This window comes from Rahnella sp. 1L-D-7-B-C2, assembly GCF_057290995.1.
The window spans coordinates 1-49,825 of the sequence record NZ_JBXAVQ010000025.1 but is presented as its reverse complement, the minus strand read 5'-3'; the positions used below and the strand labels follow the sequence as shown (position 1 = coordinate 49,825).

54 protein-coding genes, 2 tRNA genes and 1 pseudogene are annotated in these 49,825 nt (G+C 55.2%); 41 read left to right on the top strand and 16 right to left on the bottom strand.

The features are described from left to right. Positions 1 to 18 precede the first annotated feature (18 nt). The 18 genes from AC0Z7K_RS22770 to AC0Z7K_RS22685 all read left to right on the top strand — a co-directional run bounded on the left by AC0Z7K_RS22770 (position 19) and on the right by AC0Z7K_RS22685 (position 14,791). Positions 19 to 95 (top strand) — tRNA-Asp (locus tag AC0Z7K_RS22770). Between the two features lie 443 nt (positions 96 to 538). Beyond that, entirely contained in the window at positions 539 to 1,264 is a 726-nt protein-coding gene (locus AC0Z7K_RS22765; RefSeq protein WP_485616070.1) for a beta-ketoacyl synthase chain length factor, read from the top strand. Positions 1,265 to 1,311: 47 nt separating this feature from the next. After that, complete coding sequence (locus AC0Z7K_RS22760; protein ID WP_485616074.1) at positions 1,312 to 2,076, top strand: lysophospholipid acyltransferase family protein; 765 nt, start codon at positions 1,312 to 1,314, stop codon at positions 2,074 to 2,076. 3 nt (positions 2,077 to 2,079) lie between these two features. Then, a complete protein-coding gene (locus tag AC0Z7K_RS22755; RefSeq protein WP_112169109.1) occupies positions 2,080 to 2,337 on the top strand; it encodes a phosphopantetheine-binding protein in 258 nt (85 codons plus the stop codon). 10 nt (positions 2,338 to 2,347) lie between these two features. Further along, positions 2,348 to 2,602, top strand: coding sequence for an acyl carrier protein (locus AC0Z7K_RS22750; protein ID WP_112169111.1), 255 nt, complete (start codon positions 2,348 to 2,350; stop codon positions 2,600 to 2,602). 5 nt (positions 2,603 to 2,607) lie between these two features. Further along, positions 2,608 to 3,186, top strand: coding sequence for a COG4648 family protein (locus AC0Z7K_RS22745; RefSeq protein ID WP_485616069.1), 579 nt, complete (start codon positions 2,608 to 2,610; stop codon positions 3,184 to 3,186). Then, complete coding sequence (locus AC0Z7K_RS22740) at positions 3,183 to 4,520, top strand: AMP-binding protein (protein WP_485616068.1); 1,338 nt, start codon at positions 3,183 to 3,185, stop codon at positions 4,518 to 4,520. The genes AC0Z7K_RS22745 and AC0Z7K_RS22740 overlap by 4 nt, the downstream gene beginning before the upstream one ends. Continuing rightward, positions 4,517 to 4,861: a 3-hydroxyacyl-ACP dehydratase FabZ family protein gene (locus AC0Z7K_RS22735; RefSeq protein ID WP_413529030.1), complete on the top strand. Its 345-nt coding sequence runs from the start codon at positions 4,517 to 4,519 to the stop codon at positions 4,859 to 4,861. Before AC0Z7K_RS22740 ends, AC0Z7K_RS22735 begins: the two co-directional genes overlap by 4 nt. Beyond that, positions 4,858 to 6,579: a glycosyltransferase family 2 protein gene (locus AC0Z7K_RS22730; protein WP_485616073.1), complete on the top strand. Its 1,722-nt coding sequence runs from the start codon at positions 4,858 to 4,860 to the stop codon at positions 6,577 to 6,579. The genes AC0Z7K_RS22735 and AC0Z7K_RS22730 overlap by 4 nt, the downstream gene beginning before the upstream one ends. 1 nt (position 6,580) lies before the next feature. Next, complete coding sequence (locus AC0Z7K_RS22725) at positions 6,581 to 7,024, top strand: acyl-CoA thioesterase (protein ID WP_485616067.1); 444 nt, start codon at positions 6,581 to 6,583, stop codon at positions 7,022 to 7,024. Beyond that, a complete protein-coding gene (locus AC0Z7K_RS22720) occupies positions 7,021 to 7,626 on the top strand; it encodes a LolA family protein (RefSeq protein WP_485616065.1) in 606 nt (201 codons plus the stop codon). The genes AC0Z7K_RS22725 and AC0Z7K_RS22720 overlap by 4 nt, the downstream gene beginning before the upstream one ends. Beyond that, positions 7,616 to 9,922 carry an MMPL family transporter gene (locus AC0Z7K_RS22715; protein ID WP_485616063.1) on the top strand — a complete coding sequence of 769 codons (2,307 nt, stop codon included), beginning with the start codon at positions 7,616 to 7,618 and terminating at the stop codon, positions 9,920 to 9,922. Before AC0Z7K_RS22720 ends, AC0Z7K_RS22715 begins: the two co-directional genes overlap by 11 nt. Beyond that, positions 9,919 to 10,494 (top strand): DUF3261 domain-containing protein, encoded by a 576-nt coding sequence (locus AC0Z7K_RS22710; RefSeq protein ID WP_485616061.1) that lies wholly within the window; start codon positions 9,919 to 9,921, stop codon positions 10,492 to 10,494. Before AC0Z7K_RS22715 ends, AC0Z7K_RS22710 begins: the two co-directional genes overlap by 4 nt. 1 nt (position 10,495) lies before the next feature. Then, positions 10,496 to 11,668 carry a beta-ketoacyl-[acyl-carrier-protein] synthase family protein gene (locus tag AC0Z7K_RS22705; protein WP_485616060.1) on the top strand — a complete coding sequence of 391 codons (1,173 nt, stop codon included), beginning with the start codon at positions 10,496 to 10,498 and terminating at the stop codon, positions 11,666 to 11,668. Then, on the top strand, positions 11,665 to 12,144 hold the full coding sequence (locus AC0Z7K_RS22700) for a hotdog family protein (RefSeq protein ID WP_485616059.1): 480 nt from the start codon (positions 11,665 to 11,667) through the stop codon (positions 12,142 to 12,144). Before AC0Z7K_RS22705 ends, AC0Z7K_RS22700 begins: the two co-directional genes overlap by 4 nt. Then, on the top strand, positions 12,141 to 12,872 hold the full coding sequence (locus tag AC0Z7K_RS22695; protein WP_485616058.1) for a 3-ketoacyl-ACP reductase FabG2: 732 nt from the start codon (positions 12,141 to 12,143) through the stop codon (positions 12,870 to 12,872). Before AC0Z7K_RS22700 ends, AC0Z7K_RS22695 begins: the two co-directional genes overlap by 4 nt. Further along, entirely contained in the window at positions 12,869 to 14,098 is a 1,230-nt protein-coding gene (locus tag AC0Z7K_RS22690; RefSeq protein ID WP_485616057.1) for a beta-ketoacyl-ACP synthase, read from the top strand. Before AC0Z7K_RS22695 ends, AC0Z7K_RS22690 begins: the two co-directional genes overlap by 4 nt. A gap of 3 nt (positions 14,099 to 14,101) precedes the next feature. Beyond that, complete coding sequence (locus AC0Z7K_RS22685; RefSeq protein ID WP_485616056.1) at positions 14,102 to 14,791, top strand: 4'-phosphopantetheinyl transferase superfamily protein; 690 nt, start codon at positions 14,102 to 14,104, stop codon at positions 14,789 to 14,791. A 110-nt stretch (positions 14,792 to 14,901) separates the two neighbouring features. Here the strand turns inward: AC0Z7K_RS22685 and yafC are convergent, their stop codons facing one another. After that, entirely contained in the window at positions 14,902 to 15,798 is an 897-nt protein-coding gene (yafC, locus tag AC0Z7K_RS22680) for a DNA-binding transcriptional regulator YafC (protein ID WP_485616055.1), read from the bottom strand. A gap of 161 nt (positions 15,799 to 15,959) precedes the next feature. Here yafC and AC0Z7K_RS22675 point away from each other — a divergent pair. Beyond that, positions 15,960 to 16,040, top strand: a pseudogene (locus AC0Z7K_RS22675) (MFS transporter); the annotation flags it as partial. A gap of 149 nt (positions 16,041 to 16,189) precedes the next feature. After that, positions 16,190 to 16,981 carry an endonuclease/exonuclease/phosphatase family protein gene (locus tag AC0Z7K_RS22670; protein WP_413529041.1) on the top strand — a complete coding sequence of 264 codons (792 nt, stop codon included), beginning with the start codon at positions 16,190 to 16,192 and terminating at the stop codon, positions 16,979 to 16,981. An 81-nt stretch (positions 16,982 to 17,062) separates the two neighbouring features. On the opposite strand, the gene mltD is transcribed toward AC0Z7K_RS22670, so the two are convergent. Both mltD and gloB read right to left on the bottom strand, forming a co-directional pair. Continuing rightward, positions 17,063 to 18,451, bottom strand: a complete 1,389-nt coding sequence (gene mltD / locus AC0Z7K_RS22665; RefSeq protein ID WP_485616054.1) for a murein transglycosylase D — start codon at positions 18,449 to 18,451, stop codon at positions 17,063 to 17,065. Between the two features lie 69 nt (positions 18,452 to 18,520). Continuing rightward, positions 18,521 to 19,276, bottom strand: coding sequence for a hydroxyacylglutathione hydrolase (gene gloB / locus AC0Z7K_RS22660; protein WP_485616053.1), 756 nt, complete (start codon positions 19,274 to 19,276; stop codon positions 18,521 to 18,523). 43 nt (positions 19,277 to 19,319) lie between these two features. On the opposite strand from gloB, the gene AC0Z7K_RS22655 reads away from it, so the two are divergent. Further along, a complete protein-coding gene (locus tag AC0Z7K_RS22655; RefSeq protein ID WP_485616052.1) occupies positions 19,320 to 20,045 on the top strand; it encodes a class I SAM-dependent methyltransferase in 726 nt (241 codons plus the stop codon). Between the two features lie 56 nt (positions 20,046 to 20,101). Here AC0Z7K_RS22655 and rnhA read toward each other — a convergent pair whose 3' ends face one another. Next, a complete protein-coding gene (rnhA, locus tag AC0Z7K_RS22650; protein WP_101079833.1) occupies positions 20,102 to 20,569 on the bottom strand; it encodes a ribonuclease HI in 468 nt (155 codons plus the stop codon). A 69-nt stretch (positions 20,570 to 20,638) separates the two neighbouring features. Between rnhA and dnaQ the strand changes: the two genes are divergently transcribed. Both dnaQ and AC0Z7K_RS22640 read left to right on the top strand, forming a co-directional pair. After that, positions 20,639 to 21,370 carry a DNA polymerase III subunit epsilon gene (dnaQ, locus tag AC0Z7K_RS22645; RefSeq protein WP_413529046.1) on the top strand — a complete coding sequence of 244 codons (732 nt, stop codon included), beginning with the start codon at positions 20,639 to 20,641 and terminating at the stop codon, positions 21,368 to 21,370. Between the two features lie 139 nt (positions 21,371 to 21,509). After that, positions 21,510 to 21,586: transfer RNA gene (locus AC0Z7K_RS22640), tRNA-Asp, on the top strand. An 83-nt stretch (positions 21,587 to 21,669) separates the two neighbouring features. Here AC0Z7K_RS22640 and AC0Z7K_RS22635 read toward each other — a convergent pair. Beyond that, on the bottom strand, positions 21,670 to 23,172 hold the full coding sequence (locus AC0Z7K_RS22635; protein WP_485616051.1) for an NCS1 family nucleobase:cation symporter-1: 1,503 nt from the start codon (positions 23,170 to 23,172) through the stop codon (positions 21,670 to 21,672). Positions 23,173 to 23,347: 175 nt separating this feature from the next. Between AC0Z7K_RS22635 and AC0Z7K_RS22630 the strand changes: the two genes are divergently transcribed. From AC0Z7K_RS22630 to puuE, 3 genes are read left to right on the top strand one after another with little or no spacing between them, the layout of a single operon-like run. After that, on the top strand, positions 23,348 to 24,082 hold the full coding sequence (locus tag AC0Z7K_RS22630) for a GntR family transcriptional regulator (RefSeq protein WP_485616050.1): 735 nt from the start codon (positions 23,348 to 23,350) through the stop codon (positions 24,080 to 24,082). Further along, a complete protein-coding gene (locus tag AC0Z7K_RS22625) occupies positions 24,082 to 24,840 on the top strand; it encodes an aspartate/glutamate racemase family protein (RefSeq protein WP_485616049.1) in 759 nt (252 codons plus the stop codon). The genes AC0Z7K_RS22630 and AC0Z7K_RS22625 overlap by 1 nt, the downstream gene beginning before the upstream one ends. After that, on the top strand, positions 24,833 to 25,783 hold the full coding sequence (gene puuE / locus AC0Z7K_RS22620) for an allantoinase PuuE (protein WP_485616047.1): 951 nt from the start codon (positions 24,833 to 24,835) through the stop codon (positions 25,781 to 25,783). The genes AC0Z7K_RS22625 and puuE overlap by 8 nt, the downstream gene beginning before the upstream one ends. A gap of 487 nt (positions 25,784 to 26,270) precedes the next feature. Here the strand turns inward: puuE and hpxZ are convergent, their stop codons facing one another. Genes hpxZ through AC0Z7K_RS22600 form a run of 4 tightly spaced genes read right to left on the bottom strand, consistent with a single transcriptional unit; the run spans position 26,271 to position 29,878 of the window. Further along, a complete protein-coding gene (gene hpxZ / locus AC0Z7K_RS22615) occupies positions 26,271 to 26,654 on the bottom strand; it encodes an oxalurate catabolism protein HpxZ (RefSeq protein ID WP_112164719.1) in 384 nt (127 codons plus the stop codon). A 33-nt stretch (positions 26,655 to 26,687) separates the two neighbouring features. Next, the gene (locus AC0Z7K_RS22610; protein ID WP_485616044.1) at positions 26,688 to 28,085 is read right to left on the bottom strand and encodes an AtzE family amidohydrolase; all 1,398 of its coding nucleotides are present in this window, start codon (positions 28,083 to 28,085) and stop codon (positions 26,688 to 26,690) included. Further along, positions 28,082 to 28,276: an oxalurate catabolism protein HpxX gene (hpxX, locus tag AC0Z7K_RS22605; RefSeq protein ID WP_485616043.1), complete on the bottom strand. Its 195-nt coding sequence runs from the start codon at positions 28,274 to 28,276 to the stop codon at positions 28,082 to 28,084. Before hpxX ends, AC0Z7K_RS22610 begins: the two co-directional genes overlap by 4 nt. Positions 28,277 to 28,291: 15 nt before the next feature. Next, on the bottom strand, positions 28,292 to 29,878 hold the full coding sequence (locus AC0Z7K_RS22600; RefSeq protein WP_485616042.1) for a gamma-glutamyltransferase family protein: 1,587 nt from the start codon (positions 29,876 to 29,878) through the stop codon (positions 28,292 to 28,294). A 208-nt stretch (positions 29,879 to 30,086) separates the two neighbouring features. Here AC0Z7K_RS22600 and AC0Z7K_RS22595 point away from each other — a divergent pair, with 208 nt between their 5' ends. The 9 genes from AC0Z7K_RS22595 (at position 30,087) to uraH (ending at position 37,428) form a co-directional block, all read left to right on the top strand. Then, positions 30,087 to 30,926: a MurR/RpiR family transcriptional regulator gene (locus AC0Z7K_RS22595; protein ID WP_485616041.1), complete on the top strand. Its 840-nt coding sequence runs from the start codon at positions 30,087 to 30,089 to the stop codon at positions 30,924 to 30,926. Between the two features lie 263 nt (positions 30,927 to 31,189). Further along, positions 31,190 to 31,975: a transporter substrate-binding domain-containing protein gene (locus AC0Z7K_RS22590; RefSeq protein WP_485616072.1), complete on the top strand. Its 786-nt coding sequence runs from the start codon at positions 31,190 to 31,192 to the stop codon at positions 31,973 to 31,975. Between the two features lie 24 nt (positions 31,976 to 31,999). Continuing rightward, a complete protein-coding gene (locus AC0Z7K_RS22585; RefSeq protein ID WP_413529055.1) occupies positions 32,000 to 32,665 on the top strand; it encodes an amino acid ABC transporter permease in 666 nt (221 codons plus the stop codon). Next, complete coding sequence (locus tag AC0Z7K_RS22580; protein WP_167457517.1) at positions 32,665 to 33,318, top strand: ABC transporter permease subunit; 654 nt, start codon at positions 32,665 to 32,667, stop codon at positions 33,316 to 33,318. Before AC0Z7K_RS22585 ends, AC0Z7K_RS22580 begins: the two co-directional genes overlap by 1 nt. Beyond that, complete coding sequence (locus tag AC0Z7K_RS22575) at positions 33,318 to 34,067, top strand: amino acid ABC transporter ATP-binding protein (RefSeq protein ID WP_112164727.1); 750 nt, start codon at positions 33,318 to 33,320, stop codon at positions 34,065 to 34,067. Before AC0Z7K_RS22580 ends, AC0Z7K_RS22575 begins: the two co-directional genes overlap by 1 nt. Before the next feature lie 23 nt (positions 34,068 to 34,090). Continuing rightward, entirely contained in the window at positions 34,091 to 35,329 is a 1,239-nt protein-coding gene (locus AC0Z7K_RS22570) for a pyridoxal-phosphate-dependent aminotransferase family protein (RefSeq protein ID WP_485616040.1), read from the top strand. After that, positions 35,329 to 36,603 carry an allantoate amidohydrolase gene (hpxK, locus tag AC0Z7K_RS22565; protein ID WP_485616039.1) on the top strand — a complete coding sequence of 425 codons (1,275 nt, stop codon included), beginning with the start codon at positions 35,329 to 35,331 and terminating at the stop codon, positions 36,601 to 36,603. Before AC0Z7K_RS22570 ends, hpxK begins: the two co-directional genes overlap by 1 nt. Next, positions 36,600 to 37,100: a 2-oxo-4-hydroxy-4-carboxy-5-ureidoimidazoline decarboxylase gene (gene uraD / locus AC0Z7K_RS22560; protein ID WP_485616038.1), complete on the top strand. Its 501-nt coding sequence runs from the start codon at positions 36,600 to 36,602 to the stop codon at positions 37,098 to 37,100. The genes hpxK and uraD overlap by 4 nt, the downstream gene beginning before the upstream one ends. Further along, positions 37,093 to 37,428, top strand: a complete 336-nt coding sequence (uraH, locus tag AC0Z7K_RS22555) for a hydroxyisourate hydrolase (RefSeq protein ID WP_413529057.1) — start codon at positions 37,093 to 37,095, stop codon at positions 37,426 to 37,428. Before uraD ends, uraH begins: the two co-directional genes overlap by 8 nt. Before the next feature lie 10 nt (positions 37,429 to 37,438). Here the strand turns inward: uraH and AC0Z7K_RS22550 are convergent, their stop codons facing one another. Further along, complete coding sequence (locus AC0Z7K_RS22550) at positions 37,439 to 38,707, bottom strand: glutamine amidotransferase-related protein (protein WP_485616037.1); 1,269 nt, start codon at positions 38,705 to 38,707, stop codon at positions 37,439 to 37,441. A 214-nt stretch (positions 38,708 to 38,921) separates the two neighbouring features. Here AC0Z7K_RS22550 and AC0Z7K_RS22545 point away from each other — a divergent pair, with 214 nt between their 5' ends. Further along, positions 38,922 to 39,428, top strand: a complete 507-nt coding sequence (locus tag AC0Z7K_RS22545) for a DUF1993 domain-containing protein (RefSeq protein ID WP_413529059.1) — start codon at positions 38,922 to 38,924, stop codon at positions 39,426 to 39,428. A gap of 306 nt (positions 39,429 to 39,734) precedes the next feature. Then, on the top strand, positions 39,735 to 41,003 hold the full coding sequence (locus AC0Z7K_RS22540; RefSeq protein ID WP_485616036.1) for a nucleoside deaminase: 1,269 nt from the start codon (positions 39,735 to 39,737) through the stop codon (positions 41,001 to 41,003). Positions 41,004 to 41,088: 85 nt separating this feature from the next. Here AC0Z7K_RS22540 and AC0Z7K_RS22535 read toward each other — a convergent pair whose 3' ends face one another. Next, entirely contained in the window at positions 41,089 to 42,567 is a 1,479-nt protein-coding gene (locus AC0Z7K_RS22535) for a UbiD family decarboxylase (RefSeq protein ID WP_485616071.1), read from the bottom strand. 144 nt (positions 42,568 to 42,711) lie between these two features. On the opposite strand from AC0Z7K_RS22535, the gene AC0Z7K_RS22530 reads away from it, so the two are divergent. Further along, complete coding sequence (locus AC0Z7K_RS22530; protein ID WP_485616035.1) at positions 42,712 to 43,596, top strand: LysR substrate-binding domain-containing protein; 885 nt, start codon at positions 42,712 to 42,714, stop codon at positions 43,594 to 43,596. A 12-nt stretch (positions 43,597 to 43,608) separates the two neighbouring features. Here the strand turns inward: AC0Z7K_RS22530 and AC0Z7K_RS22525 are convergent, their stop codons facing one another. Both AC0Z7K_RS22525 and AC0Z7K_RS22520 read right to left on the bottom strand, forming a co-directional pair. Then, a complete protein-coding gene (locus AC0Z7K_RS22525) occupies positions 43,609 to 44,382 on the bottom strand; it encodes an amidohydrolase (RefSeq protein ID WP_485616034.1) in 774 nt (257 codons plus the stop codon). After that, positions 44,370 to 45,530 (bottom strand): pyridoxal phosphate-dependent aminotransferase, encoded by a 1,161-nt coding sequence (locus AC0Z7K_RS22520; protein ID WP_485616033.1) that lies wholly within the window; start codon positions 45,528 to 45,530, stop codon positions 44,370 to 44,372. The genes AC0Z7K_RS22525 and AC0Z7K_RS22520 overlap by 13 nt, the downstream gene beginning before the upstream one ends. A 187-nt stretch (positions 45,531 to 45,717) precedes the next feature. Between AC0Z7K_RS22520 and AC0Z7K_RS22515 the strand changes: the two genes are divergently transcribed. The 3 genes from AC0Z7K_RS22515 to AC0Z7K_RS22505 are packed head-to-tail and all read left to right on the top strand — an operon-like array spanning position 45,718 to position 47,572. Further along, the gene (locus AC0Z7K_RS22515) at positions 45,718 to 46,332 is read left to right on the top strand and encodes a methylthioribulose 1-phosphate dehydratase (RefSeq protein ID WP_485616032.1); all 615 of its coding nucleotides are present in this window, start codon (positions 45,718 to 45,720) and stop codon (positions 46,330 to 46,332) included. Continuing rightward, complete coding sequence (gene mtnC, locus AC0Z7K_RS22510) at positions 46,329 to 47,015, top strand: acireductone synthase (protein WP_485616031.1); 687 nt, start codon at positions 46,329 to 46,331, stop codon at positions 47,013 to 47,015. Before AC0Z7K_RS22515 ends, mtnC begins: the two co-directional genes overlap by 4 nt. Positions 47,016 to 47,026: 11 nt before the next feature. Then, on the top strand, positions 47,027 to 47,572 hold the full coding sequence (locus AC0Z7K_RS22505; RefSeq protein WP_485616030.1) for a 1,2-dihydroxy-3-keto-5-methylthiopentene dioxygenase: 546 nt from the start codon (positions 47,027 to 47,029) through the stop codon (positions 47,570 to 47,572). 145 nt (positions 47,573 to 47,717) lie between these two features. Here the strand turns inward: AC0Z7K_RS22505 and AC0Z7K_RS22500 are convergent, their stop codons facing one another. From AC0Z7K_RS22500 to AC0Z7K_RS22490, 3 genes are read right to left on the bottom strand one after another with little or no spacing between them, the layout of a single operon-like run. Then, the gene (locus AC0Z7K_RS22500; protein WP_485616029.1) at positions 47,718 to 48,377 is read right to left on the bottom strand and encodes a DUF799 domain-containing protein; all 660 of its coding nucleotides are present in this window, start codon (positions 48,375 to 48,377) and stop codon (positions 47,718 to 47,720) included. Continuing rightward, positions 48,374 to 48,751 (bottom strand): DUF4810 domain-containing protein, encoded by a 378-nt coding sequence (locus tag AC0Z7K_RS22495; protein WP_413529067.1) that lies wholly within the window; start codon positions 48,749 to 48,751, stop codon positions 48,374 to 48,376. Before AC0Z7K_RS22495 ends, AC0Z7K_RS22500 begins: the two co-directional genes overlap by 4 nt. Before the next feature lie 18 nt (positions 48,752 to 48,769). After that, positions 48,770 to 49,441 (bottom strand): CsgG/HfaB family protein, encoded by a 672-nt coding sequence (locus tag AC0Z7K_RS22490; RefSeq protein WP_112164746.1) that lies wholly within the window; start codon positions 49,439 to 49,441, stop codon positions 48,770 to 48,772. Positions 49,442 to 49,825: the final 384 nt, after the last annotated feature.

Below are 49,825 nucleotides of genomic sequence, written 5' to 3'. Positions count from 1 at the left end.
ATGAGTGAAAGAACCGGTGGAGCGGTAGTTCAGTTGGTTAGAATACCTGCCTGTCACGCAGGGGGTCGCGGGTTCGAGCCCCGTCCGTTCCGCCACTAATTGCACAGACCCTGAATCGAAAGATTCAGGGTTTTTTGCATTTGTTTTTCGTGATTTAAGATGTGCATTACCTCTTTGTTTCAATTCTCACGCATTATTTTGAGTAATATCTGTTCAAAACTGACCTGATTGCAGACTACTACTAATCTGATTGCGAAATAATTAAGCCAAATTGAATGCTTAATGATTATTTTCTATTTCAGAATAATTATTATTCGCTATTATTTATGATTGGTCTGGTTAATTATTAAAGGTAGTTCGCGCTATATATCGTCATGATCCAGTTTTTTAAAATCTAATATTCAGTCATAATATATACAACGTTAAAACACGTTAAAGAAATTTTCGATCCGCTATGACTGGCCGATAGATTGCAGATGCAACGCTCAATCAAATATCATAAAGTCGTAGCTCGGCAAATTCATAAAGATAACTCATCATGAAATTTTCACTGGATATACTTGACTGGCGGGCTCTCGCTCCGGGAATCGACAGTTGCGAAAACTGGATCCAGTGGGCTAATCAGCCTGATATCAATATGTTTTCCGGGGAATTTCCGAAAACGTCCCACATCCCGATGATGTCTGCGCGGCGTATGAGTATCGGTAGCCGACTGGCTGTGAATACAGGGCTCTCATTACTCGCCTCGCATAATATTGATGCTGCCATTTTTACCAGCCGTCACGGTGAGCTCGAACGTACAGGACGAATCCTGCATGTTTTGGCCGATGAACAATCGACTTCTCCAACAGAGTTCTCGATGTCGGTACATAATACAGCTGCCGGCTGGCTGACGATTATTAGTAAGGATCCGCTGCCAGTCACCTCACTGGCGGCAGGTGACGACAGTTTTCAGCAGGGTTTACTCGAAGCACAATCGATGCTTGCTGGCGGTGCTCGCCGGGTAATGCTGATTGACTTTGAAGGTGAAATACCGCCGATGTATGACAAATCGGTGAATTCTGAGTTTTTACCTTATGCTGTAGGAATAATATTAACCGCGGGTGATACATTGCAATGTAGCAACGTACTCTCTCCGGGTGATATTCATGTGGTTACCCTTCCTCAGAGCTTGCAATTCCTGCGGGGTTACCTTACATCGTCTCCTAACTTTAATGTCAATGCGGATAAACGTCGCCGCTGGCAATGGGTGCGTACTTTGTGAGAAACGTCTCTGTATTGCCCTGCGAAGTTTCTTCCCTTGCGAACAGGATGTGGCGATGGGCCGCGACAGGCTTCTTTTTCGCGCTTTTCGGAATTGGCGGGCTGTTGCTTTCAATCATATGGTTTAACCTGTTGCGGCTGATCGTCCGTCAGCCGGAGAGGTTGCACCGTATGACATTGAACAGTATTCGTAACAGTTTCCGTTTTTTCCTTGGCGGATTACGAATGTTTGGGGTGATGGATTATCGGTTTATCGGCGATGATAAGTTTGAGCAGGATGCCGGTTGTCTGGTCGTTGCAAACCACCCAAGCCTTCTCGACTATGTGATCCTTGCGTCGCGTATGCCACGCTGTGACTGCATTGTGAAGCAGGCTTTATTGCAGAACCCTTTTCTGCGCGGCGTTATTAAAGCGGCGGGGTATCTGGTGAATGCAGGTTCGGATGCTTTGTTACTGGCGTGCGAGGCACGTTTGCAGGCGGGGGGAACGTTATTAATATTCCCCGAGGGAACGCGCTCTTTGCCCGGCCAGCCGATGACTCTGCAACGTGGGGCCGCGAACATAGCGTTACGAGCGGGGAGCGATGTGCGGATTGTGCATATCTCCTGCCATCCGCCGATGCTGACTAAGCATGGGAAGTGGTATGAAATACCGCCCGTTAAACCTCAATTTGTCATTACGATTGCCGATAAAGTGAAAGCTATGGATTTTTTGGATGACCATGACCTTTCACCGGCCTTAGCCGCCAGACGCCTGACAGAGCATTTACGCACAGAGCTGATGGGCTGTAATATTCAAGATAACGAGAAATAAGCCATGGATTCATTAAGTCACGAGATAAAAGAACTGATCATTACAACCCTCAATCTGGAGGGAATGACGCCGGATGAGATAGAGACAGAGGCGCCGCTTTTCGGTGATGGTTTGGGACTCGATTCTATTGATGCTCTTGAATTAGGTTTGGCTTTTAAAAAGCAATACGGCGTGACCCTTTCGGCAGAAAGCCAGGAAATGCGGCAGCATTTTTATTCTGTAGAAAGCCTCGCCCGGTTTATATCAGTGCAGCGTGGTTAAAGAGAGTCCTATGCAGAAGCAAGAAATTTATCAGCAAATTAGCGAGTTATTAATCAAGCTGTTTGAAGTGGACGAAAGTGATATCAAACCAGATGCTAAATTATATGAAGATCTGGAATTAGACAGCATTGATGCTGTGGATTTGGTTGTTCATTTGCAAAAAACCACCGGCAGAAAGATTAAGCCAGAAATGTTTAAGTCAGTGCGCACCGTTCAGGACGTCGTGGATGCCATTGATGAATTACTTAACACGCCCGCTGAGTAACTGGCGTGTCTAAGGTCCGGGACTCTGTCGCCTCGATTATCCGATGGGTAACCATCCTGGCGATAGTTGCCTATCCGATAGCCGTTTGGTGCGGATTGAAAACCTGGGGGATGGGGATTCTTGCCCCGCTGCTTGGCAGCGTTTTTATTCTACGTTTGCTGACTTTTCGCGGAAAGCTCAGCCAGCTGACTTTTTTTGGTAAAGCGATCGCAATAGCGGGCATTGCTCTGGTGGCTATCAGCGTTTTGTTACGCGAAACCTCCCTGTTGTTGTATTACCCGGTCGCGGTAAATTTATTGCTGTTCATTTTATTTTCTAGTTCATTACGGGCAAGGCAATCAATTGTGGAACGTCTTGCCCGGCTCAGTGAACCGGATTTACCGCCCGCAGGGGTGAGGTATACCCGACGCGTCACGCAAGTCTGGTGCATCTTCTTTGTGTTCAATGGTTCTCTGGCTTTATATAGCTGCCTTAATGGCGATGTGGATCTTTGGGCGCTTTATAACGGCGGGATCAGTTATCTGCTAATTGGCTTATTAATGGGTATTGAATGGACAGTCAGAAAGCGTCTGCAGCGGTTATGACCCTTCCAATGAGCCAATGGCTAAGTGCGCAAAGAGCTGATGATCATCTGGTCGCATGGAGCGAAAGCCGGGAATGGCGTCAGAACGAATTCCGTCGTGATGTCTTGTCGCTGATCACGAAACTACACGCCTTACCGTCGTTGCGCTGGGCAGTGTGTCTGGAAGATAACTATGCATTTGCCGTTACGCTGTTGGCGCTTCTCTACAGTCGTAAAACGCCGGTGTTGCCCGGCCATTTTCGCCAGGCCGTGCTGGCTGAACAGCGGGATGAATTCGATGCGCTGATCACCGATCTTCCGCTTGAGCTGGATTGCCCTACGCTCACCTATCCCGGTGAGACAGCAACTTTTCTTTCTCCTTTGCCCGAATGGCCATGCAACGCATCGCTGATTTTATTTACGTCGGGATCGACCGGTAAACCGCAAAAAATTATAAAACCGGTGGCCAGTCTGGAACGCGAAAGTCAGTGGCTCGCCGCACTCTGGGGCGAAGATCTCGACGGCGCGTATTTTGCCGCCACCGTTGCCCCGCACCACATGTATGGTCTGACATTCGCTTTTATGTTGCCACTGTCTCTGGGGGTTCCGTTCTGTGCGAGAAGTATTGAGTACCACGAGCAATTGCAGACTCTTGCGCTCGCCCGTTCAATAGTGCTTACCAGCAGCCCGGCATTTCTCACGCGGCTGGATCCCTCACTGGCAACCGCAAAGTTGCGGAAAATTTTTTCGGCAGGTGGACCGCTGACGCGAGACGCCGCGGTATTAGCTAAATCCACCTGCGATTGTGTTCCCGTAGAAATCTATGGCACCACCGAGACGGGGGTCATTGCGCACCGTCTGCCGGATGCTCCCTGGACGCTATTCGACGATATACATTTTAGCCACCGCGCTGACGGCTCTCTGACCCTGGTGTCTCCGCTGATCCCGCAAGCAGGCGGCATAATTCTCAGCGATGAGGTCGAAATCCTGCCAGATCAGAGACAATTCAATCTGCTTGGCCGTAAAGATCGGGTAGTGAAGATCGCTGAACAACGGATTTCGTTAAATGAGATTGAACAGCGGCTGTGTGGACTGGTTTTTGTGTCCGAAGCTTGCACATTGACGCTCGAAAAGCAGGGCCGGGTCTGCGTTGCTGCCGTGCTGGTTCTGAGCGCAGCCGGTGAAGAGCAGCGGCGCGAATTCGGGCACAACCCCTTTATCGGCCAACTGCGCCAGACGCTGCGCACATGGCTTTCACCTGTTTCAATCCCACGTTACTGGCGCATTGTTCCAGCTATCCCTGTTAACCAACAAGGCAAACGCGCTGCGGCTGAATTACAGGAAATGTTTTTATGATGATGCCTGAAGTACTGAGCCAGCAAAAAATCAGCGACACCAGCCTGAGCCTTGAACTGCAGCTCTCCGCCGATTTATTCTGGTTCCGTGGCCATTTTCCGTCTTCGCCGATTTTGCCGGGCGTCACGCAGGTCAACTGGGTGATGGATTACGCCAGCGCGCTTCTCGGGCTGGATAAGGTATTTTACGGTATGGAGGTAGTGAAATTTCAGCGTCCATTACTGCCCGGTGAAATCGTTAATGTGCAAATCGACTGGTTGAAAGAAAAACATCGTCTGGTTTTCCGTTACAGCCTCGGCGATGCGGTCGCCAGCAGCGGGAAAATTATCCTATGTCCATGAATCAGCAAGATGAGTTTTCTCCCTGCCTGATTATTCCCTGTTACAACCACGGTGTCATGATGGCGGATGTGCTGGAACGTCTCCGGCCTTTCGATTTGCCTTGTCTGGTGGTGGATGACGGCAGTGATACGGCGACCGCCGATGAACTGCAACGTCTGTGCGCGATGACACCCGGGATGAGCATGACGCGGTTGCCGTCGAATCAGGGCAAGGGCGGGGCGGTGATGGCAGCACTACAGCTGGCGGCGGAGAAAGGTTTTACGCATGCCATTCAGGTCGATGCGGACGGTCAGCATCAGCTGTCAGACGTGCCCGCGATGTTGGCGGAAGCCCGTCACCATCCTGAATGTCTGATCTCCGGCCTGCCGGTATATGATGACAGCGTGCCGAAATCGCGGCTGTACGGTCGTTACATCACCCATTTCTGGGTGTGGGTGGAAACCCTGTCTTTCTCGCTCAGAGACAGCATGTGCGGGTTTCGTGTTTACCCTCTGAGGCCATGTCTGGCGCTGATGGCGAAACACCGTCTGGGGCTGCGGATGGATTTTGATACGGAAATTATGGTTCGCCTTTACTGGCAGGGAACACGCAGCCGCTTCCTGCCGACACGGGTAACTTATCCCGTCGATGGCGTCTCGCATTTCGATGCGGTGAAAGACAACATTAAGATCTCCTGGATGCACACCCGGTTGTTTTTTGGCATGTTGCCACGCATTCCGTTTTTACTGCGCCAGCGGCAAAGTTCGCAGATCAACGAACATTGGTCTGCGACGCCGGAACGTCAGGGATTGTGGGGCATCCGCCTGATGCTTAAAGTTTATCGCCTGCTTGGCTACCGCGCTTTCCGCGTATTGCTTTACCCGGTGATCGGCTACTTCTGGCTGACCGGCCGCACTCAGCGCACGGCTTCGGCCCGCTATCTCGACCGCATACGTGAAACAGCTGCACAGCGCGATATCCCGCTGCCTTATCCGCTCAGCACTTTCCGGCATTTCATGCGATTCGGTGACTCGATGCTGAGTAAACTGGCGAGCTGGCAGGGCGATAATACCCTGACCGATGCGGTGCTGGTGCATCCTGAAATATGCGAGGCGCATATTGCCTCCGGTCGCGGCACACTGATCCTGGCCTCTCATCTGGGCGATATCGAATCCTGCCGCGCCATAGGCGCACTTAATCATCAGATAATCGTTAATGCGCTGGTTTTCACCGATAATGCCGAACGTTTTAATCAAGTGATGAAAGAAATCAACCCGCAGGCGGTGGTGAATCTGATTCAGGTGAGCAGGATGGGGCCGGATACCGCCATCCTTTTGCAGGAAAAGCTTGATGCCGGAGAATGGGTGGCGATCGTCGGCGACCGTACCTCTGCCAGTTCGCATCAGCGCGGTGAACATGCCCGTGTCATCTGGAGTGATTTTCTTGGTAAGCCCGCCGCCTTTGCGCAAGGGCCGTTTATTCTGGTCGCCGCGCTGCGTGCGCCGGTCATGCTGATGTTTGGCATCATGCAGCAGCAGCGTCTGCACATTTATTGTGAGTCTTTTGCCGATCCGCTGATCCTGCCGCGCGACCAGCGTCTGCCCGCCTTACAGGAGGCCGTCGATCGCTACGCCGCTCGTCTGGAGCATTACAGCCTGCTTGCGCCTCATGACTGGTTCAATTTTTATGATTTCTGGCAGCATCCCGCGGATGACGCCTCAGAGAGGAAACCTGACTGATATGACGTCCAAACTTGATCCCCGTTTTAACCAGCCGCGTTTTTCCACCCGCGTTGAAATCACCGTGCCGTTTCATGACGCCGACGCCATGGGCGTGGTCTGGCACGGTAATTATTTCCGTTATCTGGAAATTGCCCGCGAGCAGCTGCTTAAACAGTTCGATTATGGCTATCGCCAGATGCAGGCGTCAGGCTACGTCTGGCCAATTGTCGACACGCGCCTGAAATACATCGCGCCGGTGTTATTTGAACAACGCATAGAAGTCCGCGCGCAGCTGGAGGAGATCGAAAACCGTTTGCGGATCAGTTATCAGATCTTTGATATCGAAACGGGCAAACGCACGACAACCGGCTACACCCTGCAGGTGGCGGTGGATGCGCAAACTAAAGAGATGTGTTTCGTCTCGCCGCAGGTTTTGTTCGATAAAACGGGAGTCAGCCTGTGAAATCGCTTTTGCTCATTCTGCTAACGATTTTCAGCATCACGGCTCAGGCGGTCACGCTGGAGGATTTACAACAGCGTTTCAGCCAGGTGCCGGTTTTGCGCGCCGAATTTGCCCAGCAGCGGACGATCAGCGGGATGGCGCAACCGCTGAAGTCCAGCGGAAACCTGGTCATCGCCCAGCAGCAAGGGTTGTGGTGGCAGCAGGATAAACCTTTCAGCCTGACCTTATTATTGACCGAGAGTCGCATGGTGCAAATCATGGCCGGTCAGGATCCGCAGGTCATCACGGCGGACACCAATCCGCAGATGTTCCAGTTCAATTCGCTGCTCAGTGCCCTTTTTCATGCAGACCGTCGCGTGCTGGAGCAAAATTTCACGATCGGGTTTACTGACCTTGGAAAGGGCGCATGGACGCTGATTCTCACTCCGAAAGTCTCGCCGCTGAACCGTCTGTTCCGCAGCATCCAGCTACATGGCGAAAATTTCCTGAACGAGATTGATATCAACGATATGCAGGGCGACGCGACGCACATCCGCTTCTTCAATCAGAAAACTACGCCAGCCACGCTGACCGATGAAGAGAAACGCCATTTTGCGTCCTGATCTTCATCGCCGCGCGGCACAAGGCTGGCTGCTGATTATTGCGCTGCTGGTGGCGGCGTTATTCTGGCTATTGCCACGCAGCCAGATCAACAGCAGCGTGCTGGCGCTTTTACCTCAGCAGCAGGGAGAAAATATTCCCCAGGCCATATCTGATGGCTTTACTCAGCGTCTCGATCGCCAGCTGATGTGGCTGGTCAGCCCGCCACCGAACGCGGGCGTCGCCCCCCTCAACGACTGGCTGAAGCAACTGCGGGCACTGCCTGAACTGAGTCAGGTGGAAGGGCCGATGGACGCGCAGCACCAGCAGGAATGGGGCAAATTCTTCTATCAGCACCGCAACGCGTTGCTCGACGATGCCACCCGCCAGCGCTTAATGACGGGCGCGCAAGCGCAAAGCCAGTGGATCCTCGGTCAGGTATATTCCGCGTTTGCCGGTGTCAGCGGGAAAGAGCTGACCAACGATCCGTTATTGCTGGTTCGCGCCTCGCAAATGGCACAGCAGCAAAACAGCGGCGGCATGACGCTCGATCAAGGCTGGCTGATGGCCCGCGACAAACAGGGACGCAGCTGGTATTTGCTGCATGGCGAACTGAAAGCCTCGTCGTATGACATCACTACCGGCAAGAAAACCGTCGCCAGCCTGAATGCGGTGAAGCAAGCTTTTGAAGCCCGCTGGCCGGGTGCGCAAGTGCTGGCGCGCGGCACGATTTTTTACAGCAACTACGCCAGCCAGCAGGCTGAACACGATCTTTCCACCCTCGGTATAACGTCGGTTGTCGGTGTCTTCCTGCTGATCTTACTGATGTTCCGCTCAATTCTGCCGATGCTGCTCAGCCTGCTTTCCATCGCGACTGGCGCGCTCGCAGGCACGGTCTTTACGCTGGGGGTGTTTGGCGAAATCCACGTGATGACGCTGGTGCTCAGTACCAGCATCGTAGGAATTTCTGCCGACTACACGCTGTACTTCCTCACTGAGCGGCGCGTCCACGGTGAAAACACTACGCCGCTGGAAAGTCTGAAAAAGCTGTTTCCGGCGTTATCGATGGCGCTGTTGACCACGGTGGCCGCTTATCTGATGCTGCTGATTGCGCCATTCCCCGGCCTGCAACAGCTGGCGGTATTCGCCGCTGCCGGGCTAAGCGCCGCCTGCATTACCGTGATGTGCTGGTATCCCTATTTATCGAAACGTCTGCCAGTCGGCCCGACGCCAGGGCTGGCGCTGATCTTCCGCTGGCTTCTTGCGTGGCGTAGCCGCAACGCGGTGCGTATCGGTCTGCCGGTGGCCATTCTCGCGCTGGCGGCAGGCGGCATTGCACAACTCAAAATCAATGATGATATTGCCGATTTGCAATCCCTGCCCGCCGCGTTACAGCAGCAGGAACAGCAGATTGCCGCGCTGACCGGCCAGACTAACGATCAGAAATGGCTGGTAGTGTACGGCGATAACGCGGAGCAAACGCTGCAACGTCTCGAAGCTTTAAGGCCGAAACTGGCGAAGGCCAAAGCCGATGGCGTGATCGACGGCTACCGGATGATCGGACTGCCGTCGCAGGCGCAACAGAAGCGCGATTTAACACTGCTCACGCAGCGCGCGCCACAGGTTGTGACCGAGTTACAACAGGCGGGCGTCCGTGTACCGACGCCCGATCTCAGCCCGCAAACCGTGGATTCCCAGGCGTGGATTAACAGCGTCGTCAGTCAGGGCTGGCGCCTCTTATGGCTTACCCTGCCGGACGGCCGCAGCGCCACATTAATCCCGGTGAATGGTGTACAAGACAGCGCCGCGATGGGCGCCCTGGCAGCGTCGGAACCGGGTACTGGTTGGATCGACCGCAAAACCGAATTCAGCAGCCTCTTTTCCCAGTACCGCGTATATCTGACCTGGCTACTCGGTCTGGCAGTGGCGGTGATTGCCGCGATTTATCTCTGGCGCTTTCGCCTGCCGCACGGGTTGATTTGTCTGGTGCCAACCGTCCTTTCGCTGGCCATGGGTATCGCGGCGCTGGGCTACAGCGGCCACAGTCTTAATTTATTTTCGTTGCTGGCGCTGATTCTGGTGCTGGGGATTGGCATCAACTACACGCTGTTCTTCACCAATCCGCGCGGGACGCCGACCACATCGATGTTTGCGATTTTTATGGCTGTCGTGACCACATTGCTGACCTTCGGGATGCTGGTCTTCAGCGCCACGCAGGCGATCAGCAGTTTCGGCATAGTGCTGAGTTTTGGCATTCTGACCGCCTTTCTGCTCTCCCCGCTGACCCTGCCGGTTAAAAAAAGAGGACGTAAAAAATGACCCGATTCACTTTCCCGGCACTGGTTTTTCTGATGCTTACCCTTAGCGGCTGCGCGACTCCACCTCCTGCACAAACGCTGCCACAAGCCTGGCTGAAACCCGGCGTACAGGTGAAATTGCCGTCGCCGCAGCTGGCAACACCGGTGAGTCAACAGCAGTTGCTGACCGCCACCGTGAAGGGCAAACAACAGTCGTTGCTGGTTCTGCTTAACGCCGATGGAAAATCATTGCAGCTGGCGGGTCTCTCACCGCTTGGGATCCGCCTGTTCAAATTGGTCTACGATCAACAGGGGATCCACACCGAACAGGCGATAAAGATCGACGGTTTGCCTCCGGCAAATCAGGTTCTGGCCGATATTATGTTCAGCTACTGGCCGGCAGAAAGCTGGCAGCCGCTGTTGCCGTCAGGCTGGCAACTGAAAGATGACCCGCTGCGCCGCACGTTATTAGATAACCACGGCAATACGATCACCCGCATCGACTACCTGCCGAAGGGCAATACGCGTCAGCCGGTGTCGATCGCCCAGCAGGCTTTTCACTACCAGATAACCATCCAGAATGTCGGTGACTAACATGATTTACTTTTCGGCCGTGGGCATGGTGAATGCGCTGGGCAATGACGTTGCGCAGATTGCACAAAGTCTTACGACGGGCAGTGCGCCGGGTATGACTTTGCAGGAAGGCTGGCTGACGGAAAACCGTCCCGTCTGGCTCGGCGCGGTCACCGCCGATTTGCCTGCGATCCCGACCGGTCTCCTGTCGCACCGCAGCCGCAACAATCAGCTTTTACTGGCCGCGCTGGCGCAGATAGAAACACAGATCCACGCGGCGATCGCCCAATACGGCAAAGATCGCGTTGCGGTGATCATGGGGACCAGTACGTCTGGAATTGCCGAGGGCGAAGAGGCCGTGCTCTATTTACACCAGCACGGTGAATTCCCACTGGGTTACGATTATTCCCAACAGGAACTTGGCGATCCTTCGCAGTTTATGGCTGAATTTTTGGATCTGAGCGGGCCGGCTTACACACTTTCCACTGCGTGCTCGTCCAGCGCGCGGGCGATCATCAGCGGAAAGCGGCTGATCGAATCCGGGCTGGTGGATGCGGCTATCGTCGGGGGGGCAGACAGCCTGTGCCGGATGCCGTTAAACGGCTTTAACAGTCTCGAATCTTTGTCGCACGGGCAATGTACGCCGTTCGGGCAAAACCGCGACGGCATTAATATTGGCGAAGCCGCTGCGCTTATCCTGCTGACCGGGAAACCGGATGACGTGGCGCTGCTGGGTGTGGGTGAATCCTCCGATGCGTGGCACATGTCTGCGCCGCACCCGGAAGGGCTGGGGGCTGAACGCGCTATCAACATGGCGCTGAACATGGCCGGGTTGATAGCGGATGATGTGGGTTATATCAACGCGCACGGCACCGCGACGCCGCTTAACGATCAGGTTGAGGCCGCCGTTATCCATCGTTTGTTCGGTGGTCGTACGCCGTGCAGTTCGACTAAACACCTTACCGGCCACACGCTGGGAGCGGCGGGCGCGACTGAGGCGGCGCTGAGCTGGCTTATCATTACGCAGAATCTAAGTCTGCCGCATCAGGATTTCGCGCTGACGCCGCGTGACGCCAGCCTGCCGGACATCTGGCTGGCAGAAGCCGGAGAGCCACTCGTCAAACCGGTTATCCTGTCCAACTCCTTCGCCTTTGGTGGGAACAATGCCAGCATTCTGATCGGAAGGCCGTCATGAGCACTCAACATGCTGCGCAATTCTTACCTCATGCCGCGCCGATGGTGCTGCTGGAAACCGTGATTGAAGTCACCACTGAAACCGCGCGGTGCAGCGTGAACGTTTCGAAAGACAGCGTGCTCGCGCCGTTTCTCAATGCGCAGGGCGCGCTGCCTGCCTGGTACGCTCTTGAACTGATTGCACAGACGATTGGCGTATGGAGCGGCTGGCATGGTGCGCACTCCGGCGAATCGCCGCAGTTAGGCATGCTGCTCGGCGGGCGGGGTCTGAAATGCACTGTGTCCGAATTTGCGGCAGGCAGTGAATTAGTGATCGACGTATCCATGGTATTACGTGATGAAAAAATCGCGAGCTTTGAAGGTGTTATCAGTATTAAGGGCGAACAAGACAACCTCCAGGTTGCCAAAGGACGGCTGAATACGTATCAGCCAGACAAGGATGAAATAATAAAATTAACTCAGGGGATGCAGGAATGACGCGTTCAGTATTAGTCACCGGCGCCAGTAAAGGGATCGGCAAAGCCATTGCCATTCAGCTGGCGAAAGACGGTTTTTTGGTAGCGATTCACTACCACAGCGATAAAACAGGTGCAGAAAGTACCTTGCAGCAGATCACTGAGTCCGGCGGTAACGGGCGCATTGTGCAGTTTGATATCAGTCAGCGCGCGCAGTGTCGTGAAGTGATTGAGGCGGATATTGAGGCTCACGGCGCGTATTACGGCGTGGTCAATAATGCGGGCATCACCCGTGATGCGGCATTTCCGGCGCTGACTGACGAAGACTGGGACGGCGTGATCCACACTAATCTCGACAGCTTCTACAACGTTTTACATCCCTGCGTAATGCCGATGATCGGTCTGCGCCAGGGCGGTCGTATTATCGCGCTTTCCTCGGTTTCTGGTATCACCGGCAACCGCGGGCAGGTCAATTACAGCGCGGCCAAAGCCGGCATTATCGGTGCCTGCAAAGCGCTGTCGCTGGAGCTGGCGAAACGCAAAATAACCGTCAACTGCATTGCACCTGGGCTGATTGATACCGGTATGCTCGACATGGAAAAACCGGCGCTCGACGCCGCCATGGGGATGATCCCGCTTAAACGTATGGGCAGCGCCGATGAAGTTGCGGGGCTGGCCAGCTATCTGATGTCGGACATCGCCGGTTACGTTACCCGTCAGGTGATATCCATCAACGGAGGCATGGTATGACGCATCGCGTGGTGGTCACCGGGATGAAAGGGATTACGGCGTTTGGCAACCACTGGGCCGACGTCAGTGCACGTCTGCTACAGGGGCGCAACGCTGTTCGCCACATGGACGAATGGCTGGTTTATCAGGGGCTGAATACGCATCTCGGCGCGCCGGTCGATGATTTTGTGGTGCCTGCGCACTACACGCGAAAACGCATCCGCTCGATGGGGCGCGTTTCGCTGCTTTCCACCCGTGCGGTCGAACTGGCGCTGGAACAGGCCGGTTTACTCGATGACCCGATCCTGACCGACGGCGAAACCGGCATTGCGTTTGGATCGTCTACCGGCAGCACCGGCCCGGTCAGCGAATTCGCGACCATGCTGACGGAAAAGCACACCAATAACATCACCGGCACAACCTACGTGCAGATGATGCCGCACACCACGGCGGTTAACGCCGGTTTGTTCTTTGGCCTGAAAGGGCGGGTGATCCCGACCTCCAGCGCCTGCACTTCGGGGAGCCAGGCCATCGGCTACGCCTATGAAGCCATCAAACACGGTTATCAGACCGTGATGGTAGCAGGAGGCGCAGAAGAGCTGTGTCCCTCAGAAGCGGCTGTATTTGATACCTTATTCGCCACCAGCCAGCAGAACGATCATCCTGAACGTTCACCCCGTCCGTTTGATGCACAGCGTGATGGGCTGGTGATTGGTGAAGGCGCAGGCGCGCTGATCCTCGAATCTCTTGAACACGCACAGGCGCGCGGTGCGACGATTTATGCAGAAATCGTCGGGTTTGCCACTAACTGCGACGCGGCACATATTACGCAGCCACAGCAATCGACGATGCAAATTTGCATCGAAAAATCGCTGAAAAATGCCGGTATTCCGGCGGCTGAGATCGGTTACATCAGTGCACACGGCACGGCAACCGATCGCGGTGATATCGCCGAAAGTCAGGCGACAGCAGCGGTCTTTGGCGACAGAACGCCAATCTCATCGCTGAAAAGTTATTTCGGCCATACGCTCGGTGCCTGTGGCGCGCTGGAAGCCTGGATGTCGCTGGAAATGATGCGTGAAGACCGGTTTGTGCCGACAATCAACCTGACGCAGCCGGATCCGCTGTGCGGCGAACTCGATTACATCATGAGCGAATCGCGGCATATTCAGACTGAGTTTATTCAGTCGAATAACTTTGCCTTCGGCGGTATTAACACGTCGCTGGTCTTCCGCCGCTGGCCGTAACGGATGACTGCCGCGCGTCTGGTTACCGCCTCGCTGGATGACCGCTTTTCGCTGTCACGGTTGCCTGATGATCTTATTGTTCAAAGTGATAGCATGAACGCCGCCCGCCGCCAGCAATGGCTTGCGGGCAGAGCGTTGCTGGCCGAAGCGATGTTTACTTTCACCGGTTGTGAAATGCTACCTGAGATGCAGATTTCGCCGCAGGGCAAACCTTCTTTTTTCGAACCTTCTCTTCCTTATTTCTCCCTCAGCCACAGTAAAAATTGCCTGCAACTGGTGCTCTGCACCGCAGGGGAAACTGGTTGTGATGTCGAGCAAATGCGCCCGCGTCCGCGCTATCTGGATATTGCACGGACCGCGTTCAGTAACACTGAATTTCAATGGCTTCTCGGGCAGGCGAATCCGCAGACGGCATTCTGGCAGTTGTGGTGCCTGCGTGAGGCGTGGCTGAAACAGCAGGGTGGCAGCGTCTGGCAGATGGACCGGATCCAGCTCGACCCCGCCGCCGGGCTCTTTACCTCGCAGCCGGATTCCGACAGCCGCTTATGGTGCGGGGCAGATGAGGCGGTGATGACCGCAGTTGCCGTCCCAGGAGGAGCGGGGGCACCGGAGGAATACCGGTTTGACGCGGGATCAGGATTGCTAAATTTGCAGACTCAGCGCGTCTGGGCGCAATTTGTGATGGCGCTTTGAGCGCTCAGTGGAGCGAGAGTATGGAAGCTCGCTGCGCGCGTTCAAAAATCCCCCGAAAGATAAGGCAATCACTGTTATCGAGAAACCGAAACGTTCCTAATCAAGTTGGATTACTTATCAGCTTTAGCGAGCTTTTCGCTTAGAAAATCAATAAAACACCGGATACGGGTACTTACCGCCTGGTCACTGTAATACACCGCATGCAGCGGCATCGCGATCCGCATAACCTCCGGCACCAGCATTTTCACCAGATCCCCACGCTTAACATCATCGTCGGTCATAAAATCCGATAAACAAGCGATACCGTTACCCTCCAGACACAGCCTGCGCAGTGTCTCGCCGCTGCCGGAGCTGATAAACGGCGTAATGGTCAACTGCTGGCCGTCGGCGCACAGCAGCGGCCATTTGTTCAGCGCAATCACTTCGTTAAAGCCCAGACAGCGGTGCTTTAGCAACTCATCAACTCTCTGTGGCGTTCCCCACTTTTTAATGTAAGCGGGAGAGGCGAGTACGCTGCGGTAGCTCAGCATCAGTTTGCGTGCCCGCAGGCTCGAATCCTCGAGTTCGCCGACGCGGATCGCCACATCCACTTTGTGGTCGATCAGATTGATGTTGCTCTCTGAAGAAAACAGCGCCAGCGACATCTTCGGGAAACGTTCAATAAATTCAGCCACCAGCGGCGTGATGACGTGCAGGATAACCGGCGTCGCGGCATCGACGCGTAATAGTCCCTGCGGATCGTCGCGGTTCTCCAGCAAATCATCTTCCGCGGCGGCCATATCATGCAGGATTTTTTGTACGCGGACGAAATACCGCTCGCCTTCGTGGGTCAGGCTGATCTGGCGCGTGGTGCGGTTGAGCAGCGTGATGCCGAGCTTTTGCTCAAGACGTTTCAGCGTCCGGCTAACCACCGAGTTATCCTGACCCAGCTGTTCTGCCGCACGACTGAAACTGCCGCTTTCCACCACGGTGACGAAAGTAATTAACTCCTCAGAACTGGCTCGCATTGTTGTTACTCCAGCATAAATAATTTCATACTTTGGCTATTTATATCATTTAATCACAGGCTCATAATTGCTGCCATCGAATCGAAATTCATTGTGGCCTTCGGCAATATCTGAGGAGGCAAACTGGCAACCGCCACGGTGCAGTAAAAGCCCTGACGATGATCTTCGCCTTCGCTAACGTGCCGGGATTACAGGTTTATATGGTGCAAAAAGCCGAAGAGATCGCACCAAACGCCGTGGATTGGCGTGGTCTATGCTAGCCTGTAGATATGGACAAGTTGTATACCAGTGTAAACAGATTTGGCCTGAGCTTTTGCGGGCGTATACTGAACGTTCGCTGAGAGAACGTCTCTCATATAGCATCAATAAAATGGGTGAACAGGCGATTAGCGTGCGAAAAAAAACATATGCAATGAGGTATGTCGCAGGTCAGCCCGCTGAGCAAATCTTTCCGGGAGCCCTCGCACACTTGGGGCCGGATTTGCCGCCGGGCGCGGCGCTGCCCAACTCGAATATTTTGCACGTCATGGTGTGGAATATCTTCAAACAACAACGTGCTGACTGGCTGTCAGTACTGCGGGATTTCGGCAAAGATGCCCAACTGGTGTTACTTCAGGAGGCACAAACTACGCCGGAACTGATCCGCTACGCCACGTCCAATTATCTGGCTGCCGATCAGGTACCCGCGTTCATGCTGCCTCAGCACCCCTCTGGCGTGATGACGCTGTCCGCTGCACATCCAGTCTACTGCTGTCCGCTGCGTGAGCGTGAGCCGCTTCTGAGGCTCGCTAAATCGGCACTCGTCACAGTGTACCCGCTGTTAGACGGTCGTTTACTGATGGTTGTGAACATTCACGCGGTGAATTTCAGTCTGGGTATCGACGTTTACAGCAAGCAGCTCGAGCCGATTGGCGAACAGATCGCAAACCATAGAGGGCCGGTGATCATGGCGGGAGATTTCAACGCCTGGAGCAAGCAGCGTATTAACGCGCTGTTCGGCTTTGCGGGTAATATTCATCTGGAGGAAGTGCGTTTCCCTGCCGATTACCGTAAACGCGCCTTCGGCAGGCCGCTGGATTTCATCTTCTATCGCGACTTAAGCGTCACCAACGCCTCGGTAATGGAAACCCGCGCCTCAGACCATAATCCGCTGCGGGTGGAGTTTCTGGCCGGTACTCCGTAAGTTAAGTAACAGCATCCTGCAAAAAAAGCATAAAAAAAAGCACCCGGAATGTTCAGGGTGCTTTTTTATGGTCGGAACCTGTCAGGTCTCCGGGCTCATTTTGTTGCTAACAAACAGCGTTAGCTTTTTGCCCGGCTGGAGGTTGTCCGCTGTCGCGTTCCAGCGCATCACATCTTTGATGTTGACGCCGTGACGCCTGGCAATGCTCGACAACGAATCGCCCTTACGTACCTGATACGTGATGCTGCCACCGTTCGCACTGGTATTACTGACGCTGTTATCCGCCACCTGCAGTGTTTGCCCAACTTTTAACGCGCCTGCTGAGCGCAAATTGTTCCAACGCTGTAGATCACGGGTCTTCACATTCAGCCGGGCTGCAATACTGGACAATCTGTCGCCAGGGCGAACTTTGTACTGTTTTGCACCTGACGGAGTGTTGCTGGCCAGTTGGGTTTTCTGCACTGCGGCGATATCGCCATCAGCCAGAGAATCCTTTAACTGGTCGGCATGCGCCTTCGGCAGAACAATGTAATGCGGGCCATTCGGCGCGGTTACATTTTTCTTGTAGCCAGTGTTAAACGACTTCAGCTTGGTCAGGGACATGCCTGCCATTTCCGCCGCTTGTGTCAATTGCATCTGCTGTCCGATTTCAACACGCGCCAGTGCGCGGTCTTCACTCGGTTTCGGCAAACGAATTCCATACTTCTTGTTATTTTTTAACAAATCGCTAAGCGCCAGCATCTTAGGGATGTAAATCGTCGTTTCACGAGGAAGCGACAGTGACCAAAAATCAGTCGGTAGTCCCTTTGCTTTATTCGCTTTAACCGCTTGCATTACGCGACCTTCACCACTGTTATACGCAGCAACGGTCAGTAACCAGTCACCGCCAAACATTTTGTTCAGGCGTTGTAACATATCAAGCGCAGCAGTTGTCGAAGCCACAACATCGCGGCGTCCGTCATACCACTGGTTTTGTTTCAAACCATAGTTCCGACCCGTCTGCGGCACAATCTGCCACAACCCGGCAGCGTTAGCTGACGAAGTTGCTTTGGGGTCAAAAGCGCTCTCCACTATGGGTAGCAGTACCAGTTCCATCGGCATATTACGTTTCTTAATCTGCTCGGTGATCCAGTACATGTACGGCTCTGCCCGTAATGTTACATCGTGGAGATAGCTCTTATGCTTTAAATATATAACTCTTTGCTCGCGGATCCGGGGGTTATCCGGAACCTTCATCTTCAGCTCGTCGCCAATGAAGTTCCACAAATTTTGCTGAGAGGCTGCGTCGTTTCCATTCAACCATCCCCCAGAGGCCGCTCGGCCATCACCTGTGAACTGTCTTGCTTCTTCACTTTGACTTGCTGAAGACAAACTCTGCGCATATTGCTCGGGTTCTTGCGCGCCCTGCCTGGACGCCTGGCAACCCGTGAGCAACATGGAGGCGATTATTAGGATCGCATATGCCTTCATGTGTGTGTCATAGTTGCTTAAAAGACGAGCGATAATACTTTGCTTACGCCAAAAACACAACCTTTGGGTTCAGAAGCTATCTTTCAGAGCCCTTAAATGGGCGAAAACATGCCAGGCAGGTTTTAACGGATCGTTAAGGTTTAATTTGTTTTGTAAATCAATATCATCGCAACGTAAAAATAGGTTAATTTTACGCTCCAGACCGAGGGTTGAAGGCAGGGAAGATTGTCCCTTTTCACGCATTTGTTGCACTTTGTGCTCATGAGAATAAATATCATCATCGGCCGGTAAAACGGACCGTGCAAACTTAAGGTTTGAGAGAGTATATTCATGAGCAGCACAGATTAAAGTTTCATCAGGCAGTGCAGCTAACCGTTGAAACGACTGGTACATTTGCTCGGGCGTCCCTTCGAACAAACGACCGCATCCGGCGGAAAACATCGTGTCTCCACAGAACAGATAAGGCGCGCTATAGTATGAAATGTGACCTGATGTGTGTCCTGGCGTAGCAAAGATCTGCCATTTGAGACCGCCGATTTCCACTTTTTCGCCATCTTTAAGACTAATCTGACGAAATTTGTTCTCCGTTTCGTGAGGTCCGTACACTTTCAGAGCAGGAAAATGGCTGCAAATCTCGTTTACGCCATCAACATGGTCATGATGATGATGGGTCAGCAGGATGGCCGTCGGGGTTAAATTGTTCGATTTTAGCGCGGCTAATACCGGCGCGGCTTCGCCCGGATCGACAATCAGACAATGCCCTTGCTGGTCATCGAGCAACCAAATGTAATTGTCCTGCAACGCAGGAATGCTGATAAGATTCATGGCAACCTCTCTTTGGCAACTGCTTGAAAGAAGATAATAAAATATGCGACCCGCCCGCGCCCGTAAGAACATTGTTGCTCCGGCTTCATGGGATGAAATCCCGTGCGGCGACTACTACCGTGCCGCGCTTGAGCAACAACTGCAACCCTGGTGGGGGAAACTCTACGGTTTTCACCTGCTAAAAATCGGCGCATTAAGTGCCGAACTCAACGCCGAAGCCTGTCCTATATCGCATCAGGTGAATTTTGCCTCGCAGGGCGAGGGGCTGCATGTCAGGGGCGATCCCTATTATTTACCCTTCGCCGCGAAATCCGTCGATGCCTGCCTGCTCAGCCATACGCTGGCCTATGCCGAAGACCCCCACCGCATTCTGCGTGAAGTCGACAGGGTACTTATCGATGACGGCTGGATAGTGCTGAGCAACTTTAATCCGCTAAGCCTGCTGGGGCTGGGCAAGCTGATGCCATTTTTTCGCAAACGTCAGCCCTACACCAGCCGCCTTTTTACCCAGATGCGTCTGCTCGACTGGCTTTCATTATTGAATTACGAAGTGATGGTTCACCGGCGTTTTCATGTGCTGCCGTGGAAAAAGAACGGTGGAAAGCTGCTGAGCATGCATTTGCCCGCCCTGGGCTGTATGACGCTGATCATCGCCCGTAAGCGCACCTTCCCACTGACGCCAACCGCCAAAAAGGTGCCTGCGCACAAGCAGAAAATCCCGCAGGCCGTCGGTGCGACCCGAAATTATCGGAAAGATCATCGGGACTAAGATTTATGCTCCTTCCCTTCTGGAGAAGGGAAGGATGAGAGGCGGGAAAAACGCAATTAACTTTCGGCTTGATAACCGACATCTTCCAGCGTCGGATTGCCCGCCGCTTCTTTTGCCAGTACGTCACAGCGTTCGTTTTCCGGGTGACCGGCATGGCCTTTTACCCACATCCAGTTCAGCTGATGCGTCTGAATGGCGGCGTCGAGACGCTTCCACAAATCGACGTTTTTTACCGGCTTCTTATCCGCTGTTTTCCAGCCGCGCTTTTTCCAGTTGTGGATCCAGGTAGTTATCCCCTGGCGCACATACTGGCTGTCGGTGCTCAGTGTCACTTCGCACGGCGTGGAAAGCGCTTCGAGTGCCACAATGGCCGCCATCATTTCCATGCGGTTATTAGTGGTCAGCCGGAACCCTGCGCTGAATTCTTTTTCGTGCTGCTTATAGCGTAAAATCGCACCGAAACCGCCGGGGCCGGGATTACCCAGGCAGGAGCCGTCGGTGAAAATTTCTACCTGTTTGGTCATCTCTGGTAGACTCTTCCATCAAATGTAAAAGCCAAGTCTGACATAAACGAGCGCTGCGAGCACTGCAATATGATTTCTTCTCCTACCAGACAGATTGTTCTCGATACCGAAACCACCGGTATGAACAAACTCGGCGTCCACTACGAAGGACACCGGATTATTGAAATCGGTGCCGTTGAGGTGGTGAACCGCCGCCTGACCGGCCGCAATTTCCACGTTTATCTCAAACCCGACCGCCTGATCGACCCGGAAGCCTTCGGCGTTCACGGCATCAGCGACGAATTCCTCGCCGATAAACCGACGTTTGCCGACGTCGCCGACGACTTTATCGAATACATTCGCGGCGGCGAACTTGTCATCCATAACGCGACGTTCGATATCGGCTTTATGGATTACGAATTCGACATGCTCGGACGTGGTCTGCCGAAAACTGAAACGTTCTGTAAGATTACCGACAGTCTGGCGATGGCGCGTAAGCTGTTTCCCGGCAAGCGTAATAACCTCGATGCGCTAAGCGATCGCTACCTGATCGACAACAGCAAACGCACGCTTCACGGCGCACTGCTTGACTCCGAAATTCTGGCTGAAGTTTATCTGATGATGACCGGCGGCCAGACCAGCATCAAGTTCACCCACGAGGGCGAGCAAAATACCGGAGCTGACGGGCAGGGGATCCAGCGGATTAAACGCCCGGCGTCGGGGCTGAAAGTGATTAACGCCAGCGAGCAGGAACTGACGTGGCATGAAGAGCGTCTGGATTTGGTGGTGAAAAAGGGCGGCAGTTGCCTCTGGCGTTCCTGAGTCATTATTTCAGACTGTTGCACTTAAAATACGCAGGATGCAGAAAAACTGTGCAGTCGGTTGAAAACGAGAGGAAAAGCATTGACGCAATAGCGGCGATTCCTTAATATCCGCTTCGTTCTTAACCAGAACAAAACGCGGAGCGGTAGTTCAGTTGGTTAGAATACCTGCCTGTCACGCAGGGGGTCGCGGGTTCGAGCCCCGTCCGTTCCGCCACTATTCAGAAGCCCTGAGTGAGAAATCACTCAGGGCTTCGTCGTTTCTGCCGTCCTGGCAATGTTCCTTCCTTACAGGCCTTATTATTCCGTTTCGGTTTTCAGGTAGCCCACCTCGCCGCTGGTCACGCGATCGTGACGGGCGATAAAGCGATAACAGCCGCCGGAAAGCAACGCGCCAATAAACCAGCTGAAGTTCGCTACCTGATGCAGGCTCGGCGTAAAGCTGATGAGCAGGCCAATCACCACGGCAGGCACCAGCGCGGCGATGGCTTTCGGGTTGAACCCGTTGCGGTACCAGTACCGGCCGGACGGTGTGGCGTTGAATAATGCATCGACGTCCATCTGGCCGCGTTTGATCAGATAATAATCCACCAGCAAAATCCCGAACAACGGCCCGATGAATGCACCCAGCACGTCCAGCGTGTAGTGAATAAGCTCTGGTGACTGGAACAGGTTCCAAGGTGTCAGCAACACGGAACCGACAGCGGCGATCATCCCGCCGGTGCGGAAGCTGATTTTCTGCGGTGAGCAGTTAGAGAAGTCGAAGGCCGGTGACACGAAGTTCGCCACGATATTGATACCAATGGTGGCGATGATCATGGTCAGTAAACCGAGAGCCACGGCAACGCTGTTACCTACACGGCTGACGGTTTCGATGGGATCGGTGATCATCTGGCCGAACAGGGATTGTGTACCAGACACGATCACCACAGTCACAATCGAGAACAGCAGGAAGTTAAACGGCAGACCCCAGCGGTTGCCACGACGGATTTCGCTCATGCTTTTACCGTAGCGCGAAAAGTCTCCGAAGTTCAGCAGCGGGCCGGAGAAGTAGGAGACGACCAGCGCGGTGGCGGTCAGCATTTCCCAGCCCTGCTGGCCGACGGTCAGCGTTTTGGTGGAAAGCGTGAACGAGATATTGCTCAGGCCAGTTTTATACAGGATCCAACCCGCCAGCATCAGCATCACCACGTACACCGCCGGGCCAGCTACGTCGATGAAACGCTTGATGGCGCTCATTCCATGCCAGAACACCATCGCCTGTAATACCCACATAATGCCGAAACAGATCCAGCCCAGCGCCGACAGACCCAGCCAGTGCGGTACGGTCAATGGCGTGATCGACGGGAAGAATTTCAGCAGCACCAGCATCAGTGCGCTGGCCGCCAGATAGGTCTGAATGCCGTACCAGGCGAACGCAATCAGTCCGCGAATGACCGCCGGAATATTGGCGCCAAACACGCCGAATGCCTGACGGCAAATCACGGCGTATGGCACACCGGCCTGCTGGCTCGGCTTCGCCACCAGGTTTGCACAAATCTGCACGATACAAATCCCGCACAGCAGACACAGCAACACCTGCCAGCTGGTCAGGCCGAGCGTGAAGAAGCTGGCGGCGACCACGTATCCGCCCATGCTGTGCACATCGGACATCCAGAAAGAAAATATGTTGTACCAGCTCCAGTTTTGGTGACGCGTTGGCGCTAAATCATCATTACACAGCCGCGGGCTGTAATAAGGCTTGATGATCCCGGCGCTCTGTTCAGAGGACGCCGTGGCGGAGGTGATTTCCTGATTTGGCATAAATCGTGCTCCTGTCATAAACAACATGTGAAAGTCGGAAGCCGGATCCCGGCTGCCAAAAGATGAAAGCAGTCACAGGAGCACTGCACGAATCAGGCCAAATTTCACTTTTTGTATACAAAAAATCTATTTCATGTATACGATTAATACACGAACGGTATACGGAGTAACGGCAATGACCAGTTGGAGCGGGCTGAATACGGCCTATTTTACCGAGGATAAGGACGACCATATTTATAACGCGCTGGTGAAATCGATTGTTGAGCATCAGCTGTTACCGGGCAGCAAATTGCCGGAAGAAGCGCTGGCGGAAGTCTTTTCAGTGAGCCGCACCGGCATCCGCCGCGTGTTGCAACGCCTTGCCGCAGTGCAACTGGTGACGATCTTGCCCAAGCGTGGTGCGCACGTCACCACGCCGGACGCAGAAGAATCCCGCGATGTGTTCGCCACCCGAAAAATTCTCGAATGTGCCAACCTGCCGCTGGTGATTGCCCGCTGTCAGTCCACGCATCTGGTGGCAATGAAAAAACTGGTGCAGGAAGAAAAGCGCGCCCACAAAGCGCGCGACGGTGCGGCGGCGATCCGTCTTTCCGCCGCTTTCCACGTTCAGCTTCAGGCCATATCCGGCAATAAAGTCCTGACCGAATCGGTCTCTCAGCTGACGCTGCGATCCTCACTGGCGATCGCCGCCTGGGGCGCGCCATGGCAGCAGGGTTGCCGTTGCCACGATCATGAGGATCTTCTCGAACTGCTGAAAAAACGCGATATTGCTGCGCTGACCGAAAGCATGGCGCACCACTTCGACAGCATCGTCGCCAGCCTGCGTTTCGAGCAGAACAACGGACAGATGCCGGATTTTGCACAAATCTTTGCCTCCCAAAGGGCGGTTAACGCTGGGGAGATACGCTGATGTCGCGTCCGCTTTGTATACAACTTATCAATCCGAACACCAGCCGTGCGATGACGGAAGTGATGGCACAAACCGCACGCTCGGTCGCGGCGCGGGATACACAAATCATGGCGGTGTGCCCCGAAGAAGGCGCGCCGTCGATAGAAGGGCATTTTGATGAAGCTATCGCGACGCTCGGCGTTTTACAGCAGGTGAAAGCCGGGCGTGATGCGGGTGTAGACGGCCACATTATCGCCTGCTTCGGTGACCCTGGTTTGCTGGCTGCTCGTGAACTGGCGCGCGGTCCGGTGATTGGCATCGCAGAAGCGGCGATGCATCTGGCGACGATGCTGGCGACACGTTTTTCCATCGTGACCACGTTGCCGCGCACGCTGACTATCGCCCGTCATTTGTTACATCAGTACGGTTTCGAGCGTCACTGTGCGGCGCTGCACGCCATCGATCTGCCGGTGTTATCGCTGGAAGACGGCAGCGGGCTGGCGCAGCAGAAAGTGCGTGAGCAATGTATTGCAGCGAAAAAAACCGACGGTAGCGGGGCGATTGTGCTCGGTTGCGGTGGGATGGCCGATCTGGCGCAGGAACTGACGCTGGAGCTGAATATCCCGGTGATCGACGGCGTCAGTGCCGCCGTCAAAATGGTGGAATCGCTGGCGGCGTTGCGCCTGACAACCAGTAAACACGGCGATCTGGATTATCCGCTGGAAAAACCCTTGTCTGGCCGTTTTGCCGGACTGAATCTGAGAGATCATTATGCCTGAGTCTGATTATGGTTTTACCGAAGCCTACCCACGTGACCTGATCGGCTACGCCGGTCGCCCGCCGCATGCCAACTGGCCCGGCAACGCCCGTATCGCGGTGCAGTTTGTCCTTAATTACGAAGAGGGCGCGGAGAATAACGTCCTGCACGGCGACGCCGGTTCCGAACAATTTCTTTCGGACATCATCGGCGCGGCCAGTTTCCCTGACCGTCATATGTCGATGGATTCGCTGTACGAATATGGCTCCCGCGCCGGGTTCTGGCGCATTCACAATGAATTTCAGAAACGCGGCCTGCCGCTGACCGTGTTCGGCGTCGCCATGGCGCTGGCGCGTAACCCGGAAATCGTCAACGCCATCAAAGCGGCGGATTACGACGTCGTCAGCCACGGCTGGCGCTGGATCCACTATCAGGATATGAGCAAAGCCGACGAGGCTGAGCACATGGAAAAAGCCATCACCGTGCTGCGTGACTTATTCGGCAAAGCGCCGCTCGGCTGGTATACAGGCCGCGACAGCCCGAATACCCGACAGTTGGTCGCGCAGTCAGGCGGTTTCCAGTATGACAGCGACTACTACGGCGATGATCTGCCTTTCTGGACGCCGGTCAAACTGGATTCGGGCGAAACTAAACAGCATCTGGTGATCCCGTATACGCTGGAAACCAACGACATGCGGTTTGCCTCTCCGCAGGGTTTCAACACCGGCGAGCAGTTTTATACCTATCTGAAAGACACGTTCGATGTGTTGTATGAAGAGGGGGAAACGTCCCCGAAGATGATGTCGGTTGGGATGCACTGCCGGATACTTGGCCGTCCGGGACGTTTTCGGGCTTTACAGCGGTTTCTCGATTACATCGGGTCAAATGAGCGTGTTTGGGTGTGTAAAAGGCAGGAGATTGCGGACCACTGGGGGAGGGAGCATCCGGCTCCGGCTAAAGGATAAGGTTAAAACCTTGGGGTGTTGCCTACTTCAAATTCAAGGTCAACACCTTGGGCTCGCCGCCCAAACCGGCCCAAAGGACGCGTAAACGCGCGCCCTCTGGACTCCCGCGTTTTTTAAAACACGTGCCATGCATCCCGGCTCTGTTTCAGTAGCCACCGCTATTGCCGCAAAATCCCGCCGCTGTGCGGTGCCCTCCGGTCGGGTTACAACCCGCGCCAAAAAGCCGCGCGGTTTTCCACCTCTTCCTCCGGCGTGATTTTTGAAAGCGGCCAGAAGTTTTAGGTCACAACCTCACCGGCTCAGGATGAGAAAAACAAACGGTTTACCAAAGAGTCGATCGGCTCACTCCCCTGCGAAGGGGAGGGTTGGGGTGGGGTATTAAGGTTAAATGAAAAAAGTTGAAGTGTGTTTTAACAAATCAGAATTTCGGCGCGAAAAGCCAGGTGATCACCGGTATTGAAAAACCGAAATTTTCTCGATCAAACCATCAAACCATCAAACTGACATGCGCTGCCACAATCTTCCATCCGCTCAGCATTTTCACCCAGGTCTGCTGCTGCCGTCCGATTTTGTCCGTACCTTCCCGACGAAACTCAGTGCTGGCGATCGCCATGTCATCGCCAAAGGTGGTGATCGTCGTGTTGATCAAATCACGATCCAGCCCCTGAGAAGGGCGGGCGGCGCGGAATTCGCGAATGGCTTCGATGCCGTAGAGATTTTCCCCTGCGCCGTAACGCACGGTCCGCGGATCATGCCAGAACAGCTCGTCGAGCACGGCGGTATCGTTGGTGATCAGCGCCTGCTCATAACGATAAAATGCCGCGTTCATTTCGGCGAGGATCGCCGGGCGGTCTATATTGTCAGTTTTCATGATTTACTCTCTTCACCCTGGAAAACGGTAATTTTAGATCACCGAAGAACTGCTGACTTTCACGATGCCTTGAAGCTCGAGCGCCCACGCGGCGCGCAGGCACAGATCTTCCCGCCACGGCGGTGCTATCAGTTGTAATCCTATCGGCAAACCCGTCGCGGTGGTCACTGGAACGGTCACCACCGGCAGGCCAAGGAACGAAATCGGCTGCGTCAGCATGCCCATACTGGCGCGTGTTGGCAGGTCCAGACCGTTGATGTGGATCGTTTCCTGACCGATTAAGGTCGCCGGACACGGCGTGGCTGGCGCAATCAAGATGTCCCAATGGTCGAACAATGGCAACACCTGTTGCTGAAACTGATGACGGAAACGTTGCGCCTGCACGTACCACGCCGCCGGGATCATCGCTCCTGCCAGCAATCGCTCGCGGGAAAGCGGCTCAAACTGATCCGGGATCGCTCGCAGTTTTGGCAAATACTGATTGCCGCCTTCCGACGCGCTGATGATAAACGCCGCAGAGCGCGCCAGTTCGGCCTGAGGGATCTCGATCTCTTCATGAGCCTCCAGCGCCTGCGCTACCTTCAGCACGGCGGCTTTGGCGTGCTCGTCGCACCATGTCGAAAAATAGCCACCGAGAACAGCGGTGCGTAAACCCTGCTGCCCGCGTTTTAACTGGGAAAATGTCTCGGTGTTAGGCTTATCTGCCTGAAAATGATCCTGCGGATCGGTGCCCTGAATGGCGTCGTAGACCTGAGAAAGATCTTCGCTGCAACGCGCCAGGGGCCCGAGATGATCGAGGCTGGCGACAAACGGCTGGCTGCCGCTGCGGGAGATCCGCCCGAACGTCGGTTTCAGGCCGAGAATGCCCGAGAGCGAGGCGGGCACGCGGATGGATCCGTTGGTGTCGCTGCCAAGCGTGAAATGCACCAGACCGGCAGCGACCGCAGCCGCCGAACCGCCGGAGGATCCGCCTGCGACGCGGGACAGATCGCGCGGGTTGCGCGTCGCGCCATAGTGGCTGTTTTCGGTGGTGAAACCGTAGGCGTAGGCGTCCATGTTCAGCATGCCGGACAGCGTCGCGCCCTGTGCGGCCAGCCGTGAAATAGTCCATGCGTCGTGCCGCGCGGCGGCGTTGCTGCTGTTGAGGCTGGCACCGGCCAGGGTGACTTCGCCCGTGACGTCCAGCAGGTTTTTCACCGCATAGGGAATCCCGGCCAGCGGCGGTAACGTCGCACCGCTGGCGCGGGTTTTATCGACTTTCGCGGCTTCGCTCAACATCCGTTCGCGGGTGATGTGGGTGTACGCGTTGATCACCGGATTGGCCTGGTCGACGGCGTCGAGCGTAATGGTGGCGACTTCGCTGGCGGAGATGTCGCCCTGCGCAATCGCCAGATGCAACTGGCTGATGGTGAAATTTTCCAACGATTTCATGCTCTGTATACCCCGGCGATTTCCAGACGCGGGTCGAGCGGTAAATCCATCAGCGGTTGCGCCATCTGCGCGATGCGGCTGAATTGCACCAGTAATTCCTGACGACGTGCTTCGTCGAGTTCCAGCGCCAGAACGGATTCCATCTGGCGGACATAAGCGGCCCAGTCGGTCGCAACAGGTGTGTTTTTCATGGTGTTTTCTCCTTATCAAAAACCGGCAGCGCTGCCGTTGCTGCGCGGGTCGGACGCGCCTTCAAACATGCCGTTGGTGTGGCGCACAATTGCGCCCGCATGGCCGACGGCTTCACTGAAATCCGGTAACAGCTCGACGTCGTGACCGCGCTGGCGCAGCCCGGCGAGCGTCGGATATTCGAAACGGCCTTCCAGTTTCAGTGAGTCGGAGCTTTCGCCCCAGGTGCGGCCGAGCAGCCAGCGCGGGCCGCTGATCGCCTGTTGTAAGGATTGCCCCTGCACCACGTGACGGATGAACACTGCGGCCTGCGTTTGCGGCTGGCCGTCACCGCCCATCGAGCCATACACCATCGTGCGACCATCGTATAAACGGGCGGCGGCCGGGTTGAGCGTATGGAACGGTTGTTTGCCCGGCGCGAGCGCCAGCAGATGTTCCGGGTCGAGGCTGAACGAGGCACCGCGGTTTTGCCACAGGACGCCGCTCTCCGGCAGCACCACGCCGCTGCCAAATTCGTGATAAATGCTCTGAATGAAGGAGACCGCCAGCCCGCTGCTGTCCATTACGCCCATCCAGACGGTATCGCCCGGCCCTTTGCCCTTGCCCCATTCGGCGGCGCTGTGGGGTTTGATGCGGGTGGCGAGAGCGTCGAGGTACTGCGGATCAAGCAGGCTTTGGGCGTCCTGCGTCATCATGCGCGGATCGGTGATGAAACGGTCGCGCAGGCCGAACGCCAGTTTGGTGGCTTCGACGATGCTGTGAATGGTGGCGATTTCGTCCATGCCTTCAAGCGGCAGACGATCGGTCAGACCGAGGATCGCCAGCGAGACCAGACCCTGCGTCGGCGGCGTCAGGTTGTAGATTTCCCCTTTGCTGTGCCTGAGGCGCAAGGGCGTGCGGCGCTGCGGTTTGTAGGCCGCGAGATCGGCGCGGGTGACCGGCATACCGAGCTTTTCCATGTCGGCGGCCATGCTGTCAGCCAGCTCGCCACGGTAGAAACTTTCCAGCCCGTCTTCGCACAGCATCGATAAGGTCTGCGCCAGCTGCGGCTGGGTAAAACGGTTTCCGGCGCGTGGCACTTCGCCGTTGGGCAGAAATACGTCGGTGAAGGATCGGATGTCTTTGAGTTCGTGCTGTTTGGCACGGGTGGCGGCCTCCTGCGAGGCGGTCAGCGGAATGCCGTCTGAGGCGTAACGGATCGCGTCACGCAGCAGGCGCGACAGCGGTTTTTGCTCGCCGCCAAATTCAGCGGAAACGTTAAGCGCTTCCTGCCAGCCGCCGACGGTGCCTGCCACGGTCAGTGCAGATTTCGGGCCACGGTGCGGAATGTGCGTTTCACCGGCATAGAAATCGAGAGAAGCGAGCGATCCGGCTGCGCCGCTGGCGTCAATGGCGACAGGATTACCCTGTGGCGGCACAATCAGCCAGAAGCCGTCGCCGCCGAGGCCGTTCATGTGCGGATAGACCACGGCGATGGTCGCGGCGGCGGCCACCATGGCTTCAATGGCATTGCCGCCTTCGCGTAATACCGCAAGCGCGCTCTGGCTCGCCAGATGATGAGGCGTGACCGCCATACCTAACGGCGCGCTGTTACTGTTAATCATGCGATGTCCTTTGTTGCGTGTCTTTTCTTATGTGCTGATATCAGCCGCGCGTGCAGGGGAAGAGGGCGCGATGTCATTAAGTTAAGCAAGAGGTGTTCCACATCCGCAGGATCCCACCAGGTTCACGGATAAATTCGCTTGCATTGGCAAGCATAGTGCATGGTATGTTCCGCCATTGACTGAAACTTCCGTTACAAAAGGGTCGGACATGAAACAAATTGACGAGCGTCTGCGCGACCATTACCCGGCACTGACGCCGCAGGAACAACGCGTAGCCGATTTTATCCTCGCCAGCATTGATGACCTGATGAGCTACAATAGCGCAGAGCTGGCGCGGCTTAGCGGGGTGTCGAAGGCGACGGTAAGCCGCCTGTTTAAGCGGCTCGGTTACCCGAGCTATCGCAACATGCGCGATGAAATGCGCACGCTGCGCCAGAGCGGAATGCCGCTGACCGACAGCCGCGATGCGGTGCAGGGCAACACGCTGTTGTCCCGGCACTATAAGCAGGAAATGGCCAACCTGACGCAGTGGATTAACCAGATCGACGCCGCGCAGTTCAGCGCGCTGACCGCCGCGCTGAGTCAGGCGCGACAGGTGCGTCTGCTGGGCTTTCGCAACAGCTATCCGGTGGCGCTGCACCTGCGCCAGCAGCTGATTCAGGTGCGTCCGGGCGTGGTGATGATGCCGCAGCCGGGGCAGACGCTGGCGGAAGAGCTGGCGGATCTGACCGCGCAGGACGTGGTGATTTTCGTCGCGTTCCGCCGCAGACCACGCATGGCGAAGGCGATCCTCACGCAGTTACAGACGCTGGGCGTACCGGTGCTGCTTATCTGCGAGCCGCAGGCACAGACGCTGACCCCGCTGGCGACCTGGCATCTGGCGACGCCGCTCGACAGCGTATCGGCCTTCGACAGCTATTCGTCGGCGATGAGTCTGGCCAACTTACTCAGCAACGCGTTGCTGCATGAGATGCTGGCCTCCGGCCGTCAGCGAATTCATCAGATAAACGATCTGTACAGCGATCTCGACGAACTCGAACAGCGCTGATTGCCGATCCCGGTTCAAACAGGGCGCTTTTTTGGTGCCTTTGCACAGTTAAGGTGCGCCGGCATTTATCCGCTTAGCGTTTTTTGCCCTGCCGCAAGGCAAAAAACGCGGCCATGAAAAGTTTCCATTCCTCATAATTCCTTGTCATACCGTGACTTCGCGCACATTTCTTCGGTTGAATCGCTTTTGGCACATTCGTTGCAGAGTCATGTTTATAAGAATCTATCGTTCCAAAAACCTTTCACCGGAGATAATCTATGAACATGAACAAACGGCTGTTGGCGTGGGCAGGTGCTGCAATGCTGGTTCTTCAGGCATCCAGCGTGATGGCCGATCAGTTGCAGGATATTCAAAAACGCGGCGTGCTGCGCGTGGCAGTACCGCAGGATTTCCCGCCGTTTGGTTCGGTGGGCAAGGATTTGCAGCCGGAAGGGTATGACATCGACATGGCGCAGTATCTGGCCGATAAGATGAAACTTAAGTTGCAACTGGTGCCGGTTACCAGCGCCAACCGCGTGCCTTATTTGCAAACCGATAAAGTGGATCTGGTGATCTCCAGCCTCGGGAAGAACGCCGAACGTGAGAAAGTCATCGATTTCAGCAACGCTTATGCACCGTTCTTCCTCGGCGTATTTGGCGCGAAGGGCGACAAGCTGGCAGATCTGAGCGCGCTTTCTGGTAAAACCATCGGCGTAACCCGTGGTGCGGTGGAAGATCTGGCGCTGACTGATGTGGCACCGAAAGATGCCAAAATTCAGCGTTACGAAGATAACAACACCACGCTGTCGGCGTACCTGTCCGGTCAGGTGGAATACATCGCAACCGGCAACCTGGTCGTCGCGGCGATTGCTCGCATGAACCCGGCCAAAGCGCCTGAATCCAAAGTGATGTTGAAAGATTCACCGTGTTACGTCGGCCTGCGTAAAGACGAACCGGCGCTGAAAGATAAAGTGAACGCACTGATTGCCGAAGGCGTGAAAGATAAGACGCTGAACACGTTGTCCGAAAAATGGATGAAGGCTCCGCTGCCGGCTTCCATCGGCGCGTAATCAGTCGTTTGACGAGGATCTTTCATGACCTATCAGCTTAACTTTAGCGCGCTGTGGCCGTACATGCCGGAGCTGTTGGCCGGTTTATGGACCACCATTGAGCTGACGGTGATGGCAACGATTGGCGGCGTCGCGATCGGGATTTGCGGCGCGGCCATTCGCTGCGGCAATCATAAAACCCTGCGCGCTGCGTGGGGTGTTTACGTCGAAGCCATCCGTAATACGCCGTTTGTCGTACAGCTGTTTTTCATCGTATTTGGTCTGCCGGCCATCGGTTTGAAAATGACCGCAGGCGAGGCCGCGTTGCTGGCGATGCTGATTAACCTCGGCGCGTACAGCACCGAAATTATCCGCGCCGGTATTCAGGTGACGCCGAAAGGCCAGTGGGAAGCGGGGCGTGTGCTGGGGCTGAGCCGCAGCCAGACGTTTCTGCGTATTGTTTTGCCGCCGTCGCTCAAACGCATTTATCCGTCGCTGGTCAGCCAGTGCATTATCGTGATGCTCGGCTCCTCTGTGGTTTCTCAGGTGTCTTACGAAGAACTGACGTTCGCTGCGAACTTAATTCAGTCGCGCACCTTCCTCAGTTTTGAAGTGTATCTGGTCACCACGCTGTTCTATTTATTACTGTCGGTTGCGATGCGTCAGTTATTGCTGCTGGCCGGACGCCGCTTCTTTGGGAGTGAAAACTGATGATGACGTTCTCCGACTGGGACATTGTGCGCAATCTGCTGCTGGCGGCGCGATGGACAATCCTGCTCTCGCTGACCGCGTTCATCGGCGGCACGCTGGTCACCTTGCCACTGTTGCTGATGCGCCTGACCAAACGCCGCTGGCCGTCATTGTTTGTGCGTTTATATTCCGAGCTGTTTCAGGGTACGCCGCTGCTGATGCAGCTATTTCTGGCGTTCTTCGGCCTGGGTTTGTTCGGCATCAACGTCAGCCCGTGGACCGCGGCGGCGCTGGCGCTGACCTTATATACCAGCGCCTATCTGGTGGATATTTGGAGCGGCAGCATCGCCGCACTGCCAAAAGGCCAATGGGAAGCCTCACGCTGCCTCGGCCTGAATTTTGGTCAGACGCTGTGGCGCGTGGTCGCCCCGCAGGCGCTGCGTATCGCGATTGCGCCGACCGTTGGGTTTTCCGTACAGGTGGTGAAAGGCACCGCGCTGGCATCGATCATTGGTTTCGTCGAGCTGACCAAAGCCGGCACGATGCTCAATAACGTAACGTTTGAGCCGTTCAAAGTGTTCGGATTAGTGGCGCTGGGCTACTTCCTGATGTGTTATCCGCTGTCGCGTTACAGCCAGCATTTAGAAAAATCGTTGCGTGGAGATAAACAGTAATGCCGCTGATCACAATCAATCAGGTTCAAAAATTTTATGGTCAGAACCACGTCCTCAAAGGCGTGGATCTGGATATCGACAGCGGCGAAGTGATCTCCATCATTGGCCGCAGCGGTTCCGGGAAAAGTACGTTGCTGCGCTGCATGAACGGGCTGGAAGGCTATCAGGACGGCAGCATCAAACTCGGCGGGATGACCATCACCGATCGCGACTCGCAGGCGCGTGACATCAGCCGCTCGGTCGGCATGGTGTTCCAGAGTTTCAATCTTTTCCCACACATGACCGCGCTGGAAAATGTCATGCTGGCACCGCGCCGCGTGTTAAAAAAATCCGCCGCCGAATGCCGTGAACTGGCGGCGCAGATGCTGGCGAAAGTCGGACTGGCGGATCGCATGGATTATTACCCGTCCAACCTTTCCGGTGGCCAGCAGCAACGCGTGGCGATTGCCCGTGCGCTGGCGATGAACCCGAAAGTGCTGCTGTGTGATGAAATCACCTCGGCGCTCGATCCGGAGCTGGTCGGCGAAGTGTTGAAAGTGCTCGAGCAGCTGGCGAAAGAGGGCATGACGCTGGTGCTGGTGACACACGAAATGAATTTTGCCCGCGAAGTGGGCGACCGCGTGGTGTTTATGCATCAGGGCACCGTGTGGGAACAGGGCGAAAGCCGGGCGCTGTTTGCCAATCCGCAAACCCCGGAGTTAAAACAATTTATCGCATCGGTACGCGGCCTGAATGAAGCTGCGGTCTGATAAACCTCATACAAGGACACGCTATGCTGGACATCAAAACACTCGGACAAATCAACCCGCCAACCCGTCTGCTGATGGGGCCGGGGCCGATCAACGCTGACCCGCGCGTGCTGCGGGCGATGGCGAGCCAGCTGGTCGGGCAATATGACCCGGTCATGACCGGCTACATGAACGAAGTGATGGCGCTGTACCGCGCGCTGTACAAAACCGAAAACCAGTGGACCTTCCTGATCGACGGTACCTCGCGCGCCGGTATCGAAGCCGTGCTGCTTTCCGGCATCCGTCCGGGTGACAAAGTGCTGGTACCGGTGTTTGGCCGCTTCGGCCATCTGCTGTGTGAAATCGCCCGCCGTTGCCGCGCGGAAGTCCACACCCTCGAAGCGCCGTGGGGCGAAGTGTTTGACCCACAGCAAATCGAAGATGCGATTAAATCGGTTAAACCCCGCTGGCTGCTGACCGTGCAGGGCGACACCTCGACCACCATGTTGCAGCCGCTGGAACAGCTCGGCGAGATCTGCCGCCGTCATGGCGTGCTGTTCTATTCGGACGCCACAGCTTCATTCGGCGGCAACCCGATGGAAACCGATGCGTGGGGATTAGACGCTGTGTCCGCCGGTCTGCAGAAATGCCTCGGCGGCCCGTCCGGTAGCTCGCCGGTCACCATCAGCCCGCGTTTTGAAGAACAAATCCGCCGCCGTAAATGTGTTGAAGAAGGGATCCGCACCGCCGATCACGCCGACGGCGACGAGGAGATGATCTATTCCAACTATTTCGATCTGGGCATGATCATGGATTACTGGGGGCCGGAACGTCTGAACCACCATACCGAAGCCACCAGCATGCTGTTCGCCTCACGCGAATGCGCACGAATCATTCTCGAAGAAGGTCTGGATAACAGCATTGCGCGCCACAAATTGCACGGTGGTGCGCTGCTGGCCGGCATTCAGGGGATGGGGCTGGAAGTGTTTGGCGACCTGGATCACCGTATGAACAACGTGCTTGGCGTGGTGATCCCGCAGGGCATTCACGGCGAACAGGTGCGCCAGATGATGCTCAACGATTTCAGCATTGAGATCGGCACCTCCTTTGGTCCGCTGGCCGGAAAAATCTGGCGTATCGGCACTATGGGCTACAACGCCCGCAAAGACTGCGTATTGCAAACGCTGGTGGCGCTGGAAGCCGTACTGCATCGTCTGGGGTTTGCATCGAAATACGGTGCCGGTTCGCAGGCCGCCTGGGAACATTACGCAGGAGGTCAGTAATGGCAGAAGCCTTAACGCTGGCAGCGGTGTCCGAAAGCGCGGCGCGAGCGGCTGAACGGGTGATGGCGCGCTGCGATGCACTGGCCGCCATCAGCGAAATGCCGGGTCAGCTGACCCGGGTGTATCTCTCGCCGGAACATTTACAGGCCAACCGTCAGGTGGGTGAATGGATGGCCGCCGCCGGGATGCGCGTCTGGCAGGACAGCGTCGGCAATATCTGCGGACGCTACGAAGGGCTGGATCCTTCTGCGCCTGCGCTGCTGCTCGGCTCGCATCTCGACAGCGTGCGTAACGCGGGGCGCTACGACGGCCCGCTTGGCGTGCTGACGGCGCTCGAAGTGGTGTCGTATTTGCATCAGAACGCCATGCGTTTACCGATGGCGGTGGAAGTCGTCGGGTTCTGCGATGAAGAGGGCACGCGGTTTGGCATCACGCTGCTGGGCAGTCGCGGACTGACCGGCACCTGGCCCGCCGACTGGCTCGAACGCCGGGACGCGCAGGGGATCTCCGTTGCCGAGGCGATGATTAATGTCGGGCTGGAATCGCTGCACATTGGCGCATCCCGGCGCGCCGTCAGCGATTTCTGCGCGTATCTGGAATGTCATATCGAACAAGGCCCGTGCCTGCAAACGGCCGATGTACCGCTCGGTGTGGTGACCGCGATCAACGGCGCACGCCGCCTGAACTGCCAGTTCACCGGCCACGCCGGTCACGCCGGAACCGTGCCGATGGGGCAGCGTCAGGACGCCCTGACTGCTGCCGCCGAATGGACGTTGGCAATCGAAAGTATTACAGCCGCCACCGGCCGCAATCTGGTCGCGACCGTCGGCACACTGGAATGTCTGCCGGGCGCGGTAAACGTCATTCCGGGGCAGGTGAAATTGTCTCTCGACGCCCGCGGGCCGCGCGATGAAGATTTATGTGCGTTGCTGAAAGTTTTGCTGGCGAAAGGCCATGAGATTGCCCAACGTCGGGGGCTGACATTTGAAGCCGAACAGTTTTACGGCATCAGCGCGACGGAGTGCGACGAAGGTTTGCAGCACCGGCTGAATCAAAGCATTTTGCCGTTGCAGGGACAGGCGATGTCCTTGCCGAGCGGGGCGGGGCACGACGCCATTGCTATCGCCCAATGCTGGCCGGTCGGCATGCTGTTCGTGCGTTGCAAAGACGGCATCAGCCATCATCCGGACGAATCGGTCACGACCGGTGACGTGGCGTTTGCGGTGCAGGCGTACATCAATACGGTGCTGAGTTTCGGGGAGGGGCATCTGTGACCCTCGGAGAATTTAATGCGCTGTCCGAGTTCGAAGCCGTCGCGCTGCTGCGCCCGCTGGTGAATATTCCCGCCTGGGCGAAACAGGTCAGCGACGCGCGGCCTTATTCTTCTGTGGAGCGGCTGATGCAGTGCGCTGAGGCGGCCTGCCTGCACTGGCGGGCGGCAGATATCACGCAGGCGCTGTCGGCGCATCCGCGCATCGGTGAACGGGCAGGCGGCAGCAGCAAAGAAGCACAGCTGTCGCGCGGCGAACAGGCGACGCTGAACATCAGCCATCAGGAGATTATAGATGCGTTGCACGTGGGCAACCTGCGTTACGAGCAGCGCTTTGGCCGGGTATTTTTGATCCGCGCTAAAGGCCGCAGCTCGCAGGAGATCCTCGAAAATCTGCAAAGGCGTTTACAGAATTCGCCGGAAACCGAAAGTCAGGAAATTGCGCAGCAACTCAAAGAAATCACCCTGCTGCGCTTAAAGGAGATTTTCAGTCATGACTAAAATTACCACGCATATTCTTGATACATCACTCGGCCAGCCCGCCGCCAGCGTCCGTGTATGGCTGGAGAAAATCGACGGGCAGAACGTCATCTTAATCAGCGAAACGCAGACTGACGCCGATGGCCGTGCGGCAAAATTAACGCCTGAGGCGGTGGATTCAGGCCATTACCGCCTGTGGGCAGATATCGGCGGCTACTTCGCCGCAACCGGCCGCGAGACGCTGTACGGTTCGGCGATCATCGACGTAACGATTGATGGCGGGCAGGATCACTACCACCTGCCGCTGCTGATCAGCCCCTATTCTTACTCGACGTATCGCGGAAGCTGATCTGCACATCTCACCCTAGCGAAAAGTGCGGATGCCTGATCCGCACGCTTTGGGTCAGCGCTGCGTGGCTGACGTCGCATTCGCGATTGCTCTGACGGACCTGTTGCAGGAACGCCATCAACAGCGGATTCGGGCGCTCGCGGCGTGACATCAGTTCCGGCTGCCCCTGAACGCCGATGAAATACGGGTGATTCATCAGTTCCACCGCCTGCGCCTGTTCCCCGCTATCATCCATTCCAGACACCCTCAGACCGGCGCTTTCCAGCTCGCTGAGGATGTGCGGATTCAGATAACGCCGCTGGTTATAGCGCAGCGTAAATTCCTCGCCCATCTTGTTCGCCAGCAGGCTGCCCGCACAGGTTTTCACCGGATGATTGCCCAGACGCGGTTGTGAGTACTCACTCAGCGGCAGCGCGGTTTGCAGGCTGCCAAGCATCGACGGGCCTTGCATCACCACGCGTTCCTGACCGAGCACCCGTTGCCCCAGCGCCGTCACCATCTGATGCATCCCCTGATTGATCCCCAGCAGCGGCGTCTGGTTCTCCAGCGCCCACGTGGCAGTCGCCAGCGGCGCGGCCTGATAGTCATTATGGGTCAGCGTCGTGCCCGGCAAAATAATGCCGTCGACGTCAAACAGGGTTGAATCCAGCTGGCTGCCGAGCAGTGCAGGGGTCACCCAGACCACGTCGATGTTCATTGCCAGTGCATCGGCGGCATCTCCCAGTGCAGCGAGCATCGCCGGATAGCTGTCGCGCTGTTCAGTAAAATCCCCGACTAAGGCGACGCGAAGGGTTTTCCCGGCACGCATCACCGGTTGTGACACCGAGCCTAACGCCCAGCGCCCGAAGGCATCGCGCCCCCAGCCGTTACTGCGAACTTTGCCGGTGGTGCAGTCTTCCAGCTGGAATTTATCCTGATGGCGCACCACGGTTAATGATTCGATACCGATGCCATGCGCAGTGATTCTGGCGGCCAGTTCTGCGCAGAGAGGCTCACGCAGTGGCACCACGACATCCTCTTTAAGTGCCCGATAAATCAGCGATTCCAGACTGGATTCAGCGCCCGCACCGCGCCCGGTCAGACGCTCAAGCCACACCAGTCCGCTGGTCAGAGAATGTCCCTGCGCGGTGACGTGCTGACGGGCATTCGGGAAACGTCGCGCATCATGACTGACGGAAAAGTGACACAGCGGCAACGCGCGCAATTCAGCAAGTATCGCTGCCATCGCGCCGTACAACGCAGGTTCGGGCGTGGAGTGTGCAATAAAGGTGATGGTCATCAGGTGTCCTCTGTCAGATGTTTTTGCGGGGGTATTGAATGCAAGAACTGATCCACACAGAGGCGTAGTTACATGTGTTGACAAAAAGAGCGCGGTGGCTCGCAAAAGTGATCTCCGGTAACACTTCACTACTACGAATCGTCACGCTGTTAAGACCATAACGCGCTAATCTATCGCTGGTTGTTCTAAACCCTACACTCATTAAGGAAGCATCATGTCAGCATCACTTTATGGCAGCACGGCGGCACAGTTTGTTCGTGGTTTACAGAATCTTTCCGCTCTGCTGGAGAAAGGCGCGGCCTGGGCGCAGGAAAATGGCAAATCCGAAGAAGAAATTCTGAACACCCGTCTGGCAGAAGATATGTATCCGCTGGCGCGTCAGGTGCAGATCACCAGCGATATGTCGAAAGGTGCAATCGCCCGTCTGGCGGGTCTCACCGCCCCGGCAATGGAAGACACGGAAACTACTTTTGCGCAGTTACAGGAACGTATCGCCAAAACCCTGCACTTCATCGAAAGTGTAAAACCGGAGCAGCTGGAAGGGGATGAATCCCGTCCGATCGTGGTGAAAGGCAAAAACTTCGAACTCAATTTTACCGCGCACAGTTACGTCACTACCTTCGCCGTGCCGAACTTCTATTTCCACGTCACTACGGCCTACAATATTTTACGTCACGTTGGCGTGAAGATTGGGAAGTCTGATTATATTGGCGCGATCTAAACGTCACTTTCTCCGGTCATTACCTGAATAGCTAATTACATTCACGCTCTGAAATGGATTAATTCAGAGCGTGAATGAAAATATTATATTTATCCAGGTTGTAAATAAACAAATTAAATATCGATACTAGTAAAATATTTTTTAATAACTCATTACGGTGCCAGTGCTGGCACAACACCTTCCATTGTTTAAATGAAGATTAACTTGTCACGATGCAGTCTCTTTAATTCCGGCGTTATTAATCAGCGACGCTTTACGAATTATTGAGTCTCAATCAATTCTCTTAATCTAATGGAAGAAATTACTATGTGTAATTGCAACTGTAACTCACAAAAACCAACCACGGTTAAAGCAACGTATACTTCTGTCGAAGCCGCCGCTGCTGCCGCAGCGAATCAGGCGATGCTGGCGTATTGTCAGAATACTTTCAGTGTTGGCGGAGTGATGCTTGATGCCAGCGGTAATGTGCTGAATGCAATCCATAATAACGTCGTTATTGATAATAAAACCAATGACCCGACTGCTCACGGTGAAAGACAATTAATCGACTGGTATTATGATCAGATCGCACAAGGTATTGAAATGCCCGCGCCGTCTGATATTACCATTGTGACCTCCCTGGACCCGTGCTGTATGTGTACCGGTTCGATTATTACTGGCGGGTTTAACGTTATTTCCGCGGCTTTCGATACCTATTCTGGCATCAACTATGACACGCAGGCGGATTTCCCTTCTCTTGCTCCCGAACTGGCATTGGTGGCGCAGGATACATTCAGCTATCCGGCCGTGAATGGAAATAACTGTTTCTCCCGCACGGCGAGCTCCGCGCACGTGCCCGAGTTCTTTACTGAAGACGTGATTAATGTCCAGACGCTGGCGCTGTGTGAATCAATTTTCGATGCCACCCTGACCCAGGTAAAAGAGAGCATCAATTCGGATTTACCGCCGGACCAGTTGAAAGATATTAAAGAGCTGCCGTCAGATGACCCGATCGTGGTGGCGTTGCAGGCTATCTACCCGGATGCGCTGCAATATATCGCACCGTCACGTGGTGCGCCTGATGCCGGGCTGGCACCGTTCTTGATTGATGCGGCGAATACCGATATTGCACAGGGCGGTAAGGGGAATTCGGTCGCATTTCTCGATTACTTCGGCAATCTGCTGCTTTGCTTATCCGGTAACGAAAAGGCCTCGCTCATTCAGACTGCATTTTTGCTGGTGACCCGCAATTACGCCCAGTTGCGATTTAACCTGCGAAACAGTCAGGGCGATGAAAAAGTGCTTCCTTATCTCGGCCACCCAAAATACGGGACTTTTGTATTTTCTCATGGCCCGGATGAGTCATCGCACAGCCTGATTGAACTCGGTGCTTACGGTTCGACGATGGAAGGGGCATTGCCAGCAGAAAACCCGGACTCATTCCAGTACGGAGTGCCGACGATTAGCCAGGTTGAACTGGATGCGTATTGCCAGAAACTGCCACCGTTATACAGCGGTGAGATTCAGGTGCATCCGCAACAGGTGCTGGATCAGGGGTTGATCGATGCGCTGACGGCGGGGTTACCGACAGCCTGATCCCGGTAATATTCTGATAAATCAAAGCCCGCCGGTGAGTAAATCCGGGGGGCTTTTTTTGTTTGTTCGCTGAAACATTGGCGCGTTAATCAAACAGCTCCGGCGCAAACGGACGCGGATCGACATCCTGGAACGGCGCGCGGACGAAGCGGTCTTTCAGGGCGAAAGGTACGGTGCAGTCGAAAATGGTTTTACAGCTTATGCCGCGATCGCGGATGCTCGGGCTGTAATCCGGCATTTGTGACGGATCAAGCTGATGCCCGCGGATCCCCGGCAGAAACGTGGTGCTGACATCCCCCTGATAACGCGTAGACATCGCCCACAGCACATCGCTGCTGTCGAACAAATCCACATCCTCATCCACCAGAATGACGTTTTTCAGTTCCGAATAAACCGCCAGCGCAATCAGCGCAGCCTGGCCCTGACGGCCTTCGTCAGTGGCGGTGCGTTTTTTTACCTGCAAGACAGCCAGAAATTTGCCGCCGCCTGCCGTGTGGGCATAGACGTTTTGCAGGAAACCCGGAATGGCGGCTTCTACCGCATTGTAAATACTCGCTTCGGTCGGGATGCCCGCCAGCGTGGTGTGCTCTTCGCCGGGACCGACCAGCGTTTGTAAAATTGCCTGATGGCGCATAGTCACCGCTTTGACTTTGATCACCGGTAAAGACGGATGAGCATCTCCGCAGTAACCGGGGAATTCCGGCATCGCGTGGCCGGTATGCGTGTGCTGATCTTCTTTCACGCGGACGTTAGGAATCAGCTCGCCTTCAATCACAATTTCGGCACGGGCAATGGATTTTTGCGGCACGGAAACGGCATCCACCAGTTCTACAGGGCGGTTACGCAGCGCACCTGCGACGGAAAGTTCGTCGAAGCCGAACGGCGTGGTCGGCGCTTCGAAACAGGCCCCGATATAAATCGCCGGATCCAGCCCCATGTTGATGGTGACCGGCAACGGTCTACCGGCCGCTTCGGCTTTCTGGCGGAACACTTCGATATGACGCCCGGCGGCTAAAAACATCGACAGCTCATCTTTACCCTGCACGCACAAACGGTGGATGGTCACATCGCTGACCCCCAGTTCGGGGTCACTCGCCAGCACCAGCCCGAGGCAGAAAAACGGGCCGGCATCGAGCGGCGTGTTAGTCGGGGCTGGCAGCAGTTTGCGCAGATCAAAATCCGCATCCTCAGCGAGGAAAATCTGCTCCTGACAGGGCGCGGATCCGCTGGTCAGATTCACCGGTTCGACCGGGTTTTTCACCGCTTTGCCCATATGAAAGGCCAGATCTTCCGGCTTGCAGCCTAGCAGCATGCCGGCGCGCTGACGGCTGGCGTGAACGCCAACCAGTACGCGGGAACCCGGATAGCCTTTGATAGTGTTAAACATCATCGCGGGGCCGATGCGCGTCGGGCGCTTCACCGTACCGCCTGCGCCAATATGTCGGTAAACCCCCGCCAGCTCGGCATTGGGGTCAACAATATGATCGGTTTCAATGTATTGGCCGTCGTGCTGTTTCAATAACGCAATGGCGCTGCGTAAGTCATTGATGTCGCTGGCCTGCATGGCCGGTTCTGACGTCTGATTTTTCATGATGATTTCCAGCGTAACTAAATTGCTCTTACTTTGAGCTTTTAACCACTGCCGATCAATTGCATCATTAACCTATTATTGATGCATTTTACTTATCGATTCCGCAGGCAGGCTCAGATGGATTTTAAACATTTACGCTATTTCGTGACGCTGGCGCAGGAGTTACACATGGGCCGTGCGGCGGAGAAGTTGTCGATCGCGCAACCGGCGCTGAGCCAGCAAATCAAAGCGCTGGAGGAGCGGCTGGATGTGCGGCTGTTTGTGCGCGCCAATCGCCGTCTGACGCTGACACAAGCCGGTGTGGCCTTTGAACAAAAGGCCCGGCTGGCGTTGCAGATTGCCGAAAGCGGCGTGCGTGAGGCGCAGCGCACCGCGCGCGGTGAGCAGGGAACGGTGGCGATGGGGCACGTGGCCAGCGCGATGTTCAACGGCCTGCTGCCGGAGCGGCTGAATACGTTCCACCGCGCAGCGCCACGCGTCACCATCGGCCTGTCGCCGTATCAGGTTGATGATATTTTCAAAGCGCTGGCAGATGAAATTCTGGACGTGGCAATTGTCCGTGCGCCTTTCGGCCCGTTGCCTGCAGGGCTGGAGCAACAGCTTTTCAGTTGCGAACCGCTGCTGATCGCCTTACATCATCAGCATCCGCTAGCGGGCGAAAGCAGTTTGCCGCTGGCCGCGCTGGCACAGGATGAATGGCTGCTGATGGACGATAAACCGGGCATAGGGCTGGGGCAGGAAGTACGCGACGCCTGCGGTCAGGCGGGTTTTTCGCCGCAGGTGGTACAGCAGGTCAAAGATGTCGCCAGTATTGTCAGTCTGGCGGCGGCAGGGCTGGGCGTCGGGCTGGTTCCGGCGTCGGTATCGGTGATCCAACTGCCCGGCGTGCGATTTATTGTGCCGAAAAATCCGCTCAAAGAAAGTGAACTGTGGCTGGTGTACCGCCGGTTTGAGCAATCCCCGGCGGTGAAAAAATTGCTCAGCGTCCTGATGGAGCGCTGAGTTGCGATCGGATTAATCGTGCAGTAAAAATGTATCGGCATCGCGCCATGCGGGGAAGGCTTCGCGGTAATCCTGCAATGCTTCGAGCGACAGCTCGGCCTCAATGATCATCGCTGAACCCGGTTCGGCGCGCGCCATCTCTTCGCCCTGCGGATTGATGATCAGACTGTCGCCGCTGTAGTGGTGGCCGTTGGCGTCATCGCCGACGCGGTTACATCCGGCGACGTAAGCCTGATTTTCAATTGCGCGGGCAGTGAGCAGCGTCTGCCAGTGATGGCTGCGACGGGCAGGCCAGTTGGCGACGTACAGCGCCAGATCGTAATCCTGATTATTGCGCGAAGCGACCGGGAAACGCAGGTCGTAGCAGACCTGCGGCAGGATACGCCAGCCGCGCCATTCGACGATTTCACGGCGTTTACCCGCCACATAATAGTTATGCTCACCGGCCATGCGGAACAGGTGGCGCTTATCGTAAAAATGGACTTTGCCCTGCGGTTCAACCAGCAGGAAGCGATTCACGGCGCCGTCGGGGGTACTCAGCGCTACGCTGCCGCCAATCATTGCATTGAGTTTTTGCGCCCACTGTTGCAGCCATTGCACCACGCGAGACTGCGGCAGCGCGCTGCCCGGTGCCTGCATGGCAAAGCCGGTGGTAAACATTTCCGGCAGTACGATCAGGTCGCGGTCAGTCAGCGCCCCGAGCAGGCTGTCGAAATGGGCGAGGTTGGCCTCGCCGTCCAGCCACACCAGCGGCTGTTGCAGTACGGACAGTTTTAAAGTTGACACAGGCGCTCCGAAGCCGCGTCCAGCGTGGCTTCCTGTTTGGCGAAGCACAGCCGGATCAGTTTATGTGGGAAAGGTGCAGCGCAGAATACCGACATCGGAATGGCCGCCACGCCCACATGTTCAGTCAGCCAGTGGCAGAATGCAACATCGTCTAAATCGGACACGTCGCTGTAATCGACCAGCAGGAAATAGGTTCCCTCACTCGGCAGTACCTTCAGGCGGCTGTTTGCCAGCCCCTGCGCCAGACGGTCGCGTTTGGCCTGATAAAACGCCGGTAATTCCTGCCAGTGCTCCGGCGCTTCCCGCAGCATATCCGCCAGCGCCAGCTGAACCGGGGTGGTGATGGAAAACGTCAGATACTGATGGACTTTGCGCAATTCGGCGCTGATGACCGCCGGTGCGATGCAATAGCCGACGCGCCAGCCGGTCATATGGTAAGTCTTACCAAACGACGAAACCGCGATAGCGCGCTGACGCAGTTGCGGATGGCGCAGCACGCTGGCATGGCCTTGCGGTGCGAAGCAGATGTGCTCGTACACTTCGTCGCTGAGTACAAAAATGTGGTGGTCGGCAATGATCTGCCAGAGCTGTTCGACGTCGCTGTCTTGCCAGACGGTCGCCGACGGGTTGTGCGGAGTATTAATGATCACCAGTTTGGTACGGTCGGTAACCTGATCGGCGAATTCCGCCCAGTTTACTTTGAACTCCGGCGGCTGGAGCTGAATACGTTTCATCACGCCGCCCGCCAGTTCCACCGCAGGGGCGTAGCAGTCGTAGCTTGGGTCGAAAGCGATCACTTCATCACCTTTCGACACCAGCGCCGTAATGGCGATGTACAGGGATTCCGTGGCACCGGCGGTGATGGTGATGTCGGTATTGGCGTCGGGCTTGAAGCCGTAAATCTGTTCGGTTTTCGCGGCAATGGCTTCACGCAGCGGCGCAGTACCGGTCATTGGCGCGTACTGGTTCGCCCCCTGACTGACGTGGTACGCCAGACGCTCGCGTAAATAGCCGGGGCCGTCGAAATCAGGAAAACCCTGCGAGAGATTAATGGCGTTATGTTTCTGCGCCAGGGCACTCATCTGAGTAAAAATCGTGGTGCCTAACGCGGGAAGTTTGCTTTCGGGGATCAGTGCGGCTGTGCTCATGGCGGGTCAATACTCCTGGACCGGTGCAGATAGCGATGTTGCTCACAATATAACACGATGTTAATATTTGGCAATCAAGACGCTTAGATGGCTAAATGCCAATTCAGTCTAGAACATATCAAATATTTATATATCGCGATTTTCACCTCAAAATCAGCCCATCAACGCACGGTTTTTCAGGAATACGATGACAGAAAATTTGCAACTGGGCGCGCTGCTGGCGGCCTGTCACTGGATTGGTCAGAAGGGCTGGAGCCCGGCGACCGGCGGCAATATGTCGGTGCGTTCGGGCGCGGAACATTGCCTTATCACCGAATCGGGCAAAGACAAGGGTTCACTGATCGCAGAGGATTTCCTGCTGGTCGAACTGGCAAGCGGCCTCGCGCCGGCCGGGCGTCGTCCTTCGGCGGAAACCGGTCTGCATACCATGCTCTATGCGCACGACCCGCAAATCGGGGCGGTGCTGCATACTCATTCGGTAAATTCGACGGTGCTGTCGCGGGTGGAACGCAGCGGCACGCTGGTGCTGGAAGGCTACGAGATGCAGAAATCTCTCAGCGGCCAGACGACGCATTTGGATCGGGTGCTTATTCCTATTTTTGACAACAGCCAGGAAATTCCCGCGCTGGCTGATAAAATTATGGCTTCAACAGAGCATGCGCCGTTGCAGTATGGTTTTCTGCTGCGCGGCCACGGGCTGACCTGCTGGGGCAAAGATGTGGCCGAGGCGCGTCGCCATCTGGAAGGTCTGGAATTCCTGTTCCAGTGTGAACTGCAACGTCGTCTGCTGGAGGCAAAATGATCCGCGCCATCGTCACTGATATTGAAGGCACCACCACCGACATCCGTTTCGTGCATCAGGTGTTATTCCCGTATGCCCGCCAGCGTCTGGCGGAATTCCTGCGTCATGCGCACGAACAGCCCGACGTCGCGGCCGCACTCGACGGCCTGCGCGCCGAAATCGACCGGCCACAGGCCAGCATCGAAGCGCTGATCGAGCAGCTTTTCACTTATATGGACAACGATGTGAAATCGACGTCGCTGAAAGTGTTGCAGGGCATTATCTGGCGTACCGGCTACGAGAACGGGGACTTTCGCGGACATCTGTATGAGGATGTCGCGCCGCAGCTGAGTGCGTGGCATGCAGATGGCCTGAAGCTCTGCGTCTATTCTTCCGGTTCGGTGGATGCGCAAAAACTGCTGTTTGGATACAGCGACGCGGGCGATTTAACGCCGCTGTTCAGCGGTTATTTCGATACCCGCGTGGGCGCCAAGCGCGAGACTGAGTCGTATCAGAATATCGCCGAGCAACTGATTTTACCGCCACAGGATTTACTGTTTTTATCTGACATCCGTCAGGAACTCGACGCCGCGCGCTTAGCGGGCTGGCACACCTGTCAGCTGATCCGCGATGACGCCGACGATGTCAGCGATCACCTGCAAGTTAATCGTTTTGATCAGATAGCCTTAGAAACATTCTTATAAGAGGGTTGAGCATGAGTGCATTGACGATTTTTAGTGACCAGGATCCTTCGGCCCCCGTCTGGGAAAGCCGCGACGGTGACGCTATTGCCACCGAACTGAACAAAATTGACGTGCGTTTCGAGCGCTGGCAGGCCGATCGCGATTTAGGTGATAATCCGCAGCCGCAGGATGTCATTGCCGCCTATCAGCATGAAATCGATAAGCTGGTGGCAGAAAAGGGCTACCAGAGCTGGGACGTCATCAGCATGCGCCCGGACAACGAACAGCGCGAAGTACTGCGCACCAAATTCCTCTCCGAGCATACCCACGGCGAAGACGAAGTGCGTTTCTTCGTCGAAGGTGCCGGGCTGTTTTGCCTGCATCTCAACGGCAAGATTTACCAGATCCTGTGTGAGAAGAACGATCTGATTTCCGTTCCTGCGAATACCCGCCACTGGTTCGATATGGGCGGATCCCCGTCGTTCACGGCGATACGCGTATTTGATAATCAGGAAGGGTGGGTGGCGCACTTTACGGGCGATAAGATAGCGGATGCGTATCCGAGGCTGGGGGAGTGATGTTTTTGCCATTTGAAAGGCTATAAACATTTTAAGATTGAATTAGCGGCACAAAAAAACCGAAGGTAGTTTTTATGTGCCGCTCAGATTAGCAGTCTGCTGCCTGAACAGGCTACTTTGTGCACTGCGCAATACCTTAGCGTGCTTAGCGCGTGACCGTTTTGCCATATTCTGGTGAACGTGGGCCATACAGCAGGCTGTCAGTCTGCGTTGCACTCAGCAGGCGATAGCTGGTGAGCCCGGCAATATCATGACCTTTATCGGACATGGTGCTGGAGATTTGCTTCACTGCCGCCTGCACCAACATTCCGATGATGCCGCCGTTATTGTTGCTGTTTTCATTGTCCGAGGCTGTGGCGTTGCCGGTCCATAACACTTTGCCATTACGCAAATCGACCAGTTTGGCATTCGCCGTCACGCGCGTTTCGCTGGAAACCACCATATAGGTGCTGCCATAGCTGGTAATATCAATGTAAAGCGCAGCGTCCGCACCGAAGATCTCACGTAACTTCGCCGCGCTGACTGAACGGATATCTTCCGCCGACGTCATGCCGTTCTGCTTGAAGGTTTCTTCCACCACGGCAACCGGGAAAACATAGTAGCCGTCTTCCGCCAGCGGCGTGGTTACGGTGGAAAGCATACTGTGGCTGGCGTTGATGTCCGGTGAATGGTTTACCGGCGGCAGTACCAGAATCGATTTCGGCTTGCTCTCTTTAAACGCGGTGTAATCATATCCCGGTTTCTTTGCGCAGCCGGTCAGTACCAGCGCGAAGGCGAGTGTCAATAATACGAATAAACGCTTCATTTGGTTTTCCCTTTATTTTTCAGCAAAAAGTCCATGTAAGTTGCTGATTCAGGGAACAGCCTTTTTTCAGTATTGAATTCCTGAAATGCTAAATCAGTATGACCGGTGTTGGCATAAAGTAATCCCAGCTGGGCGTGCAGGCCCGGTGGAACCGCTTTATTCGTCGCACGGGATTTCTCAATCGATTCTTTCAGTGAGGCGATTTGCTCCTCAGGGCCAACTTTATCGCCCTGATAGTACTGGTATACCGTTGTCTGATAATTGTCCCAGTTATAGAGCGATTTATCCGCCTTTGGAGAACAGCCCGCTAATAATAACAGCAGGGTAATAAGTCCGCCTTTTGCCAGCGTACTTTGGGTTTTGCTTAAGGTCATTTTATAATATCCGTATTATTAATGAGTCGGGCGCCATGCACCGCTTTCGATACCGTTAACCAGATTATTCACTGCTTCACGAATCGCTAAATCCAGCACTTTGCCGTTTAACGTCGAGTCATAGCTTGCAGTACCGCCGAAGCCGATAATTTCGCGGTTGGACAGGGAGTATTCGCCTGCGCCCTGAGAGGAATAAACCACTTCTGAGGTCTGAACATTCACCACGTTCAGGCTGACTTTTGCATAGGCAATTTGTTGCTTACCGCGGCCAAGGATGCCCCACAGCTGGTTGTCCCCCACTTCTTTACGACCAAACTCGGTGACGTCACCGGTGATCACGTAGTTTGCGCCTTTCAGGGTCTGGGCCTGACCTTTAATACCTGCTTCTTCTTTAATTTCCGCCATGTTGGTACGGTCTAACACATTGAAGCGGCCGGTCTGTTGCAGATCGGTAACCAGAATGGTTTTAGACTGATTCCCCAGACGATCAACACCGTCGGAGAAAATCCCGCTCATATAGCTGGAACGGTTATCAAATTTACCGACTGAAATCGGGCTGCGTGGGCCGTTATATTGCGTGTTATAAGAAGCGACTTTCTGGACTTCCAGAGTACGCGAAGATTCTGTAGCACAGCCGGTTAATGTGCCTGCGGTAATCAATGCCGACAGGACCAAAACTGATTTCATCATGTTACTTTTCCTTGTCCATTTTATATATTCAACGAAAGATAAACGTCCGTTAATTAATAAATAACTTAACTAAAATTTTGTGTTTTTGTACGTACAGGTATTTCACTTAAAGGCGGACACAATAAACGAATAGCCAATTTCTATTGGATGCACGTGCTGAAATAGCCTCAGCGATGGCAGGCAATAAAAATAAAATGGCTAAGAATAATATTAACAGAGAATCTCTTTCGGTTTCCTTACATTTGTACTGTTTTTTTACCTATTGCATAAAAAAACAGCACCCTTCAGGTTAATGCCGATCGTTTAAGGATCAGTTGACCGATCCAGTGGCTCGTGTAAAAAGGGTTCATGCTCAACATGGACCCTTTTTAAATGGAACTTTCA

Excerpts from the sequence above, each read along its gene's own strand:
- AC0Z7K_RS22765 (WP_485616070.1), top strand. The coding sequence starts at position 539 with ATGAAATTTTCACTGGATATACTTGACTGGCGGGCTCTCGCTCCGGGA.
- AC0Z7K_RS22760 (WP_485616074.1), top strand. The coding sequence starts at position 1,312 with ATGTGGCGATGGGCCGCGACAGGCTTCTTTTTCGCGCTTTTCGGAATT.
- AC0Z7K_RS22755 (WP_112169109.1), top strand. The coding sequence starts at position 2,080 with ATGGATTCATTAAGTCACGAGATAAAAGAACTGATCATTACAACCCTC.
- AC0Z7K_RS22750 (WP_112169111.1), top strand. The coding sequence starts at position 2,348 with ATGCAGAAGCAAGAAATTTATCAGCAAATTAGCGAGTTATTAATCAAG.
- AC0Z7K_RS22740 (WP_485616068.1), top strand. The coding sequence starts at position 3,183 with ATGACCCTTCCAATGAGCCAATGGCTAAGTGCGCAAAGAGCTGATGAT.
- AC0Z7K_RS22735 (WP_413529030.1), top strand. The coding sequence starts at position 4,517 with ATGATGATGCCTGAAGTACTGAGCCAGCAAAAAATCAGCGACACCAGC.
- AC0Z7K_RS22730 (WP_485616073.1), top strand. The coding sequence starts at position 4,858 with ATGAATCAGCAAGATGAGTTTTCTCCCTGCCTGATTATTCCCTGTTAC.
- AC0Z7K_RS22725 (WP_485616067.1), top strand. The coding sequence starts at position 6,581 with ATGACGTCCAAACTTGATCCCCGTTTTAACCAGCCGCGTTTTTCCACC.
- AC0Z7K_RS22710 (WP_485616061.1), top strand. The coding sequence starts at position 9,919 with ATGACCCGATTCACTTTCCCGGCACTGGTTTTTCTGATGCTTACCCTT.
- AC0Z7K_RS22705 (WP_485616060.1), top strand. The coding sequence starts at position 10,496 with ATGATTTACTTTTCGGCCGTGGGCATGGTGAATGCGCTGGGCAATGAC.
- AC0Z7K_RS22700 (WP_485616059.1), top strand. The coding sequence starts at position 11,665 with ATGAGCACTCAACATGCTGCGCAATTCTTACCTCATGCCGCGCCGATG.
- AC0Z7K_RS22695 (WP_485616058.1), top strand. The coding sequence starts at position 12,141 with ATGACGCGTTCAGTATTAGTCACCGGCGCCAGTAAAGGGATCGGCAAA.
- AC0Z7K_RS22690 (WP_485616057.1), top strand. The coding sequence starts at position 12,869 with ATGACGCATCGCGTGGTGGTCACCGGGATGAAAGGGATTACGGCGTTT.
- AC0Z7K_RS22685 (WP_485616056.1), top strand. The coding sequence starts at position 14,102 with ATGACTGCCGCGCGTCTGGTTACCGCCTCGCTGGATGACCGCTTTTCG.
- yafC (WP_485616055.1), bottom strand. The coding sequence starts at position 15,798 with ATGCGAGCCAGTTCTGAGGAGTTAATTACTTTCGTCACCGTGGTGGAA.
- mltD (WP_485616054.1), bottom strand. The coding sequence starts at position 18,451 with ATGAAGGCATATGCGATCCTAATAATCGCCTCCATGTTGCTCACGGGT.
- gloB (WP_485616053.1), bottom strand. The coding sequence starts at position 19,276 with ATGAATCTTATCAGCATTCCTGCGTTGCAGGACAATTACATTTGGTTG.
- AC0Z7K_RS22655 (WP_485616052.1), top strand. The coding sequence starts at position 19,320 with ATGCGACCCGCCCGCGCCCGTAAGAACATTGTTGCTCCGGCTTCATGG.
- rnhA (WP_101079833.1), bottom strand. The coding sequence starts at position 20,569 with ATGACCAAACAGGTAGAAATTTTCACCGACGGCTCCTGCCTGGGTAAT.
- dnaQ (WP_413529046.1), top strand. The coding sequence starts at position 20,639 with ATGATTTCTTCTCCTACCAGACAGATTGTTCTCGATACCGAAACCACC.
- AC0Z7K_RS22635 (WP_485616051.1), bottom strand. The coding sequence starts at position 23,172 with ATGCCAAATCAGGAAATCACCTCCGCCACGGCGTCCTCTGAACAGAGC.
- AC0Z7K_RS22630 (WP_485616050.1), top strand. The coding sequence starts at position 23,348 with ATGACCAGTTGGAGCGGGCTGAATACGGCCTATTTTACCGAGGATAAG.
- AC0Z7K_RS22625 (WP_485616049.1), top strand. The coding sequence starts at position 24,082 with ATGTCGCGTCCGCTTTGTATACAACTTATCAATCCGAACACCAGCCGT.
- puuE (WP_485616047.1), top strand. The coding sequence starts at position 24,833 with ATGCCTGAGTCTGATTATGGTTTTACCGAAGCCTACCCACGTGACCTG.
- hpxZ (WP_112164719.1), bottom strand. The coding sequence starts at position 26,654 with ATGAAAACTGACAATATAGACCGCCCGGCGATCCTCGCCGAAATGAAC.
- AC0Z7K_RS22610 (WP_485616044.1), bottom strand. The coding sequence starts at position 28,085 with ATGAAATCGTTGGAAAATTTCACCATCAGCCAGTTGCATCTGGCGATT.
- hpxX (WP_485616043.1), bottom strand. The coding sequence starts at position 28,276 with ATGAAAAACACACCTGTTGCGACCGACTGGGCCGCTTATGTCCGCCAG.
- AC0Z7K_RS22600 (WP_485616042.1), bottom strand. The coding sequence starts at position 29,878 with ATGATTAACAGTAACAGCGCGCCGTTAGGTATGGCGGTCACGCCTCAT.
- AC0Z7K_RS22595 (WP_485616041.1), top strand. The coding sequence starts at position 30,087 with ATGAAACAAATTGACGAGCGTCTGCGCGACCATTACCCGGCACTGACG.
- AC0Z7K_RS22590 (WP_485616072.1), top strand. The coding sequence starts at position 31,190 with ATGAACAAACGGCTGTTGGCGTGGGCAGGTGCTGCAATGCTGGTTCTT.
- AC0Z7K_RS22585 (WP_413529055.1), top strand. The coding sequence starts at position 32,000 with ATGACCTATCAGCTTAACTTTAGCGCGCTGTGGCCGTACATGCCGGAG.
- AC0Z7K_RS22580 (WP_167457517.1), top strand. The coding sequence starts at position 32,665 with ATGATGACGTTCTCCGACTGGGACATTGTGCGCAATCTGCTGCTGGCG.
- AC0Z7K_RS22575 (WP_112164727.1), top strand. The coding sequence starts at position 33,318 with ATGCCGCTGATCACAATCAATCAGGTTCAAAAATTTTATGGTCAGAAC.
- AC0Z7K_RS22570 (WP_485616040.1), top strand. The coding sequence starts at position 34,091 with ATGCTGGACATCAAAACACTCGGACAAATCAACCCGCCAACCCGTCTG.
- hpxK (WP_485616039.1), top strand. The coding sequence starts at position 35,329 with ATGGCAGAAGCCTTAACGCTGGCAGCGGTGTCCGAAAGCGCGGCGCGA.
- uraH (WP_413529057.1), top strand. The coding sequence starts at position 37,093 with ATGACTAAAATTACCACGCATATTCTTGATACATCACTCGGCCAGCCC.
- AC0Z7K_RS22550 (WP_485616037.1), bottom strand. The coding sequence starts at position 38,707 with ATGACCATCACCTTTATTGCACACTCCACGCCCGAACCTGCGTTGTAC.
- AC0Z7K_RS22545 (WP_413529059.1), top strand. The coding sequence starts at position 38,922 with ATGTCAGCATCACTTTATGGCAGCACGGCGGCACAGTTTGTTCGTGGT.
- AC0Z7K_RS22540 (WP_485616036.1), top strand. The coding sequence starts at position 39,735 with ATGTGTAATTGCAACTGTAACTCACAAAAACCAACCACGGTTAAAGCA.
- AC0Z7K_RS22535 (WP_485616071.1), bottom strand. The coding sequence starts at position 42,567 with ATGCAGGCCAGCGACATCAATGACTTACGCAGCGCCATTGCGTTATTG.
- AC0Z7K_RS22530 (WP_485616035.1), top strand. The coding sequence starts at position 42,712 with ATGGATTTTAAACATTTACGCTATTTCGTGACGCTGGCGCAGGAGTTA.
- AC0Z7K_RS22520 (WP_485616033.1), bottom strand. The coding sequence starts at position 45,530 with ATGAGCACAGCCGCACTGATCCCCGAAAGCAAACTTCCCGCGTTAGGC.
- AC0Z7K_RS22515 (WP_485616032.1), top strand. The coding sequence starts at position 45,718 with ATGACAGAAAATTTGCAACTGGGCGCGCTGCTGGCGGCCTGTCACTGG.
- mtnC (WP_485616031.1), top strand. The coding sequence starts at position 46,329 with ATGATCCGCGCCATCGTCACTGATATTGAAGGCACCACCACCGACATC.
- AC0Z7K_RS22505 (WP_485616030.1), top strand. The coding sequence starts at position 47,027 with ATGAGTGCATTGACGATTTTTAGTGACCAGGATCCTTCGGCCCCCGTC.
- AC0Z7K_RS22500 (WP_485616029.1), bottom strand. The coding sequence starts at position 48,377 with ATGAAGCGTTTATTCGTATTATTGACACTCGCCTTCGCGCTGGTACTG.
- AC0Z7K_RS22495 (WP_413529067.1), bottom strand. The coding sequence starts at position 48,751 with ATGACCTTAAGCAAAACCCAAAGTACGCTGGCAAAAGGCGGACTTATT.
- AC0Z7K_RS22490 (WP_112164746.1), bottom strand. The coding sequence starts at position 49,441 with ATGATGAAATCAGTTTTGGTCCTGTCGGCATTGATTACCGCAGGCACA.